Annotated in this window: 54 protein-coding genes and 3 pseudogenes (1 of these 57 only partly in view); 43 read left to right on the top strand and 14 right to left on the bottom strand. The window is 61.6% G+C overall.

Translation table 11 applies throughout. From position 1 onward, the window contains the following. Both cobN and cobO read left to right on the top strand, forming a co-directional pair. Positions 1 to 2,196, top strand: partial view of a cobaltochelatase subunit CobN gene (gene cobN, locus GGD53_RS17575; RefSeq protein ID WP_184457848.1) — the 3' portion only. The gene continues 1,749 nt to the left of window position 1, outside the view; the window shows 2,196 of its 3,945 coding nt (coding positions 1,750-3,945); the start codon falls outside the window, past its left edge; it ends in the stop codon at positions 2,194 to 2,196. Then, positions 2,196 to 2,831 carry a cob(I)yrinic acid a,c-diamide adenosyltransferase gene (cobO, locus tag GGD53_RS17580; RefSeq protein WP_184457850.1) on the top strand — a complete coding sequence of 212 codons (636 nt, stop codon included), beginning with the start codon at positions 2,196 to 2,198 and terminating at the stop codon, positions 2,829 to 2,831. The genes cobN and cobO overlap by 1 nt, the downstream gene beginning before the upstream one ends. 8 nt (positions 2,832 to 2,839) lie before the next feature. Here cobO and GGD53_RS17585 read toward each other — a convergent pair whose 3' ends face one another. After that, the gene (locus tag GGD53_RS17585) at positions 2,840 to 3,625 is read right to left on the bottom strand and encodes a TSUP family transporter (RefSeq protein WP_184457852.1); all 786 of its coding nucleotides are present in this window, start codon (positions 3,623 to 3,625) and stop codon (positions 2,840 to 2,842) included. Positions 3,626 to 3,723: 98 nt separating this feature from the next. Here GGD53_RS17585 and GGD53_RS17590 point away from each other — a divergent pair, with 98 nt between their 5' ends. From GGD53_RS17590 to GGD53_RS17660, 15 genes are all read left to right on the top strand, one after another. Further along, a complete protein-coding gene (locus GGD53_RS17590) occupies positions 3,724 to 4,143 on the top strand; it encodes a cobalamin biosynthesis protein (RefSeq protein ID WP_184457853.1) in 420 nt (139 codons plus the stop codon). 70 nt (positions 4,144 to 4,213) lie between these two features. Continuing rightward, positions 4,214 to 5,164: a nucleoside hydrolase gene (locus GGD53_RS17595; protein WP_184457855.1), complete on the top strand. Its 951-nt coding sequence runs from the start codon at positions 4,214 to 4,216 to the stop codon at positions 5,162 to 5,164. Between the two features lie 327 nt (positions 5,165 to 5,491). Next, positions 5,492 to 6,331 (top strand): uroporphyrinogen-III C-methyltransferase, encoded by an 840-nt coding sequence (gene cobA / locus GGD53_RS17600; RefSeq protein WP_184457857.1) that lies wholly within the window; start codon positions 5,492 to 5,494, stop codon positions 6,329 to 6,331. After that, positions 6,328 to 7,635, top strand: coding sequence for a cobyrinate a,c-diamide synthase (locus tag GGD53_RS17605; protein WP_184457859.1), 1,308 nt, complete (start codon positions 6,328 to 6,330; stop codon positions 7,633 to 7,635). The genes cobA and GGD53_RS17605 overlap by 4 nt, the downstream gene beginning before the upstream one ends. Continuing rightward, on the top strand, positions 7,632 to 8,639 hold the full coding sequence (gene cobD, locus GGD53_RS17610; protein ID WP_184457861.1) for a threonine-phosphate decarboxylase CobD: 1,008 nt from the start codon (positions 7,632 to 7,634) through the stop codon (positions 8,637 to 8,639). Before GGD53_RS17605 ends, cobD begins: the two co-directional genes overlap by 4 nt. Further along, on the top strand, positions 8,636 to 9,616 hold the full coding sequence (gene cbiB, locus GGD53_RS17615) for an adenosylcobinamide-phosphate synthase CbiB (RefSeq protein WP_184457863.1): 981 nt from the start codon (positions 8,636 to 8,638) through the stop codon (positions 9,614 to 9,616). Before cobD ends, cbiB begins: the two co-directional genes overlap by 4 nt. 93 nt (positions 9,617 to 9,709) lie before the next feature. After that, positions 9,710 to 9,910: an ECs_2282 family putative zinc-binding protein gene (locus tag GGD53_RS17620; protein ID WP_064803200.1), complete on the top strand. Its 201-nt coding sequence runs from the start codon at positions 9,710 to 9,712 to the stop codon at positions 9,908 to 9,910. 150 nt (positions 9,911 to 10,060) lie between these two features. After that, entirely contained in the window at positions 10,061 to 10,489 is a 429-nt protein-coding gene (locus GGD53_RS17625) for a L,D-transpeptidase (RefSeq protein WP_064803198.1), read from the top strand. 186 nt (positions 10,490 to 10,675) lie between these two features. Further along, on the top strand, positions 10,676 to 10,954 hold the full coding sequence (locus GGD53_RS17630; RefSeq protein WP_003540486.1) for an acyl carrier protein: 279 nt from the start codon (positions 10,676 to 10,678) through the stop codon (positions 10,952 to 10,954). 116 nt (positions 10,955 to 11,070) lie between these two features. Next, positions 11,071 to 11,553: a 3-hydroxyacyl-ACP dehydratase FabZ family protein gene (locus GGD53_RS17635; RefSeq protein WP_184457865.1), complete on the top strand. Its 483-nt coding sequence runs from the start codon at positions 11,071 to 11,073 to the stop codon at positions 11,551 to 11,553. After that, complete coding sequence (locus GGD53_RS17640; RefSeq protein WP_184457867.1) at positions 11,550 to 12,755, top strand: beta-ketoacyl-ACP synthase; 1,206 nt, start codon at positions 11,550 to 11,552, stop codon at positions 12,753 to 12,755. Before GGD53_RS17635 ends, GGD53_RS17640 begins: the two co-directional genes overlap by 4 nt. 10 nt (positions 12,756 to 12,765) lie before the next feature. After that, a complete protein-coding gene (locus tag GGD53_RS17645) occupies positions 12,766 to 14,052 on the top strand; it encodes a beta-ketoacyl-ACP synthase (RefSeq protein WP_184457868.1) in 1,287 nt (428 codons plus the stop codon). A 56-nt stretch (positions 14,053 to 14,108) separates the two neighbouring features. Beyond that, positions 14,109 to 15,137 carry a zinc-binding dehydrogenase gene (locus tag GGD53_RS17650; RefSeq protein WP_184457871.1) on the top strand — a complete coding sequence of 343 codons (1,029 nt, stop codon included), beginning with the start codon at positions 14,109 to 14,111 and terminating at the stop codon, positions 15,135 to 15,137. Between the two features lie 6 nt (positions 15,138 to 15,143). Beyond that, positions 15,144 to 16,079, top strand: coding sequence for a lipid A biosynthesis lauroyl acyltransferase (locus tag GGD53_RS17655; RefSeq protein WP_184457873.1), 936 nt, complete (start codon positions 15,144 to 15,146; stop codon positions 16,077 to 16,079). A gap of 180 nt (positions 16,080 to 16,259) precedes the next feature. After that, on the top strand, positions 16,260 to 16,952 hold the full coding sequence (locus GGD53_RS17660; protein ID WP_184457875.1) for a PAS domain-containing protein: 693 nt from the start codon (positions 16,260 to 16,262) through the stop codon (positions 16,950 to 16,952). A gap of 131 nt (positions 16,953 to 17,083) precedes the next feature. Here GGD53_RS17660 and GGD53_RS17665 read toward each other — a convergent pair whose 3' ends face one another. From GGD53_RS17665 to GGD53_RS17675, 3 genes are all read right to left on the bottom strand, one after another. Further along, positions 17,084 to 17,443, bottom strand: a complete 360-nt coding sequence (locus GGD53_RS17665) for a VOC family protein (RefSeq protein WP_011425727.1) — start codon at positions 17,441 to 17,443, stop codon at positions 17,084 to 17,086. Then, positions 17,444 to 17,842, bottom strand: a complete 399-nt coding sequence (locus GGD53_RS17670; RefSeq protein WP_184457877.1) for an SRPBCC family protein — start codon at positions 17,840 to 17,842, stop codon at positions 17,444 to 17,446. It abuts the gene before it with no gap. Positions 17,843 to 17,910: 68 nt separating this feature from the next. After that, on the bottom strand, positions 17,911 to 18,699 hold the full coding sequence (locus GGD53_RS17675) for a helix-turn-helix domain-containing protein (RefSeq protein WP_184457879.1): 789 nt from the start codon (positions 18,697 to 18,699) through the stop codon (positions 17,911 to 17,913). A 205-nt stretch (positions 18,700 to 18,904) separates the two neighbouring features. Between GGD53_RS17675 and gndA the strand changes: the two genes are divergently transcribed. The 4 genes from gndA to GGD53_RS17695 all read left to right on the top strand — a co-directional run bounded on the left by gndA (position 18,905) and on the right by GGD53_RS17695 (position 22,246). Next, a complete protein-coding gene (gene gndA / locus GGD53_RS17680) occupies positions 18,905 to 20,356 on the top strand; it encodes an NADP-dependent phosphogluconate dehydrogenase (RefSeq protein WP_184457882.1) in 1,452 nt (483 codons plus the stop codon). A 166-nt stretch (positions 20,357 to 20,522) separates the two neighbouring features. Continuing rightward, positions 20,523 to 21,017, top strand: coding sequence for a GNAT family N-acetyltransferase (locus GGD53_RS17685; protein ID WP_184457884.1), 495 nt, complete (start codon positions 20,523 to 20,525; stop codon positions 21,015 to 21,017). Between the two features lie 14 nt (positions 21,018 to 21,031). Further along, positions 21,032 to 21,589, top strand: a complete 558-nt coding sequence (locus GGD53_RS17690; protein ID WP_246717820.1) for a GNAT family N-acetyltransferase — start codon at positions 21,032 to 21,034, stop codon at positions 21,587 to 21,589. A gap of 39 nt (positions 21,590 to 21,628) precedes the next feature. Further along, positions 21,629 to 22,246, top strand: coding sequence for a class I SAM-dependent methyltransferase (locus tag GGD53_RS17695; RefSeq protein ID WP_184457886.1), 618 nt, complete (start codon positions 21,629 to 21,631; stop codon positions 22,244 to 22,246). 5 nt (positions 22,247 to 22,251) lie between these two features. On the opposite strand, the gene GGD53_RS17700 is transcribed toward GGD53_RS17695, so the two are convergent. From GGD53_RS17700 to GGD53_RS17710, 3 genes are read right to left on the bottom strand one after another with little or no spacing between them, the layout of a single operon-like run. Beyond that, positions 22,252 to 22,785: an AAA family ATPase gene (locus GGD53_RS17700; RefSeq protein WP_184457888.1), complete on the bottom strand. Its 534-nt coding sequence runs from the start codon at positions 22,783 to 22,785 to the stop codon at positions 22,252 to 22,254. Between the two features lie 3 nt (positions 22,786 to 22,788). Next, entirely contained in the window at positions 22,789 to 23,865 is a 1,077-nt protein-coding gene (locus tag GGD53_RS17705) for a D-alanine--D-alanine ligase family protein (RefSeq protein ID WP_184457891.1), read from the bottom strand. Positions 23,866 to 23,898: 33 nt separating this feature from the next. After that, on the bottom strand, positions 23,899 to 24,513 hold the full coding sequence (locus tag GGD53_RS17710; RefSeq protein ID WP_184457893.1) for a C39 family peptidase: 615 nt from the start codon (positions 24,511 to 24,513) through the stop codon (positions 23,899 to 23,901). A 168-nt stretch (positions 24,514 to 24,681) separates the two neighbouring features. On the opposite strand from GGD53_RS17710, the pseudogene GGD53_RS32280 reads away from it, so the two are divergent. Both GGD53_RS32280 and GGD53_RS31890 read left to right on the top strand, forming a co-directional pair. Further along, positions 24,682 to 25,572 (top strand): annotated as a pseudogene (locus GGD53_RS32280) (LysR substrate-binding domain-containing protein); the annotation flags it as partial. 22 nt (positions 25,573 to 25,594) lie between these two features. Further along, positions 25,595 to 25,800, top strand: a pseudogene (locus tag GGD53_RS31890) (tyrosine-type recombinase/integrase); the annotation flags it as partial. Positions 25,801 to 26,528: 728 nt separating this feature from the next. Here GGD53_RS31890 and GGD53_RS17720 read toward each other — a convergent pair. Then, positions 26,529 to 27,572: a LacI family transcriptional regulator gene (locus GGD53_RS17720; protein WP_184457895.1), complete on the bottom strand. Its 1,044-nt coding sequence runs from the start codon at positions 27,570 to 27,572 to the stop codon at positions 26,529 to 26,531. Positions 27,573 to 28,027: 455 nt separating this feature from the next. Between GGD53_RS17720 and GGD53_RS17725 the strand changes: the two genes are divergently transcribed. From GGD53_RS17725 to GGD53_RS17780, 12 genes are all read left to right on the top strand, one after another. Continuing rightward, positions 28,028 to 29,260: an ABC transporter substrate-binding protein gene (locus GGD53_RS17725; protein ID WP_184457897.1), complete on the top strand. Its 1,233-nt coding sequence runs from the start codon at positions 28,028 to 28,030 to the stop codon at positions 29,258 to 29,260. A 152-nt stretch (positions 29,261 to 29,412) separates the two neighbouring features. Beyond that, a complete protein-coding gene (locus GGD53_RS17730; protein WP_011425716.1) occupies positions 29,413 to 30,318 on the top strand; it encodes a carbohydrate ABC transporter permease in 906 nt (301 codons plus the stop codon). Further along, on the top strand, positions 30,311 to 31,255 hold the full coding sequence (locus GGD53_RS17735) for a carbohydrate ABC transporter permease (protein WP_184457899.1): 945 nt from the start codon (positions 30,311 to 30,313) through the stop codon (positions 31,253 to 31,255). The genes GGD53_RS17730 and GGD53_RS17735 overlap by 8 nt, the downstream gene beginning before the upstream one ends. 4 nt (positions 31,256 to 31,259) lie before the next feature. Continuing rightward, positions 31,260 to 32,366 (top strand): ABC transporter ATP-binding protein, encoded by a 1,107-nt coding sequence (locus GGD53_RS17740; RefSeq protein WP_184457901.1) that lies wholly within the window; start codon positions 31,260 to 31,262, stop codon positions 32,364 to 32,366. Between the two features lie 319 nt (positions 32,367 to 32,685). Beyond that, positions 32,686 to 35,145, top strand: coding sequence for a glycosyl hydrolase 2 galactose-binding domain-containing protein (locus GGD53_RS17745; RefSeq protein WP_184457903.1), 2,460 nt, complete (start codon positions 32,686 to 32,688; stop codon positions 35,143 to 35,145). Positions 35,146 to 35,184: 39 nt separating this feature from the next. Further along, complete coding sequence (locus GGD53_RS17750; protein ID WP_184457904.1) at positions 35,185 to 35,946, top strand: sugar phosphate isomerase/epimerase family protein; 762 nt, start codon at positions 35,185 to 35,187, stop codon at positions 35,944 to 35,946. Positions 35,947 to 35,954: 8 nt separating this feature from the next. Continuing rightward, entirely contained in the window at positions 35,955 to 37,088 is a 1,134-nt protein-coding gene (locus tag GGD53_RS17755; protein ID WP_184457906.1) for a Gfo/Idh/MocA family protein, read from the top strand. Positions 37,089 to 37,403: 315 nt separating this feature from the next. Then, positions 37,404 to 38,435 carry an L-glyceraldehyde 3-phosphate reductase gene (mgrA, locus tag GGD53_RS17760; protein WP_184457908.1) on the top strand — a complete coding sequence of 344 codons (1,032 nt, stop codon included), beginning with the start codon at positions 37,404 to 37,406 and terminating at the stop codon, positions 38,433 to 38,435. Between the two features lie 279 nt (positions 38,436 to 38,714). Beyond that, entirely contained in the window at positions 38,715 to 40,328 is a 1,614-nt protein-coding gene (locus tag GGD53_RS17765) for a glycoside hydrolase family 43 protein (RefSeq protein ID WP_184457910.1), read from the top strand. Between the two features lie 778 nt (positions 40,329 to 41,106). Then, positions 41,107 to 42,033, top strand: a complete 927-nt coding sequence (locus tag GGD53_RS17770) for an ABC transporter ATP-binding protein (RefSeq protein ID WP_184457913.1) — start codon at positions 41,107 to 41,109, stop codon at positions 42,031 to 42,033. Then, positions 42,030 to 42,791, top strand: a complete 762-nt coding sequence (locus GGD53_RS17775; RefSeq protein WP_064803152.1) for an ABC transporter permease — start codon at positions 42,030 to 42,032, stop codon at positions 42,789 to 42,791. Before GGD53_RS17770 ends, GGD53_RS17775 begins: the two co-directional genes overlap by 4 nt. 117 nt (positions 42,792 to 42,908) lie before the next feature. After that, a complete protein-coding gene (locus GGD53_RS17780) occupies positions 42,909 to 43,637 on the top strand; it encodes an SDR family oxidoreductase (protein ID WP_184457915.1) in 729 nt (242 codons plus the stop codon). Here the strand turns inward: GGD53_RS17780 and GGD53_RS17785 are convergent. Further along, entirely contained in the window at positions 43,600 to 44,523 is a 924-nt protein-coding gene (locus GGD53_RS17785; RefSeq protein WP_184457917.1) for a LysR family transcriptional regulator, read from the bottom strand. The genes GGD53_RS17780 and GGD53_RS17785 overlap by 38 nt on opposite strands. Positions 44,524 to 44,593: 70 nt before the next feature. After that, complete coding sequence (locus GGD53_RS17790) at positions 44,594 to 45,031, bottom strand: hypothetical protein (RefSeq protein WP_184457919.1); 438 nt, start codon at positions 45,029 to 45,031, stop codon at positions 44,594 to 44,596. A 431-nt stretch (positions 45,032 to 45,462) separates the two neighbouring features. On the opposite strand from GGD53_RS17790, the gene GGD53_RS17795 reads away from it, so the two are divergent. Further along, on the top strand, positions 45,463 to 46,743 hold the full coding sequence (locus GGD53_RS17795) for an MFS transporter (RefSeq protein WP_184457921.1): 1,281 nt from the start codon (positions 45,463 to 45,465) through the stop codon (positions 46,741 to 46,743). Positions 46,744 to 46,757: 14 nt separating this feature from the next. Here GGD53_RS17795 and GGD53_RS17800 read toward each other — a convergent pair whose 3' ends face one another. Genes GGD53_RS17800 through GGD53_RS17810 form a run of 3 tightly spaced genes read right to left on the bottom strand, consistent with a single transcriptional unit; the run spans position 46,758 to position 48,466 of the window. After that, on the bottom strand, positions 46,758 to 47,453 hold the full coding sequence (locus GGD53_RS17800; RefSeq protein ID WP_184457922.1) for a TIGR02281 family clan AA aspartic protease: 696 nt from the start codon (positions 47,451 to 47,453) through the stop codon (positions 46,758 to 46,760). Beyond that, positions 47,450 to 47,665, bottom strand: coding sequence for a DUF1289 domain-containing protein (locus GGD53_RS17805; protein WP_184457924.1), 216 nt, complete (start codon positions 47,663 to 47,665; stop codon positions 47,450 to 47,452). The genes GGD53_RS17800 and GGD53_RS17805 overlap by 4 nt, the downstream gene beginning before the upstream one ends. An 18-nt stretch (positions 47,666 to 47,683) precedes the next feature. Further along, the gene (locus GGD53_RS17810) at positions 47,684 to 48,466 is read right to left on the bottom strand and encodes an adenosylcobinamide-GDP ribazoletransferase (protein WP_184457926.1); all 783 of its coding nucleotides are present in this window, start codon (positions 48,464 to 48,466) and stop codon (positions 47,684 to 47,686) included. A gap of 138 nt (positions 48,467 to 48,604) precedes the next feature. Here GGD53_RS17810 and cobT point away from each other — a divergent pair, with 138 nt between their 5' ends. Beyond that, the gene (cobT, locus tag GGD53_RS17815; RefSeq protein WP_184457928.1) at positions 48,605 to 49,621 is read left to right on the top strand and encodes a nicotinate-nucleotide--dimethylbenzimidazole phosphoribosyltransferase; all 1,017 of its coding nucleotides are present in this window, start codon (positions 48,605 to 48,607) and stop codon (positions 49,619 to 49,621) included. A gap of 115 nt (positions 49,622 to 49,736) precedes the next feature. Continuing rightward, positions 49,737 to 50,120, top strand: coding sequence for a diacylglycerol kinase (locus GGD53_RS17820; protein WP_184457930.1), 384 nt, complete (start codon positions 49,737 to 49,739; stop codon positions 50,118 to 50,120). A gap of 105 nt (positions 50,121 to 50,225) precedes the next feature. Here GGD53_RS17820 and GGD53_RS17825 read toward each other — a convergent pair whose 3' ends face one another. Further along, positions 50,226 to 51,761, bottom strand: a complete 1,536-nt coding sequence (locus GGD53_RS17825; protein ID WP_064810556.1) for a sensor histidine kinase — start codon at positions 51,759 to 51,761, stop codon at positions 50,226 to 50,228. Positions 51,762 to 51,867: 106 nt separating this feature from the next. On the opposite strand from GGD53_RS17825, the gene GGD53_RS17830 reads away from it, so the two are divergent. From GGD53_RS17830 to GGD53_RS17850, 5 genes and pseudogenes are all read left to right on the top strand, one after another. Further along, positions 51,868 to 52,425, top strand: a complete 558-nt coding sequence (locus tag GGD53_RS17830; RefSeq protein WP_184457932.1) for a thermonuclease family protein — start codon at positions 51,868 to 51,870, stop codon at positions 52,423 to 52,425. Positions 52,426 to 52,427: 2 nt separating this feature from the next. Next, positions 52,428 to 53,060: a uracil-DNA glycosylase family protein gene (locus GGD53_RS17835; protein WP_184457934.1), complete on the top strand. Its 633-nt coding sequence runs from the start codon at positions 52,428 to 52,430 to the stop codon at positions 53,058 to 53,060. A gap of 69 nt (positions 53,061 to 53,129) precedes the next feature. Continuing rightward, entirely contained in the window at positions 53,130 to 53,618 is a 489-nt protein-coding gene (locus tag GGD53_RS17840; RefSeq protein ID WP_184457936.1) for an Lrp/AsnC family transcriptional regulator, read from the top strand. Positions 53,619 to 54,307: 689 nt separating this feature from the next. Next, complete coding sequence (locus tag GGD53_RS17845) at positions 54,308 to 55,330, top strand: porin (protein WP_184457938.1); 1,023 nt, start codon at positions 54,308 to 54,310, stop codon at positions 55,328 to 55,330. 382 nt (positions 55,331 to 55,712) lie between these two features. Next, positions 55,713 to 56,634, top strand: a pseudogene (locus tag GGD53_RS17850) (LysR substrate-binding domain-containing protein).

Consider the following 56,634-nt stretch of genomic DNA (forward strand, 5'->3'; position numbering starts at 1 on the left):
AAGGCGCTGGCGCTGTCGGAGACGTGTTATCCGGAAGCGATCCTCGGGCCGTTGCCGCATCTTTATCCCTTTATCGTCAATGATCCGGGCGAGGGCACGCAGGCCAAGCGCCGCACCGCCGCCGTGATCATCGATCACCTGACGCCGCCTTTGACGCGGGCCGAGAGCTACGGGCCGCTCAAGGACCTGGAGGCGCTGGTCGACGAATATTACGAGGCCGCCGGCGGCGACCCTCGCCGTATCCGGCTGCTCAGCCGCCAGATCCTCGACCTCGTCACCGATATCGGGCTGGATCGGGATGCGGGGATTGCGAAAGGCGAGAGCGAAGGTGAGGCGCTGAAGAAGCTCGACGCCTATCTCTGCGATCTGAAAGAGATGCAGATCCGTGATGGGTTGCATGTCTTCGGCGTGTCGCCGGAGGGGCGGTTGCTGACGGATTTGACCGTGGCGCTGGCGCGGGTACCGCGCGGGCTGGGAGAGGGTGGCGATGCGAGTTTGCAGCGGGCGATTGCTGGGGATGCTGTGAGAAACCCCTCCCCAACCCCTCCCCACAAGGGGGAGGGACTTACCGCTGCGCCCGCGGCAATCTCTGCGCTCAAAGATGATGTGGAGGCGGTGCGTCCAGCAAGCCCCTCCCACCTGTGGGGAGGGGTTGGGGAGGGGTCTGTCTTCGACCCACTCGACTGCGACATGGCTGCCCTTTGGGTCGGGCCACGCCCGGCAATCCTCGCCGATATCACCAAGGCTCCCTGGCGCACCAACGGCGACGCGGTCGAGCGAATCGAGCTGCTCGCTGCCAAGCTCGTTGCCGGCGAAATGGAATGCCCTGCAGACTGGACGGCAACGCGGGCTGTACTTTCGGAGATCGAGACCCGGCTCAAACCCTCCATCCTCGCCTGCGGCCGCGCCGAGATCGATGGGCTGCTCCGCGGCCTCGACGGTCGCTTCGTCGCCCCCGGCCCCTCAGGCGCGCCGACCCGCGGCCGGCCGGACGTGCTGCCGACAGGCCGTAATTTCTATTCGGTCGACAGTCGCGCCGTGCCGACGCCGGCCGCCTATGAACTCGGCAAAAAATCGGCCGAACTGCTGGTGCGCCGCTATGTTCAGGATCGTGGCGAGTGGCCGGTCTCCTTCGGGCTGACGGCCTGGGGCACGTCGAACATGCGCACGGGTGGTGACGATATCGCCCAAGCTTTGGCGCTGATCGGCGTCAAGCCGCTCTGGGACATGAGTTCGCGCCGCGTCACCGGCTATGAGATCATATCGCAAGCAGTGCTCGGGCGGCCGCGCGTCGATGTGACGCTGCGAATTTCCGGCTTCTTCCGCGACGCCTTTCCGGAGCAGATCGCCCTGTTCGACAAGGCGATCCGGGCAGTCGGCTCGCTCGAAGAGGACGAGGCCGACAATCCGATCGCCGCGCGCATGCGCGGAGAGACGGCAAGGCTTGAGGCTGCCGGTCTCGACGCAGCCTCGGCGAAGCGTCGGGCGGGCTACCGCGTCTTCGGCTCGAAACCCGGCGCCTACGGCGCGGGCCTGCAGGCACTGATCGATGAAAAGGGCTGGGAGCGGCGTGCCGATCTTGCCGAGGCCTATCTCGTGTGGGGAAGTTATGCCTACGGCGCCGGCGAGGAAGGCAGGGCCGAACGCGGCCTGTTCGAGGAGCGGCTGCGCTCGGTGCAGGCCGTCATTCAGAACCAGGACAATCGCGAGCATGACCTGCTCGACAGTGACGACTATTACCAGTTCGAGGGCGGCATGGCGGCGGCGGCCGAGCAGCTCGCCGGTACGCGTCCCGCGATCTATCATAACGATCATTCCAGGCCCGAACGACCCTTGATCCGCTCGCTCGAAGAGGAAATCGGCCGCGTCGTGCGCGGGCGCGCGGTCAATCCGAAATGGATATCGGGCGTGATGCGCCATGGCTACAAGGGAGCCGCCGAGATCGCCGCCACCGTCGATTATCTCTTCGCCTTCGCGGCGACGACGGGCGCGGTCGGCGCGCATCATTTCGAGGCGGTCTATCAGGCCTTCGTCGCCGATTCGGGCGTGCGCGGTTTCATGATCGAGAAAAACCCGGCGGCATTCGACGAGATGAGAGAGCGACTGCGCGAGGCGATCGATCGCGGGCTCTGGACGCCGCGCAGCAATTCGGCCCGGTTCGACCTGGCTGCTACGAAACTGAATGAGGTGCACTGATGAGCGACGAGATCCCAGAAAACGAATTGGCCAAGGATGATGCGCGCCACGCCGAGAAGATGGCGAAGAAGAAGGCTGCGCGCGACAAGATCATGGCGACCAAGACGGACGGCAAGGGCCTGATCATCGTCCATACCGGCAAGGGTAAGGGCAAGTCATCAGCCGCCTTCGGCATGATCTTCCGCCACATCGCCCATGGCAAGCCGTCGGCCGTCGTGCAGTTCATCAAGGGAGCAATGTGGACCGGCGAGCGCGACCTGATCGAGAAGCATTTTTCCGATCTCTGCCAGTTCCATACGATGGGCGAGGGCTTCACCTGGGAAACGCAGGACCGGGCCCGCGACATCGCCGCCGCCTCCGCGGCCTGGGAAAAGGCCAAGGAGCTGATCCGCGACGAACGCAATTCCATGGTGCTGCTCGACGAGATCAACATCGCGCTGCGCTACGATTATCTCGACATCAACGACGTCGTCGCCTTCCTGAAGAATGAGAAACCCGCCATGACGCATGTCGTGCTGACAGGGCGCAACGCCAAGGAAGAGCTCATCGAGATCGCCGATCTGGTGACGGAGATGGAACTCGTCAAACACCCCTTCCGCTCCGGCATCAAAGGCCAGGCTGGCGTGGAGTTCTGAGAGCGGCTTTAGAGGCCGAGCCAGACCCGCAGCGGATTTGCCGGATCGGCGAGCAGCTTAACCGCCAAAGCGACGCAGACGATCACGAGTAGCGGCTTGATCAGCTTTGCGCCGATGCGCATGGCAAGCCGGGAGCCCACTTGTGCGCCGAGGAATTGGCAGACGCCCATCAGCAGGCCGATTTTCCAGAGGATCGCGCCGAAGCTTGCGAAGACGATCAGCGCACCGAAATTCGAGCCGAAATTCAAAAGTTTGGTGTGGGCCGTCGCCTTCAGCACGCCGAAGCCGGCGAGGGTGACGAAGGCGAGCATGAAGAAAGAGCCGGTGCCGGGGCCGAAGACGCCGTCGTAGAAGCCGATGGCCGGAACAAGCGTCAAGCCGAAGGCGAAGGGCGTGATGAGACGGTGTTTATCGAGGTCGTTGAGATTCGGTTTGACGGCGAAGAAGATCGCGATTGCCAGCAACAGCACAGGCATGATCGCTTGAAGCACCTGTCCTGGTACGATCGTCGCAAGAGCGGCGCCGAGTGCTCCGCCCATGAGCGCCATCAGCGCCATCGGCAGCTGTTCGGAAAGCTCCACATGGCCCTTGCGGGCATAGGCGAGCGTCGCGGAAGCGGCGCCGAAGATCGATTGCACCTTGTTGGTTCCGAGCGTCTGCAGTGGCGGGATGCCGGCGATCAACATGGCGGGAACGGTGATGAGACCGCCGCCGCCGGCAATGGCATCGACGAAACCGGCAAAGAAGGCAGCCGCGCAGAGCAGCAGAAGCAGATGGAGGGCAATGTCAGGCAAGATGCTATTCCAGAGGGCTTTTAGCCGGCCTTGTTGCATTTCCCTCTCCAAGCTGCAATGGCTGCAGGGACACAGCAACAGCACATTCGGCTGCTTCCATGAGCGACATGTCTTTCACTCCGGCACGGCGCCATGTGCTCGGTCTTGGTTGCGAGCGCGGGACGCAGCCTGCGGAGGTGTTGGCTCTCGCAGTTGAGGCGCTCAAGTCCGCCGGTATCGGCGCCAATGAGCTCGCTGCCATTGCTTCCATCGACAGCCGCCGGCAGGAGGCGGCAATCCTCGCGGTTGCCAGGCATCTTGCTGTGCCGGCCCTATTCTTCGACGCTCCGCGGCTGGAGCGGGAAACGCCGCGGCTTACAAATCCCTCGGCCGTCGTCTTTGCTCGCGTCGGCTGCCATGGCGTTGCGGAATCGGCAGCGCTTGCGGCGATCGGCGACGATGCCGAACTGGTACTTGGCAAAATCAAATCGGCGCAAGCGACGGCGGCGGTCGCCCGCGGCGGGTTGCAGAAAGCCTGATGGTCGCTATGGTGGCGGCAATTCGCGGCGCCAACCGGCAGCCACGCGATTCACATCTAGAGGACATATCATGCACAAGGTCATTTACGACACTGACCCTGGCGTCGACGACGCCATGGCGCTTCTCTTCCTGCATCGCCATCCCGAAATCGATCTGATCGGCATCACCACGGTTTTCGGCAATGCATCGGTCGAGACGACGACGCGCAATGCTCTCTTCCTCAAGCGCGAATGGAATATTCCCGCGCCCGTCGCCAAGGGCGCCAGCGTCACCATCGAAGCCTCGCGCGCGGAGCGGGAATGGCCTTCCATGGTGCATGGCGACAACGGCCTCGGCGATATCGAGGTGCCCGCAGCGATCGACCTGCCGCTCGATCCGCGTCCGGCGCACCGATTCATCATCGACACCGTGCGTGCCAATCCCGGCGAGGTGCGCCTGGTCGCAGTCGGACGGATGACCAATCTGGCGATGGCGCTGAAGGAGGACCCCGAGATTGCGACCCTGGTCAAGGACGTCATCATCATGGGCGGCAATTTCTATGTGCCCGGCAATGTCTCGCCGGTCGCCGAGGCCAATATTCACGGCGATCCCGAGGCCGCCGACATCGTCATGACCGCGCCCTGGAAGGTGGCCGTCATCGGTCTCGACGTTACTTCGATCACAACGATGAGCCGCAGTTATCTCGGGCAGATGGCGGCCGAGGGCGACGGGGCGGTGAAGCTGCTCGACGCACTCTCGCAGTCCTACATCGATTTCTACAAGCATGCGGTTGAAGACGGCATGATGGTGCATGACAGCTGCGCCGCAGTCTACGTCGTGGCGCCGGAACTGTTCTCGTCGATATCGGGCGCGGTGCGCGTCGTCTGCGGCGGCATTGCCGACGGCCAGACGATCGTCAAGCCGGATGGCCGCCGCTTCCCGCCCGGCGATTGGGATGATCGGCCGAGCCAGATCGTCACCACAGGGATCGACTCGGAAAAGGTCCTGAAGCTGATCCGCGATACGCTGCTTCGCGGCTGAGTGCCTTGAAGGCCGATTGCAGCAGGCGTCAACTTCCGACGTGCCTTTTTCTCGGCGTCACCCCTCGGCCTTGTGCCGGGGGCTGCCGCGGATGCCGGCTCGGGGCAAGCCCGAGCATGACGAAAAGGAGTTGGACGACGTTATCAGTAGTCCCCGCCGCGGGCGGCCTTATTTAGATAATACTATAATATATTCATGTTGTTACGCAGCTTTCCCGAGATATCGAATCCGCTTGTTTGCAAAGTGAGTCATTGTCATCTCAGCAACTTCAAGTGAGGTGGCGCAGGCAGCGTTGACCTTGGCCCTCGCTGGGCCTAGATCAACAAAATGTCGAATAGCGCATTCTCCCATTTGCCGGCGTTGGAGCCGGGCAGCGTCTGGCTCGTCGGGGCCGGTCCGGGTGATCCGGGCCTGCTGACGCTCTTGGCCGCCAAGGGGCTCGCCGAGGCCGATGTGATCGTCCATGACGCGCTGGTGAATGAGGACTGTCTGAGGCTTGCGCACCCCGGCGCCGAATTCGAATATGCGGGAAAACGCGGCGGCAAGCCTTCGGCCAAGCAGCGGGATATTTCGCTCAGGCTGGTGGAGTTGGCGCGCGCCGGTAAGCGGGTGCTGCGGCTGAAGGGGGGCGATCCCTTCGTCTTCGGGCGCGGCGGGGAGGAGGCGCTGACGCTGGTCGAGCACAATATCCCTTTCCGCATCGTGCCGGGGATCACCGCCGGTATCGGCGGGCTTGCCTATGCCGGCATTCCGGTGACGCATCGCGAGATCAATCATGCGGTGACGTTTCTCACCGGCCATGATTCCTCCGGCATCGTGCCCGACAGAATCGACTGGGAAGCGATCGGTAAGGGTTCGCCCGTGATCGTGATGTATATGGCGATGAAGCACATCGCCCAGATCAGCGCCAACCTCATTGCGGCTGGCCGCTCGCCATCCGAGCCCGTGGCTTTCGTCTGCAATGCGGCGACCGGCGCGCAGCAGGTGCTGGAGACGACGCTCGGGCAGGCGACCGAGGCTGTTACCGCCTCCGGGCTCGAACCGCCGGCGGTGGTCGTCGTCGGGGAGGTGGTGCGGCTGCGGGCCTCGCTCGACTGGGTCGGCGCTCTCGCCGGACGACGCCTGCAGCCCGATCCGTTCCGCCAGTCCGGCCAGGTGCTGGCATGAGCGGCCTCCTGATTGCAGCTCCTTCTTCCGGTGCCGGCAAGACGACGGTGACGCTCGGGCTGCTCAGAGCCTTGCGTCGGCGCGGCATTGCGATCGCGCCCGGCAAGGCCGGCCCCGATTATATCGATCCCGCCTTCCATGCTGCCGCGAGCGGCACGCTTTGCCTGAATTTCGACCCCTGGGCGATGCGGCCGGAGCTGATCTCGGCCAATGCGACGCTGCATCGCTCCGGCGACCGTATTCTCGTCGTCGAGGCGATGATGGGACTGTTCGACGGGGCGGCCGACGGCAAAGGAACGGCAGCGGATCTGGCCGCCCAGCTCGGCCTTTCCGTGGTGCTGGTCGTCGACGCCTCACGCATGTCGCAATCGGTCGCGCCGCTGGTGGCGGGCTTTGCCGGTTTCCGCGCTGATGTCCGCGTTGCCGGCGTCATCCTCAACAAGGTCGGCAGCGAACGGCACGAGGCAATGCTGCGTCAGGCGCTTGAGGCGATCCGCATGCCTGTCATTGCCGTAATCGGCAGCGACAAGGCGCTTGCTCTGCCGGATCGCCATCTCGGCCTTGTCCAGGCCGGTGAGCATGCGAGCCTTGAAGGTTTCATCGAGCATGCGGCGGATGCCGTCTCCGAGGAATGCAATTTCGAGTTTTTGCTGCGCATCGCCAGGCAGGGCCTGAACCGGCCGTCGGCCGCCAATATCGATCGTCTGCCGCCGCTCGGCAGTCGCATTGCGGTGGCCCGCGATATCGCCTTTGCCTTTTCCTATGAGCACATGCTGCTTGGCTGGCGGCGGCGGGGGGCTGCTATTTCCTTCTTCTCGCCGCTCGCCGACGAGGCGCCCGCTGCCGATGCCGATGCGATCTATCTGCCCGGGGGTTATCCCGAGCTGCATGCCGGAAAGCTCTCCCAGGCGCCGAATTTCCGCGCCGCCCTCCTCGATGCGGCGGCGCGCGGCATCCGGATCTATGGCGAGTGCGGCGGCTACATGGTGCTCGGCGAAGGGCTGATAGACGCAGAGGGCAAGCGTCACGAGATGCTCGGCCTGCTGCCCGTCGTCACCAGCTATGCCGCGCGCAAACGCCATCTCGGTTATCGCCACGTCATGCCGCTCGATCATGCGATCTTTCAGCGGGCAATGACGGCGCATGAGTTCCACTATTCCACCCTCATTTCGGAAGGCGAGGGCGAGCGGCTGTTTCAGGTGCGGGATGCGCTCGGAACCGATCTCGGCCCGGCGGGGCTCCGGCGCGGGCAGGTGGCGGGTTCCTATATGCATCTGATCGATCTCGCCGGGATTGCCGCGTGAGCGCGCCGATCATCCATGGTGGCGGAGTTACTGGCGCTGCTGCCGCCTTTGGCGGCAGGCCGGAAGACTGGCTCGACCTTTCCACGGGGATCAATCCGTGCCCGGCTGCTCTGCCGGAGATCCCGACAAGGGCTTGGCACCGGCTGCCGGACAGCCATCTGGTCGAAGAGGCAAGGCGGGCGGCGCGCGATTACTACGGGAGCGGCGAGATCCTGCCGCTGCCGGTGCCCGGCACGCAATCGGTGATCCAGCTTCTGCCGCGATTGCTGACAAAGGGTGAGGGTGCCAGGGTCGCCATTGTGGCGCCGACCTATGGCGAGTATGCGCGCGCTTTTATTTCGGCCGGTTTTGCCGTCGATACCGTCGATCACGTCGCTGCGATCGGAACCGAGCATCGGCTTACCGTCGTCGTCAATCCGAACAATCCCGATGGGCTGACATGCCCTGTGGAAACGCTGATTGGCCTGCATGACAGGATGAAGGCGGTCAATGGACTGCTCGTTGTCGACGAAGCCTTCGGCGATGTCGATCCGGCGCTCAGTCTCGCGGGCCACGCGCAGAGGCTTTCCAACCTGGTGATCTTCCGCTCCTTCGGTAAGTTTTTCGGGCTCGCCGGCCTTCGGCTCGGCTTTGCGATTGCGCGTGACGATATTCTCAAGCGTTTCGAGGAGTGGCTCGGACCCTGGGCGGTTTCCGGACCGGCCCTTTCGATAGCCGGCTCGCTGCTGCGTTCGGACGTTTCCCCCATCCGCCGGCTCATCGATGAACGCCGCGCCGGGCTTCATGCCGTGCTGACCGGGCTCGGGCTGCAGATCACAGGGGGAACGGCGTTGTTCACCCTTGTCGACGATGCCAGGGCGAGCGACATTTACACTCATCTCTGCCGGCATCATATTCTCGTCCGCAAATTCGACTATGCGCCCGCTTGGCTGCGTTTCGGGCTGACGCCCGATCCGGCGGCGGACCGGCGGCTTGGCGAAGTCCTTCAGAGATTTGAGCGATGACGATCGATCTAAACCTTCTCGTGCTGCTTCTGGCGCTGCTGCTCGACCGGATAGTCGGCGATCCGCAATGGCTCTGGTCGCGCGTGCCGCATCCCGTCGCGATTTTCGGAGCGGTGATCTCCTATGCCGACCAGCAGCTCAATCCTTCAAGCCTCACGGGGCATCAACGGCGGATGAACGGCGTTGCCGCCATCCTGGCGCTGCTGTTGCTGGCTGTGGCGGCAGGCTTCGTGTTCAACCGGTTTTTCGCGCTGTTCGGCCTCGGCGGTATCCTGCTGGAGACCGGACTGGTGGCGATCTTTCTGGCGCAGAAGAGCCTTGCCGACCACGTCGCCGCCGTTGCCGTCGCCCTGCGTGAGGAGGGGCTTGCCGGTGGGCGGGCCGCCGTCGGCCGCATTGTCGGGCGCGATCCCGAGACGCTGGATGAGCCGGCCGTCTGCCGCGCGGCGATCGAAAGCCTTGCCGAGAACTTCTCCGATGGCGTCGTCGCGCCGGCAATTTGGTATGCTATCTTCGGTCTGCCAGGGCTTTTCGCCTACAAGATGCTGAACACGGCGGATTCGATGATCGGCCATAGATCGGAAAAATACATCGATTTCGGCTGGGCCGCCGCCCGGCTCGACGATGTCGCCAACTGGCTGGCTGCGCGCCTTTCCATCCTGCTGATTGCTGCCGGCGCCTGGATCCGGTGCGGCACCAGCGCCTGCCGCGAGGCAATTCGGGTGGCGATGCGCGACGGCGGCTTGCACCGTTCGCCGAATTCCGGCCGTCCGGAAGCGGCAATGGCGGGTGCGCTGAATGTCCAGCTTGCTGGGCCGCGCATCTATGGCGGCGTGCTCGTCACCGAACCGATGATCAACAATTCCGGACGCGATGTCGCGACCTCAGGCGACATCGAAGACGGTGTCTCCGTGTTTCAGGCGAGCTGCATGGTGCTTGCCGGCGTGACGTTCGGATTGTTTTTGTGCTTTCTGTGAGGGGCTTGCGGCAGAGCGCACGGCCCCAGTGGACAGTCCCGTCCCAAACGTTTATGCGAAACGCCTCATATCCATCAGACCGGAAGCAGAGCGATGACAGTTCAGGTTGAACTACCGTGCCCGAAGTGCAAAAGCACCAAGATGAAATTCGAGCGTCCCGAGATCCGGGAGACGGACATCATAAGCTGCGCGGCCTGCGGCCATAATCTCGGCACCATGGCCTCCATCCGCGAAAGGATGAACAAGGCCTATCAGCAGCTCAAGCAAAGGCCGGCGGCGCGCAAGCTTCAGTGAGGCGGAGCGGCCGTCCTGCGGCGCTTAAACCCGTCATTGCCCTGTTAGAATTGTGATTACCATTCGGGTTAAAGCTATATAATCAAGTATCGTCGTAGTCTCTCTGTCGTGAGGGCGCAATCAAATGCGCGGGTGCGAAGAGGGGTTATCATGAAGACGATTTTTGCCGCCGCGGCGGCAAGCTTATTGCTCCAGTTTTCTCCGGTTGCGGCTGAAGCAGCAACGCTGGTTGCCAATATCAGCATCGGCAAACAGACGATGACCGTCACCGAGGACGGCTTCGTCAAATATCGCTGGAAGGTTTCGACCGCGCGCAATGGTTATGTCACGCCGACCGGCTCGTGGAGCGCCAAATGGCTGTCGCGCGATCACCGTTCGCGCAAATACGACAATGCGCCGATGCCGTATGCTGTATTTTTCAACGGCGGTTACGCCGTTCACGCCACTTTCGATCTGAAGCGTCTCGGCACACCGGCCTCACATGGTTGTGTTCGCTTGCATCCCGACAATGCGGCCGAGTTCTTTTCACTGGCGCGGCAGGCAGGTCTTGCCAACACGCGCGTCGTCATCACGCGCTGATCCCGGATCTGCGCGTGATAGTGGACAGCCGCATCCTGTTTTCGGCGCCTGCACTCGCCGGCGTTCCATTGCTGTTTAGGCAACACCTTATTGTCAATTTGCCGTAACGCCCGGACGAAAGCATTGGCTTTTGAAAAGGATTTGCCTATGAGGGGGTTTAAATCGTCATTTCATGAGGTACAGCGCGTGACCGCTACATTCGATAAAGTTGCCGACATTATTGCAGAAACCAGCGAGATCGATCGCGCCACGATCACGCCGGAGAGCCATACGATCGACGACCTCGGTATCGATAGCCTTGATTTCCTCGATATCGTCTTTGCGATCGACAAGGAATTCGGCATCAAGATTCCGCTCGAAAAGTGGACGCAGGAAGTCAACGAAGGCAAGGTTTCCACTGAAGAATATTTTGTGCTGAAGAACCTCTGCGCCAAGATCGACGAACTCAAAGCCGCCAAGGCCTGAGCGACACACCAGTCTTTTTTGAACGCCCTGCCGCCCTGACTATGGCGGCCGGGCGGTTTCGTTCCTAATTAGGCGTCACTGGCGGTGGCTTTGGCCAGCCGGGCCGGAGGATCCGAATGCTGCTGGAATATTTCCAGATGATTGACCGCGTCGAAGCGGTGGACCTGAAGAAGGGGACGCTTGTCGCGCGTTCCGTCGTGCCGGCCAAGAGCCCTGTCTTCGAGGGCCATTTTCCCGGCATGCCGCTCGTTCCCGGCGTGCTCCTGATCGAAACCATGGCGCAGGCCTCCGGCATGCTGGTGCTTGCCGTGACCGACTTTGCCGCCATGCCTTTCCTGATGTCGGTCGACGGCGCCAAGATGCGCACCTTCGTCGAGCCGGAAGCCGTGCTCGATATCGAGGCGGTGCTGGAGCATGACGGGTCGGGTTTTGCGGTCACCAAGGCCAAGATCACCAGCGGCGGCAAGAAGGTCTGCGATGCGCAGCTGAAACTGCGCACCATGCCCTTCAGCGAAGTTCCGCTCGGCGATATCGTGAAAAAACGCGCCGGCGAGGTCGGGCTTCTCAAAGCGATCGCAGCGCAGGGAGTGGTTGGATGAGCAAGGCTGCAAACGACGTCGTCATTTCAGGCGTCGGTATCGTTACCTGTCAGGGCGTCGGCAAGGAGGCGCATGTCGCGCTGCTTTCGGCCGAGAGCACGCCGAAGGCGATCGTCGAGACAGAGAAATTCAAACCCTATCCGGTGCATCCGCTGCCTGAGATCGACTGGTCGCAGCAGATCGCCAAGCGGGGCGACCAGCGCCAGATGGAGAACTGGCAGCGCATCGGCGTCTTCGCCGCGGGTCTTGCGCTCGACGATGCCGGCTTCAAGGACAATCTGGAAGCCTGCGGCACAATGGACATGATCGTGGCGGCCGGCGGCGGCGAGCGCGACATCAACGTCGACACGCTGATCGTCGACGAGGGCCTGAAGCGCAACGACCGCGAGCTGCTGCTCAACGAGAAGCTGACGACGGAACTCAGGCCGACGCTGTTCCTGGCGCAGCTTTCCAATCTGCTTGCCGGCAATATCTCCATCGTTCACAAGGTCACCGGCTCCTCGCGGACCTTCATGGGCGAAGAAGCATCGGGCGTTTCCGCCGTCGAGACGGCCTTCTGGCGCATTCGCTCCGGCGAATCCACCCATGCGCTCGTCGGTGGCGCCTTTGCTGCCGAACGCCCCGATATGATCCTGCTTACCGAAGCGATCGGCGCACACACGCGCGGCGAATGGGCGCCGCTCTGGTCGCGCTCCGGCCTCGATGGCGGCGGCATGATCACCGGTTCCGCCGGCGCCTTCCTGGTGCTGGAATCGCGCAAGCATGCGCAAGAGCGCGGCGCGCATATCTATGCGACGATCAGCGCCGTCGAAGGCGATCGCGGCAATCGCGCTGCCGGCAATTTCGAAGTGCGAATGGAACGGCTGCTGAAGCCTGCCGCCGACCTGCCGCCAGAGAGCATGACGATCTTCTCCGGTTCGACCGGCATGCACGAGATCGCCGCCCGCGAAAAGGCGGTGCTGGAACATCAGCTTCCGGGTGCGGCGATCCGCGGCTTCGGCGGCGTTTCCGGTCACACGCTCGAGGCGCAATTCCCGCTGGGGCTGGCGCTCGCAGCCCTTGCGATCGATGCCAAAGCCAAGGTTCCGCCCTTCGACGCCGACCATGAAGCGCCGATGAAGGCGGGCACGAAGACGGCCGTCGTAACGACGGTCGGACACCAACGCGGCGAGGGCGTCGCCGTTCTTTCCGCAGAGGCGTGAGGAGAGAGATATGACAGCTTCCGCTTACAGGGATCACCTCGGCCGGCCGATCGTCGCAGTGACCGGCATGGGCATCATCACCTCGCTCGGCCAGGGCCTGAAGGACAATTGGGCAGCCCTTTCCTCCGGCACCTCGGGCATCCACGTAATCAACCGCTTTCCCACAGAAGGCCTATCCACACGGATCGCCGGCACCGTCGATTTTATCGACATTCCGGTGCCGAACGCCGTCGAGCGCTCCTATGCCTTCGCGCGCGAAACGACCATCGAGGCACTCGCCGATGCCGGTCTGTCGGGCGATTTCAATGGTCCGCTGTTCCTTGCCGCGCCACCGATCGAACCCGAATGGAGCGCCCGTTTCGAGCTTGCCGACCGCTCGCCGGCTGCCGACCATCCGGGCGACGCCTATGAACGCTTCCTGACGGCGCTGCGCCAGCGGCCCGACCCGGCCTTCCACGAGGCGGCGCTGTTCGGTGCGATTTCCGAACGCCTTGCCGACCGGTTCGGCACGCGCGGCCTTCCCGTGACACTGTCGACCGCCTGCGCATCGGGCGTCACCGCGATCCAGCTCGGCATCGAGGCGATCCGCCAGGGCCGCACCGACCGCGCGTTGACGGTTGCCACCGACGGGTCGCTCAGCGCCGAGGCGCTGATCCGCTTCTCGCTGCTTTCGGCTCTTTCGACGCAGAACGATCCGCCGACCAAGGCCTCCAAGCCGTTCAGCAAGGATCGCGACGGCTTCGTCATCGCGGAGGGTGCGGCGACGCTGGTGCTGGAATCGCTGGAAGCGGCCGTCGCCCGCGGCGCCAAGGTGCTCGGCATCATGAAGGGCGCCGGCGACAAGGCCGACAGCTTCCACCGCACCCGGTCCTCGCCCGACGGCGGTCCAGCGATCGCGACGATCCGCGCGGCCCTTGCCGACGCAGGCATCGACGAGAGCGGCATCGGCTACATCAACGCGCACGGCACATCGACGCCCGAGAACGACAAGATGGAATATGGCGCCATGTCGGCCGTCTTCGGCGAGCGGCTCGTCAGCATTCCGGTGTCGTCGAACAAGTCGATGATCGGCCATACGCTGACGGCGGCCGGCGCGGTCGAGGCGGTGTTCTCGCTGCAGACGATGCTGACGGGCACGCTGCCGCCAACGATCAACTACGCCAATCCCGATCCGTCGATCGTGCTCGATGTCGTGCCGAACAAGAAGCGGGAGGCCCAGGTTTCGGCCGTGCTTTCCAACTCCTTCGGATTCGGCGGGCAGAATGCCAGCCTTGTCATGGCGCTCGAACCGGCTTAAGCGGTTCCCGACAATTTCAAGACGAGACGAACGCCTCCGAGGCGAGGGATTTTGCCATGCGCGCTTTGCAACTGATCGACGACCGCAAGCTTGAGATCACCGACCTGCCGGAACCGGAGGCACCTGCCGCCGGCGAGGTGACGCTGCGCGTCAAGGCGGTGGCGCTCAACCATATCGACGTCTGGGGCTGGCGCGGCATGGCTTTTGCCAAGCGCAAGATGCCGCTTGTCATTGGCGCCGAAGCCTCCGGGGTCGTGGAAGCGATCGGGCCGGGTGTCGCCAATGTTCTACCGGGCCAGTTGGTTTCGATCTATGGCGCGCGTACCTGCGGCCTCTGCCGACCCTGCCGCGAAGGCCGAGACAATCTCTGCGAACACGTCTCCGGCGTGCATGGTTTCCATCTCGATGGTTTCGCGCAGGAGAAGGTGAACCTGCCGGCGCGTCTGCTCGTTCCCGCACCTCCCGGTGTCGATGCGATCGGCGCGGCATTGGCACCCGTCACCTTCGGCACGGTCGAGCATATGCTGTTCGACAATGCCAAGCTCGAGCCCGGCGAAACGATCCTCGTTCATGCCGGCGGCTCCGGCATCGGCACGGCGGCGATCCAGCTTGCCAAGAAAATCGGCTGCACCGTCATCACCACGGTCGGTTCCGACGACAAGATCGAGAAGGCCAAGGCGCTCGGCGCCGATCACGTCATCAACTACCGCACCGACCGCTTCGAGGGCGTGGTGCGCAAGCTCACCAAGAAGAAGGGCGTCGACGTCGTCTTCGAACATGTCGGCAAGGACACCTGGGCGGGCTCGATGCTCTGCATGAAGCGTGGCGGGCGTCTCGTCACCTGCGGCTCGACCTCGGGCGTTTCCACAGAGATGAACCTGATGATGCTGTTCCAGCAGCAGCTGAAGCTCTTCGGCTCGTTCGGCTGCCGCATGGAGAATATGGCTGATGCGATGCAGAAGATGGGCCGTGGGCTCGTCCATCCCGTCATCGACACGGAAGTCGGCTTCGACGATATCGACCGGGCGCTGGAGCGGATGGAAAGCCGCCAGATCTTCGGCAAGATCATTCTGAAGATGGACTGACCTCACGTGAAGCTGTTCATTACCCGGGTCGTTCTGGCGCTCAGAAATTTCCAGCAATGGCTGGTGGCGCAGGCGATGTTCGGCTTCCTAAACGTGCTGAAGCTGTTTCCGGCCGATGGCGCGATTCGCTTCGCCGACCGCATGATGCGCCGCCTCGGCCGGCGGACGCGCCGCCATAGACTGATGCTCGTCAATCTGCGCAACGCTTTCCCTGAGAAGAGCGAGGCCGAAATCGAGGAGATCGCGCTCGCCAGCTGGGGAAATATGGGACGGCTCGCGGCCGAATACGTTTTCCTCGACGAATTGTTCGACTACGACCCCGAACGGCCGGAGCCGGGCAGGGTGGAGGTGTCGGGCATCCCCATCTTCCTCGACCTGCGCGACAATCCGCGCCCCTTCATCGTCTTTACCGGCCATACCGCCAATTTCGAGCTGCTGCCGGTGGCGGGCGCGGCCTTCGGGCTCACAGTCACCGTGCTTTTCCGGCCGCCGAACAATCCCTATGTCGCCAAGAAGGTGTTCGACTTCCGCAGCGCGCGCATGGGCAAGCTGGTGCCCTCGCATGCCGGCTCCTCCTTCGCGCTCGCACGCCAGTTGGAGGCGGGCCAGGGGGTGGGCGTGCTCGTCGACCAGAAATTCGGCAAGGGGCTGAAAGGCACCTTCTTCGGGCGAGAGGTGAAGACCAATCCGCTGCTGCCGAAGCTGGTGCGCCAGTTCGATTGCGAGGTCTATCCGGCGCGCTGCATCCGCCTGCCAGGGAATCGCTACCGGCTCGAAATCGAGCCGCGGCTGGAGATGCCGCGCGACGCCAAAGGCAATCTCGACCTGCCGGCGGCCGCCCAGCTGCTCAACGACAAGGTGGAAGGTTGGGTGCGGGAATATCCGGAACAATGGCTCTGGTATCACGACCGCTGGCAAATCAAGAAGACGCTCGCGCCTTGAAAATCAAACCCTGATTTATCAGCGGTGAAAAGCGGCAGGTGCTCTCGGATTGAAACCGAGTAAACTTCATGTTAGCCGTCACAACCAAGGCGCGAATAATTTCCACCTTAGGGCGCATTTGGGAAAGTGCTGCCACACAATTTGGACACGCCACTTGGGACAATGGGAGTGGGAGGCGTCTTGCTGGAGCTTTTTCGAGCCTTTTCCTTGCGCTGCGCGCAAATAGAGGAGGCCATACGCCAAGGCGACGATCAGCGCGTCATGTTGCTCGACCGTCACGTCGAGCCGCTGGTCGAGGCTATCCTGGCCTGCCGAGCGGCCAATCTGCTCGAAGTCTATATGCAGCTGCAGTTCGTCAGCCATCTTGTCGCTCGGGACGCGGACGACAGCGCCAGCGTCAGAGAACATACGGCGGTGCTTTCTTATCTGCTCGACTGCTATTTCGGCACGCATGCGCCAGACTGGCGGGCGCCTTCGCCGCAGGATGTGCGCATCGAGCCGCCGGCAGCCTATGTGCCCGACACCGACAACGGCCAATTCCTCAACGCGGCGATCCTCGAAAGCCTGCCGGACCGTGTCGCGGTGCTGACCAGGGACTACCGCTACCTCTATTCCAATGCGGCCAACAGCGCCCATCTCGACAGCAAGCCGATGGAACTGATTGGGCGTCACCTTTCCGAATTCATCGGCGAGGAGCGCTTCGCCGAATGCGCGAAGCATAAGCTGGACGTCTGTTTTGCCGGCGCGGAGGTCGACTACACTTATGAGCGTCGGACCGGCGGCGGCGCATCCCGGCAGGTGCGCTGTCGCATGTCGCCGCTGCGTGATGCGGGCGGCATTGTGATCGGCGCTCTGATCGTGATGGATCGGTAGTCTAGAGCAATTCCGTTTTTCCTCGAATCACGGAATTGTTCTATCTCTTTGTTTTCATGCAATTCCCGGCAAAAGCGCTTCGCGCTTTGCCTGAGAAAACCGCTGCACACTTTTGCTGGAATTGCTCTAACTTATGCCGTCGCCCAGACGGCGAGTTCGTAACCGTCGCGGTCGAGGAAATGGAAGCGGCGGCCGCCGGGAAAATCGGTGATCGGCCGGCAGATCGTGCCGCCGGCCCTTTCGACCGAAGTCAGCACTTCTTCCAGATCCCTGGCGTAGACGACGACGAGCGGGCCGCCCGGACGGACGGGGCCGAAATCGGTGAAGCCGCCTTTCAGCCGGCCATCGTCAAATTCGCAGTAATTCGGGCCGTAATCGGTGAAGCGCCAGCCGAAGGCGGAACCGTAAAAGGCTTTGGCGGCGGCGATGTCGGATACGTTGAATTCGACATAGTCGATGCGGCGGTCGTTGTGTTCGGAATTTTCAGCCATCTATCTCTCCATCAGGGCTTTCAGCATGACGAGATCCTTCTCGATATGCGCGGCATCGGCGGCAAACTGCGCATCTGTCATGCCGGGCAGGCGCAGCAGCGTGAACATGACCTCGCAGCCATCGCCATTCGGGACGATGCGCAGGGCATTATAGACCCGGAGCCCGGATTCGATCGTCACCGTATGGTCGATCACGCCGAATTCATTGGCGGGAACGAAGCTCACCTTGATGGTGCCGAGGGGACCGTGGGCGATCCAGTCGGCGCCGTCGGGCTCGAAGCCGGTGGCAAGGCCGGAGGCCCAGAGCGGCATGTTCTCCGGCTTGCCGGCGAAGTCGTAGACATCCCGCCAGTCGCGCTCGATCGACTGGTGGATGATTTTTGCAGGCATTGTCGCCATGGTGCAGGTCCTTGTATTTTGGTTCCCTGACATAATAAGGCCGACCGGCGGTGTCTTGAACAAAACGGTCAGCCGGATCCTTCCCGCATGCCGAGTTGGTCGAGAATGATCGCAGGGGTGAGCGTCGAGAGTTCTGCGACATCGCGTGTCATGTGGGCCTGGTCGGCAAAGCCTGCTTCGAGCGCGATGCGGGCGAGCGGCATCGCGTCCATCCTGCGGCAGAGGTCGAGGAAACGCTGGAACCGGCGGATGCGTTCCAGCGTCTTTGCGCCATAGCCGAAATGATGGTGGCAGCGGCGGCGCAGCTGCCTTTCGCTCATGCCGAGCTTGCCGGACAGGCCGGAGGTTGGGCGGCCGCTGTCGGCGGCGGCGAAGATCATGGCGGCGTCGCGGGCAGGCTCCTCCTCGTTGCGCGCGGCCTCTTCAAGCAGACGGCCGAACAGCATCACGGCGGCGGGTTCCGGGCAATCCCGCAGCCGCGCCTCGAATTCGCTCGTGTCCGTCCGCCCGATGTCGGCAAGCGGCACCGAGAGGCCGACCAGCGCCGAGAGCGGCGTCTTCAGCCAGGATGCTGCGGCGCCCGGCGCAAAGCGCGCGCCAATGACGGTCGCGCCTGGCCTTATAACGGGGAAGGCCGCGATCCGGTCGGGGCCGGCGACTTCAAGCCGTCCGTCGATCCAGAGGAGATCACAATAACCATCCGGCACGATCGCCACCGTCCCCGCCGGTCCGTCGTTCAGCGTATGCGACCAGAGGCGGCTGAAATGGCGCCACAAGGCGGGCGGTGGCGCATATTCGCGGTAGCGGCCGGCGCGGGCCGCAAGCAGCGCCATGTCTTTTCGTCTTTTCGAAACCAAACGACATCTCCCGAGGTCCGCATGATAACATGAGATAGGACGGTACGGGCGATCGTGAAAATTCGCGGCTTCCGGATCGGCCTGCAGATGAGAGGTTGTCGGACAAGTCAGACGATCAAAGCTGCATTTCATTGGCTTTTGCGAACCGATTAGACCCTCGCGAGACTTGCCGTTTGATCGAGACAGTGCCACAACACCGGTCCAAATGACACATCGGAGGTTTGTCGTGGAAAAGGCAGAAATCGGACTGATCGGCCTTGCGGTCATGGGCTCCAACCTGGCGCTCAACATCGCGGAGAAAGGCAATAAAATCGCGGTCTTCAACCGCACGCCTGAGAAAACCGATGAATTCTATGAAAGCGCCGGCGATCTGAAGAAGCAGATCATTCCTTGCAAGACCATCGAAGAGTTCGTCGATGCGATCCGGCCGCCGCGTCCGATCATCATCATGATCAAGGCGGGTGAGGCCGTCGACCAGCAGATGGAAGCGCTGCGCCCGCATCTTGCCAAGGGCGACATCATGATCGATGCCGGCAACGCCAATTTCCGCGACACCGTCGCCCGCTTCGACCGCCTCAAGGATACGGAGCTGACCTTCATCGGCATGGGTGTTTCCGGCGGCGAAGAGGGTGCGCGCCACGGACCGTCGATCATGGTCGGCGGCACCGAGGAATCCTGGAAGCGCGTCGAGAAGGTGCTGACCTCGATTGCCGCCCGCTACAATGACGAGCCCTGCGTCGCCTGGCTCGGCAATGACGGCGCCGGCCATTTCGTCAAGACTATCCATAACGGCATCGAATATGCCGACATGCAGATGATCGGCGAAATCTACGGCATCCTGCGCGACGGTCTCGGCAAGAGCGCCTCCGAAATCTCCGGCATCTTCGGCGAATGGAACAAGGGTCGGCTGAACTCCTACCTGATCGAGATCTCCGAAAAGGTGCTTGCGGCGACCGATCCGGTTTCCGGCGGGCCGATGGTCGACATGATTCTCGACAAGGCAGGCCAGAAGGGCACCGGCAAGTGGTCGGCGATCGAGGCGCAGAACATGGGCATTCCGGCAACGGCGATCGAAGCCGCGGTCGCCGCCCGCAGCCTCTCCTCGATGAAGTCGCAGCGCGAAGCCGCCGAAAAGATCTTCGGCACGCAGGCCGTCTCTTTTCCGATCGCCTACGGCCCCGAGCTCAACAAGGATCTGGAACTGGCGCTGTTTGCCGCCAAGATCGGCGCCTATGCGCAGGGATTCGCCGTGATGGCGGAAGCTTCCAAGGAGTTCAACTGGTCGCTGCCGATGCCTGTTATCGCGAAGATCTGGCGCGCCGGCTGCATCATCCGCTCGCAGTTTCTCGACGAGATCACCAAGGCTTTCACCGATGCGCCCGATGCGACGAACCTCATCGTCACGCCGGCCTTCTCGTCCATGGTCAAGGAATCGATCCCGGCACTTCGCCGCGTCGTGACCGCCGCTCTCGCCGCCGGCCTGCCGGTGCCGGCGCTGACCTCGGCGCTCACCTATTTCGACGCCTACCGCCAAGGCAGGGGAACGGCCAACCTCATCCAGGCCCAGCGCGACTTCTTCGGCGCTCACGGCTTCGACCGCCTCGATGGCAAGGATTTCCATCACGGCCCCTGGGGCAGCGGTGCGGCGACCTTCTGAGGTTTGCGGAGAAGACATCGAGGAAGCCCGGCCGTTCTGCCGGGCTTTTTGTGAGATCGCTGCCTAGCCCGACACCTGTGTTGTTTCTGCCTGAGCAAACTGGCTTGTTGATTTCCGACTTTCCCTTCATAGCATTTGCGGAAGACCGTTCCGGAGAACTAAAGGAATGCTCATCCGATACGAGACGCCGGCAGATATCGAAGCTATTCAGAATTTGACCTCGATTGCCTTTGCGCCGATGCCCTATAGCGAGGGTACGGAAGCGGAGATCATCCGCAGGCTTCGCTTGAGCGGCGATCTGGCGATATCGCTGATTGCCGAGGAGGATGGCGAGATCTTGGGGCATGTCGCGTTCTCGCCGGTGACGGTCAACGGAGTACATGACGGCTGGTTCGGGCTGGGGCCGATATCGGTCACACCGGAGAGACAGCGGCAGGGTATCGGGAGGGCGCTTATGGCAAAAGGGCTCGAATTGCTGAAGGAGATGGGCGCGAGCGGGTGCACGCTGGTCGGCAATCCCGACGTCTACAGCGGTGCGGGCTTCAGCAGCGACGGCCAATTGACATATCATGATCTCGATACGCGGCTCGTGCAGCGGATTGTTTTTCGCGAGCCGGCGCCGAGCGGGGTGCTTCGGTTCGCTCCGGCGTTCGAAAACTAGCGGAAGGGCGAGACATGTCAGAGGCGGGCGCTATCACCATCCGAACCGAGCGTCTGAAGCTTCGTATGCCTGACATCGACGATTTCGATGCCTATGCCCGGATAATGGCCTCGCCACGGTCCGCGGGGATGGGCGGCCCCTTTGATCTGCGCGCAGCATGGGGGATGTTCTGCCACGACGTCGCTCTCTGGCAGCTTTTCGGGCACGGAGCTCTGATGATCGATTTCGACGAAACCGGCGAATGTGTCGGCCAGGTGGGGATCAACCATGGGCCGCTCTTTCCGGAAAAGGAGTTGGGCTGGTTCGTTTATGACGGGTTCGAGGGCCGCGGCTATGCGACCGAGGCGGCCTCGGCGCTGCGGGACTGGGCCTTCAAGACGCTCAAGCTGTCCTCGCTCGTCAGTTATATCGCGCCTGGCAATTCTGCATCCGTTGCCGTTGCCGAACGGCTGGGGGCGCGTCTTGATCCGGAAGCGCCTAGAGCTGATCCTGCCGATCTCGTCTATTCGTCACCTAGCTTCCTACGACCGGGACATAAGCGATCGAGGCATGTCTCAATCCTTACATCTTGATAGGTCAGGATCGGACGCTGCAAGAAATGGGAATAGCGGATGACGGCCGCAAAACAGGAACATTGGGACGAGGTGTACCGCACGAAAGCGGCTGACAGCGTCAGCTGGTACCAGCCGACGCCCGCGCCTTCGCTCAGGGCTCTTGACGAGCTGCATCTGCCGGTTACGGCAGCGCTGATCGATGTCGGCGGCGGCGCGTCGAGCCTTGTCGACCGTCTCCTCGAGCGCGGCTGGTCCGACCTCACCGTTCTCGATATCGCTGCGCCGGCGTTGGATGTCGCCAAGGCACGGCTGCATGGTGACGCCGCCCGGGTCGCCTGGCTCGTGGCCGATGTCACTGAATGGCGACCAGGGCGGTGGTACGACATATGGCACGACCGCGCTGTCTTTCATTTCCTCACCGAGCCGGAGCAGCGGATCGCCTATCGCCGCGCCCTGGAAACCGGCACGGCGCCGGGCAGCGTCCTGATCATCGCCACCTTCGCACCTGACGGGCCGGAGCGGTGCAGCGGTCTGGCGGTTCAGCGTTACGATGCGGCGGCGCTCGCGTCGGAATTCTCCTCCGCATTCGCCCTGGAAAGCGAGTGGCGTGAGGAGCATAGGACGCCTGCCGGGGGGCGGCAGTCGTTCCAGTGGTGCGTCTTTCGTCGGCGTTAAGGCGACTAATTCGCCCCAAGGCGGTCGAGGATGAAATCGGCCCGTTCGGCAACCCCGATTTTTGGCAGTATGACGACGTCGTAACCGAGTGTCGGATAGGTCGCGGCGAGCCGGTCATATTCTGCGACGGCCTCTTCGAAGCCATGGCGGCGCTCGGGGTCGGTCGTGTAAATCTTGGGCCATGGCGGCGTCAGAAAAACGCTTCCGTTGTATCGATGGGCGGCGCTCATTCCTTCCAGGACCGGTTCACCGGTCATGTGCTGCAGCGCCGAGGCGGCATCGATCAGCCCGCGGTCGAAAAACGTCCAGCCCGTCCATTCGCGCGCCGCCGTGTAGTCGGCCATCGCCATCTCGATCGCGCGACGGGCAAAGGCAATCGCGTCGATCCAGGGCAGGGCGGTTCCACCACTCTCGAGCTCCTGCTTGACGATCCGCCGGCCAGGCTCTTCGACGATCCTGTGACCGCGACGGCCAAGCTCAGCAAGCAGCGTCGATTTTCCGCCGCCGGAACATCCGGAAATCAGAACCGACCTGTTCATGAACTAGCCTGCCCTGCGGGCGCGCGCCATTCCGTGGTCCACCAGCCGGTCGATGACTTCGGCATAGCTGACGCCGCTTGCCGCCATTGCCTTGGAATACATGCTGATATCGGTGAAGCCGGGAATGGTGTTGAGCTCGTTGATGACGAAGCGCATGTCCGATGTCAGGAAAAAATCGACGCGCGCCATGCCGTCGCAGCCAACGGCCCGGAAAGCCCTTGCGGCCATGTCGCGCATGGCGGCCTCGACCTCCGCCGGCAGGTCGGCCGGCACCTTCAAGGCGGCCCCGTTCTCATCGACATATTTAGCGTTGTAATTGTAGAAGCCGTGACTTTCCGCCGGCACGATTTCGCCGGGCCGGGAGACGAAGAGATTGCCGTCGGTATCCTCCAGCACGCTGAATTCGATCTCGCGGCCGGCGACGAATTCCTCGGCAAGCAGGATCCTGTCATGGCGGAAGGCCTGCTCGAGCGCTGCGGCGAATTCCTGGCTGGCATGGACCTTGGCGACGCCGACCGACGATCCCTGTCGTGCCGGCTTGATGAAGAGCGGCAGGCCGAGTTCGGCTTCGAGCGCGGAGAGTGAAGGGGCGGCGCCCTCGTGGATCGTCACGGCGCGCGCCACCGGCAGGCCCGACGCCCGCAGCAGACGCTTGGCGATATCCTTGTCCAGCGCGGCGGCTGAGCCGAGGATGCGGCAGCCGGCGAGCGGCACGCGCGCCACTTCAGCTGCGCCCTGCACCGATCCGTCCTCACCATACGGGCCGTGCAGCACAGGAAACAGGATGTCGATCCTTGGCAATTCATGCGGCGCGCCATGGGCTGACATCGCCAGCATGCGCCCGCGGCCGCCCGGCACGAGGCAGATTTCCGTGCCTGACGAAGGTGTCGCCAGCCGGCCGTCCTCGAAGCTGCTCAGCAGCCATTGTCCCTCGCGGGTGACGAAGACGGGAAGGGCATCGTATTTGTCGGGCTCCAGGGCAGCCATCACGTTGGTCGCCGAGAGGATGGAAACTTCGTGCTCGGCCGAACGGCCGCCGAAGAGCACGGCAATGCGCAGCCTGTTGGGGGAAGGGGTCATGAAAGCCTCCGAAGCGATGGGATGTCGGAAAGATCAGGCCTCGACCGATATACCGCGATTGGCAAAAAAACGATCGAAGACGGCAAGCGGTAGCGTGACATCGGCCTGGCTTGCCGCGTCATGGCCGGACGGATTGTGGAAGCGGATCGTCTCCTGCGAGGCCGCCGTCACCAACACGAGATGCCCGCCCTTTGCCGGCGGCTCGTGCTCCGGCCAGCGGATGCCCGAATGCACCGAGGCGATGAAGAACCGGCGTTTCGACAGAAGTTCTGATATGGCTGACGTCTCGACGTTGGTCATCGTCTCGGCGCCGAGCCCGAAACGTTCGCTCACGAAGCGGACGAAGGGAGCGTAGATTAGCCCCTTGATCGAAGCGTCGATCTCGTTGACGACATAGCCGCCGTAAACCGTGCAGGCGCGGGCAAGCTCGAGAGTAGGATGGATCTCGCCGCGCGCGGCTAGGATCATCTTCAGGCAGGCCATGCCGCAGACATTCATCGCCCAGCGCGCATATTCTTCGATGGTCGCGGCTCCCGAATGGCGCCAGAGCGGATCGCTGAGCAGCGCTTGCGATCCCTCGGCAAGCACCGGCAGCGTCATGCCGGGCGTTTCCCATTGGCTGAAATAAGGCACGCTGCTTTCATGCATTCTGTCGATTTCCCCGTGGCTCATGTGCGGGATGGCTGGCAATCAAGGCTTTTTTCGAGCCATTGCGCCACCGAGCGAATCCAACGGTAGGGCGGTTTTCATTCAGGTCCACTTAATTAAAATAAGGAGATAAGTTAGAAATTATGGATGATTGCCGAGGAGCCGGATTTGGATTTCTTCCGATTGCGCACGCTGCGCGAGCTCTCGCGCAGGGAGACGATGGCTGCCGTTGCCGATGCGCTCGGCATTCGTCCTCGGCGGTTTCCCAGCAGGTCGCTCAGCTGGAGGACGAGACGGGGATTGCGCTGGTCGAGCGGCGCGGGCGAGGGGTGGCGCTGACGGGTGCCGGCCGGCTACTGGTCGAACATGCCTACCGCCTCTTCGCCATCGTCGAGGAAGCCAGAACCAATATTGCCGCGCTGAAGAATACCGTCGCGGGCGACCTGCGGATCGCCGCGCAGCCTTCGTCCGCATAGTCCTTCATTCCCACCGCCCTGCGGCAGCTGGCGATCGATCATCCCCAACTCGATATCATCATGACGACGATGGGGCCGTCAGAAGGGCTGGCGGAACTCAGGGTCTGGCAGGCCGATATCGTCGTTGCCGACGATATATCCCTCGATCCGCATGCGCTTAGCGACGCGGTCGACAGGCTGTTCCTGTGCCGGGACCAGCTCTTCGTGCTGCTGCCCGTCGGTCACAGGCTGAAAAACGAGCCGGCCATCGAACTTACTCAGCTACGGGATGAACGCTGGACGCTCCGACGTCGCCTCCAGCGCCTATTGCAAGGCGATCCGCCAAGCCTGCCGCGATACCGGTTTCGAACCCGTCATCAATGGTTTCAGCGATAGTTTCGAGGTGATTTTCGCGCTTGTCGAAGCCGGCTGCGCGATTTCGGGGATGCCCGGCCTGGCGCTTCGCGATTTCCGCGGCAGGCTGATCGTCAAACCGCTTGCCCCACCTGCCTATCGCGGCATCCACGCGATCACGCGGCGCGGCGAGGGGCGCAACCCAAAGATTGCGGCAGTGCTGGAGCAACTGGCGAGGAGCGTGCCGAGGGCTGATTGCAGTATGCGAGCATCGTTCAGTCCGGAGCATTGGACTCGAAACGAGCGCCTATGGAACTCATTCGATGCGCCGAACGAACGCCGCCTTGATCTACAAGAAGACGGGAAACCTCCGCGCGGTCCAAATCCTACTTGGCCACACCAGACTAGAGAGCACCGTCCAGTATCTCGGGATCGAGATCGATGACGACTACGGATCGCGGAGCAGATCGAGCTCTGAACTAGGCGACCGTCGGCGGAAGCCGGTGGTCGCCAACGCGCCAGAAGCGGTCATCTTTCTAAGTATACACGAAAGTCAGCTCTTGACCTCATTCCGGAAGTTTGAGCGTGAATACAAACCTGCAACGCTGCCGTCAGGCGTGCTACGAGTTGGCCATCGCCAACTGGTCTCGGGGTCTAGCGTTGAGAACCTTATTTCGAGGACTGTCATTTGTCGGATACGCCATTGGTGGCGTTTTCGCAATTTGGACGTTGGTGTGGATAGTTCTAGGCATCAGCTTCAAACCGAGCATTCCGTATTTCGAAGGATTCCTTAATCAGAAGTATAAAGGCTATAAAAGCACCGAGGGCCGAGTGATCCGGTGTGAATCCTGGACAGAGGATTATTCTGAGTACGTGATTAGCTGTAGGTATTTTCGCCAAGCAAAAGCCGAGGAACCAACTTACCACGCATTTGACAAATGGGGCGGTTACATCGGAAGTCGCGATGGCGGTTGATTGCAGTTTTTAGGACAGAGGGCACATTCCATCCAGTGTCTGCCATTGGCAGTCTTGATCTTCAAAAGCTGCTAGTCTTCTCTTCACCCATCTCAGCTAATCCGCAGTTTAATTCTGACGCAATGGGCCGAAAGCAGCCACCGGCGGCTTTTACCGGCTGACGGCAGGGTAAGATACGCCGCAGCCGCCAGTCACGCTGCGGCTCCTTATTCGCTCACTTGCGCCACCACCCTATCTGTCACCCTCCGGCCAGATCGGCTGGCTGATGCTCTGGAGCAGTTCGGGTTCGACGCCGTCGATGCGAGCGATGACGGCCTTGGCCATTTCGCGGCCGGCCTGGCGCACGTCTTCCTGGGCGGTGATGATTTCGGGGCGGATCCAGTTGAGGATCGGCACCGACTGCTTGGAGACCATGTCGAGATCGCGGCCGAGGGCCTTGCCGGCGGCCTCGATGCCGGCATTGACGGCGATCGCAGCGCTGCCGGCCGAGCAGACGATGCCGTCAGGCGCGTTGCCCGAGCGCATCATCACTTCGATGGCGTCACGGATATCGGCGAGCGGCGCGTCGGTGTTGACGCGCAGCGGCACTTCTTCGGCACCGTAATCGTGTAGGCCAGTCTGGAAGCCGATGCGGATATGGGCGTAATAGGTGAGCTTGCTCGGCGGCTGCAGCAAGGCGATGCGCCGCCGGCCCCGTTTGACGAGGCGTTCCACCGCCTGATGGGCGAAGGCCTCGTTGTCGAAATCGTGGAAGGGGTGGATGAGGCCTGCATCGGTGCGTCCGTGCGTGGCAAAGGGCATGCCGCGCTCGGACAAGAGCCGCACGCGCGGGTCGTCCGGTTCGATGCGCGAGATGATGACGCCGTCGGCCGAGCCGGTTTCAAGAATATAGCGCACCGGCAGCATTGGGTCCTTGCTGTGGGAATGCGGGGTCACGACAATATGATAGGGGGTGCCGGACAGCACTTCCGATATGCCGAAGACCATCTGGCTCGAGAAGCCCATGATCTCCTCGTCGATGCTGAGGACGAGGGCGATGACGTTGGTCTTGCCGGTGCGCAGGCGCACCCCCGCCCGGTTCGGTTGGTAGCCGAGCTGACGGGCGACCATGCGCACCCGCTCCTTGGTCTCAGCCCCGATATCGGGTGCATCTTTCAAGGCGCGCGATACTGTGGTCACCCCGAGGCCGGTCATGAAGGCGATCGTCTTCAATGTCGGGCGCTCGCGCGTCACCGCCGTCGATGCAGCCTGTCCGAAATTTCCCTTGTTTTCCATCCCTGTAGGCCTGCCTCACGCGAATTGGTCTCGCTTATAGAGGCTTTTTCAGACGCCGTAAGCCCGTCGCCTGCCAAAAATCGCGCCTCCCTGAGGAATTCAATCTGTAACGATACAGTAGAAATGTCGAGTGGTTTTTCTTGTGTGCGTCGCAGCATCATTCGTATAAGTTGAATCGGTGATTCCTACAGGATTTTTCTGCAGCTGCGAAAAAGGCAGTGCGGCGCTCGAAACTGTAGTTTGAAAATTATTATTAAATTTCAGTATAATAATCGGGCGCGGCATGTGCGGAAAAGTCTGGCTGGCTGCCGATTTAGCGGGTGTAGCGCCTCCTTCCGAAACAGTCAGAAGTGGCAATCCGGATCTTTAAAGAAAAATTTGCGGGCGGGCAGTTGCGTGGAGAAATCGATTGATCTAAGTTTTTCCGGTAACGTTTCAGTGAGGGAGGAGAACTCATGAAAATTCGTATGATGGCGGCCATGCTTGCCGCTTCCGCCGCGCTTCCGATCAGCGCCAGCGCCACCGATCTCGAAGTCACCCATTGGTGGACGTCTGGCGGCGAGTCCGCTGCTGTCGCCGAGCTGGCAAAGGCATTTGACGCCACCGGCAACCACTGGGTCGACGGTGCTATCGCCGGTTCCGGCGGTACTGCTCGCCCGATCATGATCAGCCGCATCACCGGGGGCGACCCGATGGGCGCCACCCAGTTCAACCATGGCCGCCAGGCCGAGGAACTGGTTCAGGCCGGCCTGATGCGCGACCTGACCGATGTCGCGACCGCGGAGCACTGGAAGGACATTATTCGTCCGTCGAGCCTGCTCGATTCCTGCACGATCGACGGCAAGATCTACTGCGCTCCGGTGAACATCCACTCCTGGCAGTGGCTGTGGCTTTCGAACGCGGCCTTCAAGAAGGCCGGCATCGAAGTTCCGAAGAACTGGGACGAATTCGTCGCTGCCGCTCCGGCTCTCGAAAAGGCCGGTATCATTCCGCTTGCTGTCGGCGGTCAGCCATGGCAGGCGACAGGCGCCTTCGACGTGCTGATGGTCGCGGTCGCCGGCAAGGACGTCTTCAACAAGGTGTTCAAGGACAAGGATGCAGAGGTTGCCGCCGGACCTGAGATCGCCAAGGTCTTCAAGGCTGCCGACGATGCCCGCCGCATGTCCAAGGGCAGCAACGTCCAGGATTGGAACCAGGCGACCAACCTCGTCATAACAGGCAAGGCCGGTGGCCAGATCATGGGTGACTGGGCGCAGGGCGAATTCGCACTCGCCGGTCAGAAGGCCGGCACCGACTATACCTGCCTCCCGGGCCTTGGTGTCAACGAGATCATCTCGACCGGCGGCGACGCCTTCTACTTCCCGCTGCTGAAGGATGAGGAAAAGTCCAAGGCGCAGGCCGTGCTCGCCAAAACCCTGCTCGATCCCAAGACCCAGGTTGCCTTCAATCTGAAGAAGGGCTCGCTGCCGGTTCGCGGCGACGTCGATCTCGCCGCCGCAAACGACTGCATGAAGAAGGGTCTCGACATCCTGGCCAAGGGCAATGTGATCGAAGGCACTGACCAGCTGCTTTCGGCCGACAGTCAGAAGCAGAAGGAAGATCTCTTCTCCGAATTCTTCGCCAACCCGTCGATGACGCCGGAAGACGCTCAGAAACGTTTCGCCGCCATCATCGCTTCGGCTGACTGATCGGCAGGTTCGCTGCCCTTGCGATCCGGCTCCCCCGGAGCCGGATCCTCCCGCAAGTTTCGACGATCTTGCCGGCCCTTCCGGCGGACCGTGCGGGCATGGGTGAGAGACGGCCGTCACCGGCCGCAGCTGCGATTTGAGGAGAAGTGTTCATGACGGGTCAAGCGCAAGCAGGCCGGCCAATCAAGCTACTGCGCAATCTGAATGCCAAGATTGCGTCCATCCCGATGATCCTGACAGCGCTGGTGATCTTTGTCGGCGGCACGTTCTGGACGGTCTTTTATTCCTTCACCAATTCCAAGCTCCTCCCGCGGTTGAGCTTCGTCGGCTTCGACCAGTATCACCGTCTCTGGGCGGCACCCCGCTGGGTTACTGCGATCGAAAATCTGGCCCTCTACGGCGTCCTCTCGCTGATCTTCAGCCTGGTCATCGGATTTGTGCTCGCCGCGCTCATGGATCAGAAGATCCGTTTCGAAAACACTTTTCGCACCATCTTTCTCTACCCCTTCGCGCTGTCCTTCATCGTGACCGGTCTCGTCTGGCAGTGGGTTCTGAACCCGGATTTCGGCGTCCAGTCGGTGGTGCGTTCGCTCGGCTGGACAAGCTTCACCTTCAATCCGCTCTATACGCCCGAAATCGTCATCTACGGGATTCTGATCGCGGCGCTCTGGCAGGGAACGGGCCTCGTCATGTGCCTGATGCTTGCGGGTCTGCGCGGCATCGACGAGGATATCTGGAAAGCGGCCCGCGTCGACGGCATCCCGATGTGGAAGACCTACCTGCTCGTCGTCATTCCGATGATGCGGCCCGTGTTCATCACGACGATCGTCATCATCGCCTCGGGCATCGTCAAGGTCTACGACCTCGTGGTGGCGCAGACTTCGGGCGGTCCCGGCATCTCATCCGAAGTGCCGGCCAAATATGTCTACGATTACATGTTCCAGGCGCAGAATCTGGGTCAGGGCTTCGCTGCATCGACGATGATGCTTGTCACGGTCGCGATCATCATCGTTCCGTGGGCCTATCTGGAGTTCGGAGGAGGGCGCAAGCGTGGCTGATATCGAAACTCTCAACACCACGGCTGCCGGCCTCGACGCCGTCTCAAAGAGGCTTGGCGACGGTCCGAGCGGTCCGAGGCCGCGCCCGACGCTGTCAGCGCGCAACATCATGCTCTACGGAACGCTGACGGTTGCAGCGCTCTATTATCTGCTGCCGCTCTATGTGATGGTCGTGACTTCACTGAAGGGCATGCCGGAAATCCGTCTCGGCAACATCTTCTCGCCGCCGATGGAGATCACCTTCGAACCCTGGGTCAAGGCCTGGGCGGAGGCCTGCACGGGCTTGAACTGCGATGGCCTGTCGCGCGGTTTCTGGAATTCGGTGCGCATCACGGTGCCGTCGGTCGTCATCTCGATCGCGATCGCCTCGGTGAATGGCTATGCGCTGGCAAACTGGCGGTTCAAAGGTTCCGAGCTGTTTTTCTCGATCCTCATCATCGGGGCCTTCATTCCCTATCAGGTGATGATCTATCCGATCGTCATCATCCTGCGCGAAATCGGCATCTACGGCACGCTGACCGGCCTTGTCATCGTGCACTCGATCTTCGGCATGCCGATCCTGACACTGCTCTTCCGCAACTATTTCGTGTCGCTGCCGGAAGAACTGTTCAAGGCGGCGCGCGTCGACGGGGCGGGCTTCTGGCAGATCTTCCTGAAGATCATGATGCCGATGTCGCTGCCGATCTTTGTCGTCGCCATGATCCTGCAGGTCACTGGCATCTGGAACGACTTCCTGTTCGGTGTCGTCTTCACCCGGCCGGATACCTATCCGATGACGGTGCAGCTCAACAACATCGTCAATTCCGTCCAGGGCGTGAAGGAATACAACGTCAACATGGCAGCGACGATCCTCACCGGCCTGGTGCCGCTGATCGTCTATTTCGTCTCCGGGCGGCTTTTCGTTCGCGGCATCGCCGCTGGCGCAGTGAAGGGGTGATCACATGAACATGAATTCAACTGTCTCCAATTCCAGCGTCTCGATCAAAGATCTGTCGCTGAACTTCGGATCGGTCAGCGTGCTGAAGGATCTCAACCTCGACATCAACGACGGCGAATTCCTGGTACTGCTCGGATCGTCCGGCTGCGGCAAGTCGACCTTGCTCAATTGCATCGCCGGCCTGCTCGACGCTTCGGAAGGGCAGATTTTCATCAAGGGCAAGAACGTCACCTGGGAAGAGCCGAAGGACCGCGGCATCGGCATGGTCTTCCAGTCCTATGCGCTCTATCCCCAGATGACCGTCGAGAAGAACCTCTCCTTCGGCCTCCGCGTCGCCAAGGTGCCGCAGGCCGAGATCGACAAACGCGTGGCGCGTGCGGCCGAGATCCTGCAGATCCAGCCGCTCTTGAAGCGCAAGCCGGCGGAGCTTTCCGGCGGCCAGCGCCAGCGCGTGGCGATCGGCCGGGCGCTGGTGCGCGATGTCGACGTCTTCCTGTTCGACGAACCGCTTTCCAACCTTGACGCCAAACTGCGTTCAGAACTGCGTGTGGAGATCAAGCGCCTGCACCAGTCGCTGCAGAATACGATGATCTACGTGACGCACGACCAGATCGAGGCGCTGACGCTGGCTGATCGCATCGCCATCATGAAGAGCGGCATCATCCAGCAGCTCGACGATCCGACGACGATTTACAATAGGCCGCGCAACCTTTTCGTCGCGGGCTTCATCGGTTCGCCGTCGATGAATTTTCTGCGCGGCGAACTGGTCAAAACAGGTGACGGCATCGCTTTTACCGCAAACGGCGTCAATTTCTCGCTCGCCGCCTATGATGCCAACGAGACGCTGCAGCCCGGCCGCAAGGTGGTGCTCGGCGTTCGCCCCGAGCACATCAAGGTCAACGAGAATACCGGCGGCGAAGAACATGACGCTACCGTCGATATCGAGGAACCGATGGGGGCGGACAATCTTCTGTGGCTGAAACATGCCGGTCACACGATGTCGGTCCGCGTCAACGGCGCACGCCGCTTTGATGTCGGGGTCAAGGTGAAGCTCAGCTTCGACATGGCGCTGGCTTCGGTGTTCGATGCGGAGAGTGAGCTGCGTCTCTAGGGGAATTTTGCGGGCGGGTCAGCGATGGCGCCGGACTTGCCCCTCACCCGAACCCTCTCCCCGTTCTGACGGGGAGAGAGGACGTGCCTTGCGAGGTATCGGTGGGGACGGAGAGGTTGCTGCTTGTCCCTTCGCCCGCGGGCGGGGAGAAGGTGGCGGTAGCCGGATGAGGGGCTGACGACATCAGCGCATGCGCGGGGGCAAGCGACGGGGACAATGGGGAAGGAACCGTCACTAACGAACGACAAGGTGAGGGTGGAGACTGATCAGTCGCCCTTGCTTCCAAGATCCTAATGCTTTCAAATTCGGAAATGAAATCGTGACGCAACAACAGCCCCCCTCCAGCATCGACCTTTCCGGGTCGTGGCAGCTCACTTCCGTCGACGGCGAGATCCGCACTACCATAGCATTGCCCGGCGACGTGCATACCGCACTCCACCGCGCGGGGCTGATCCCCGATCCCTATTTCGGCCGCAATGAGGAGAAAGTGCAGTGGGTCGCCCAGCGTGAGTGGGCGGTCGAGCGCAGCTTTACGCTGCAGGAGGTCGAGGGCGATTGGTATCTCGATGTCGATTATCTCGACACTGTCGCCAGCGTCTACGTCAACGGTTTCCTGGCGCTTGAAGCCGATAATAGCTTCCGCCGTTACCGGCCTGACGTTTCGAGTATGCTGAAATCTGGTGACAACTCGATCCGCATCCTCTTTGCCTCCAACCCCGCCATTGGCGCCGAGCGGCAGAAAAAGCAGCCTTTCTACGTTCCCTACAGCACCGGCAATTCGCCGATCCCCGACGGCAACATGCTGCGCAAGCCGCAATGCCATTTCGGCTGGGACTGGAACATCGCCATTGCGCCGCTCGGCCTCTACGGCATGGTCGCGCTGAAGAAGCTCGAAACGGCGCGCATCGAACATGTCGTCACCCGCCAGGTCCACAATAATGACGGCTCGGTCGACCTGACGGTCACCGCGAGCCTCTATTCCAAGCATGCCGGCGTCGCCCAGATCTATTTCGAGTTCGACGGCGAGCGTGTGCGCCTCGACGTCGGCGTCAAGGGCGAGACCGAGGTCAACTATCTCTTCCATATCGACGAGCCGCGGCTCTGGTGGCCTTCCGGCAGCGGCGAGCAGGCGCTGTACACGCTGTCGGTGGAAGTGTCCGACGAGGTGGTGACCAGGCAAATCGGCCTTCGCACCATCGAACTGATCACCACGCCGGATGCATCCGGCGCCCGCTTTGCTTTCAAGGTCAACGGCCGGGAGATCTTCTGCCGCGGCGCCAACTGGATTCCGGCCGATGCGCTCTATTCGCTGTCTTCGCCTGAGAAGACGGAAGATCTGCTGCAATCGGCGAAAGCCGCCAATATGAACATGATCCGCGTCTGGGGCGGCGGCTTCTACGAGCAGGATCATTTCTACGATCTCTGCGACCGGCTCGGCCTCCTCGTCTGGCAGGACTTCATGTTCGCCTGCAACCTCTATCCCTCGACCGAGGACTTCCTCGACAATGTCGCGATCGAGGTGGATTACCAGGTGCGCCGGCTCTCCTCGCATCCTTCGATCGCGCTCTGGTGCGGCGATAACGAGCTGGTAGGAGCGCTGACCTGGTTCGAGGAATCGCGGAAGGACCGCGACCGCTATCTCGTTTCCTATGACCGCCTCAACCGCACGATCGAGCAGGCGGTGAAGAGGGCGCTGCCCGGTGCGCTGTGGTGGCCGTCGAGCCCGGCCTCGGGCTACCTCGATTTCGGCGATGCGTGGCATGCCGACGGCTCCGGCGACATGCATTACTGGTCGGTCTGGCACGAGAACAAGTCGTTCGACAATTATCGTACGGTGCGCCCGCGATTCTGCTCGGAATTCGGCTTCCAGTCCTATACCTCGCTGCCCGTCATCAGGACCTATGCCGAGGAGAAGGATATGAATATTGCTTCTCCCGTTATGGAGCTGCACCAGAAGAATGCCGGCGGCAACGAGCGCATCGCCGGCACGATGTTCCGCTATTTCCGCTTCCCCAAGGATTTCCCCAACTTCGTCTATCTCTCACAGATCCAGCAGGGGCTGGCGATCAAGACGGCGGTGGAATATTGGCGGTCGCTGAAGCCCCATTGCATGGGCACTATTTACTGGCAGCTCAACGACACCTGGCCGGTCGCCTCCTGGTCTAGCCTCGATTATGGCGGCCGCTGGAAGGCGATGCATTATCTGGTGAAACGGTTCTTCCAGCCGGTGGCGGTTGCCGTCATTCCCTCGGAAGACGGCAAGACGATCCGCTTCTCGCTCGTTAACGACACGCTTTCAGATGTCAACGTCGATCTGTCGATCTCGCTCCTGACGATGAAGGGCGAGCGGAAACATCTGAAAGACGTGCAGGCCATGTGTTCCCCGGATGCGGCGGTGACAGCCGCGACGATCGATGTGTCCGAGATTACTGAGGGAACGTTGCTTGCCTGGCATTTCACCGCGTCGAACGGCATGGGCGGCGAGGGGCACCATGTCAACGGCACCTATAAGGCGCTGGAGCTGGAACCCTCGGGCCTGACCGTTACCCATGAATATGTCGAGAAGAGCGGCGCGATCGACATCAACTTCACCGCCAGGGGACTTGCACTCTTCGTGATGATCGAGAGCGAGACGGACGGCAAATATTCCGACAACGCCTTCGACCTTGCAGCAGGCGAGAGCCGCCGCATTACCTTCACCCCGGCACATCCGCTCGAACGCGGCAAGCTGCCGGAATTCCGCTTCTACGACCTGCATTCCTGCCAATCGGCGGATTGATCCTTCCAAGAAATGGGCACGAGGCCCAAGGAGAATAAGATGACGAAACTCAGCTACCAGCTCTACAGTGCGCGCAACTTCCAGCCCTATTCTGTGATTTTCGAAAAGCTCGGCAAATCAGGCTACGCGGAGGTCGAAGGTTTCGGCGGCATCTATGCCGATCTCGACGATGCGGGACTGAAGAGCCTTCGCGCCGATCTCGACAGGAACGGCTTGACGATGGCGAGCGGCCACTTCAGCCCCGATTTCCTCGACGGCGAAGTCCAGAAGTCGCTGAACATTGCCAAAACTCTCGGCATGGACTCGATCTATGCGCCGCATTTGGCAGCCGATCAGCGCCCGACCGACGGTGCCGGCTGGCTGGCATTCGGCAAGCGCTTGCAGGAAATGAGCAAGCCCTATAAGGATGCCGGCTACGAGTTCGGCTGGCACAATCACGATTTCGAATTCGTCAAGCTGGCTGACGGTTCGCTGCCGATCGAGCGCATCTTCGAAGGCGCGCCCGACATTTCCTGGGAAGCGGATATCGCCTGGGTCATCCGCGGCGGTGCCGATCCGTTCGCATGGATCGAAAAGCTCGGCTCGCGCATTACCGCAGTCCACGTCAAGGACATTGCGCCGGCAGGCGAGAATAAGGACGAGGACGGTTGGGCCGATGTCGGCCACGGCAAGGTCGAATGGGCCAAACTGATGACCGCACTGCGCGCCACCAGGGCGAAGCACTTCGTCGTCGAACATGACAATCCTAAAGATATCGACCGCAACATCAGCCGCTCGATCGCATCCTTCAAGACTTATTGAGGCACATCATGACCAGGGAACTTGGCGTCGGCATCATCGGATGCGGCAACATCTCCACTACCTATTTCTCGCTCGCACCGCTCTTCAGGGGGCTGAAGGTGCTGGCCTGCGCCGATATCAACGTGCAGGCCGCCGAGGCCCGCGCCAAGGAATATGGCGTGAAGGCACAGACGATCGACGCGCTTCTCGCCAATGACGAGATCGACGTCGTCGTCAACCTGACGATCCCGGATGCGCATTTTCCGGTGTCGAAGGCGATCCTCGAAGCCGGCAAACACGTCTATTCGGAAAAGCCGCTGGTGCTTTCACTGGAGCAGGGCGAAGAGCTTCGCCGCATCGCCAAGGCCAAGAAGCTTGCCGTCGGTTGCGCGCCCGACACCTTCCTCGGTGGCGCGCATCAACTCGCCCGCAAGTTCATCGACGATGGCGGCATCGGCCGGGTCACTTCGGGCGCCTGCTACGTCATGAGCCCTGGCATGGAGATGTGGCATCCGAACCCGGATTTCTTCTTCCTGCCAGGCGGCGGTCCGATCCTCGATCTCGGCCCTTATTACATCGCCAATCTGATCAACCTGATCGGCCCTGTGAAGCGCGTCGGCGCCATGACCTCGATGGCATCGGCGACCCGGACGATCACCAGCCAGCCGCGCCATGGCGAGATCATCCCGGTCAAGACGCCGACGACGATCCAAGCGCTGCTCGAATTCGTCAGCGGCGCCACCGTGACGCTGTCGGCGAGTTGGGATGTGTGGTCGCACCGCCATGCCAATATGGAGCTCTACGGCACCGACGGCTCGCTTTACGTGCCGGACCCGAACTTCTTCGGCGGCACCGTCGAAGCTAGCGGCCGCGACAAGGACATCAAGCCGCTGGAAGACTGGGATCACCCCTTCGGCAAGATCAACCAGGAAAACCCGAACGGGGCGCGCGCCAACTACCGGACGGCCGGCCTTGCCGATATGGCGATGGCGCTGATCGAGGGACGCGACGCGCGCTGCTCGCTCGACCGCACGCTGCACGGCGTCGACGTCATGACCTCGATCCTGAAGTCGGGCGAGGAAGGCCGCTTCATCGACCTGACGACGACCTGCACGCAGCCGGCCGCGCTTGGCATCGAAGAGGCGCTGGCGCTGTTGAAGTAGTAGAAACTCGCGCCGTGCGCTTGCCGTAGCGGCACGGTTGTCTCAATAATTCCGTCATCCTTGGGGCTGTCCCACGGCTGTTCGGTTCGTGCCGACGGCTGCCCCTCACCCTAACCCTCTCCCCGTAAAAACGGGGAGAGGGGACGTGCCAGATGCAGTGCCGAGTTTGAGATTGAGGAAGCGGTGCGGCATGTCCCTTCGCGCCGTTTACGCGGAGAAGGTGGCGGCAGCCGGATGAGGGGCAGGTGTCGGCAATCTCTTGGGCCGAGGATGTCGCATGACGATCACAAGATATTTTATCAAGGAGACATTCAGATGAGCTGGCAACCGGCCGCAGACCGTTATTCGAAGATGAAGTATAACCGCACGGGCCGTTCCGGCCTGAAGCTGCCGGCCGTTTCCCTCGGTCTCTGGCACAATTTCGGCGGCGACACGCCGCATGACCGCAAGATCGACATGTGCCGCACGGCCTTCGATCTCGGCATCACCCATTTCGATCTCGCCAACAATTACGGGCCGCCTCCCGGCAGCGCCGAGACCGCTTTCGGCGAAATCCTGCGCACCGAATTTGCCGGGCTTCGCGACGAACTGATCATTTCCTCGAAGGCCGGCTACGATATGTGGCCGGGTCCCTATGGCGAATGGGGAAGCCGCAAATACCTGATCGCTTCTTGCGACCAGAGCCTGAAGCGCATGGGTCTCGATTATGTCGATATCTTCTATTCGCATCGCTTCGATCCGGAGACGCCGCTCGAGGAAACCTGCGGCGCGCTCGACCAAATCGTCCGCTCCGGCCGGGCGCTCTATGTCGGCGTCTCTTCCTATAATTCGCAGCGCACGCGCGAAGCCGCGGCGATCCTCAAGGATCTCGGCACGCCGTGCCTGATCCATCAGCCGAGCTATTCCATGCTCAACCGCTGGGTCGAGGACGACAGGCTGCTCGATACGCTCGACGACGTCGGCATGGGTTCGATTGTGTTCTCGCCGCTCGCCCAGGGCATGCTGACAACGAAGTATCTCGGCGGTATTCCGGCCGACAGCCGGGCGGCGCAGAATCATTTCCTGAAGCGCGACTTCATCCGTCCTTCGATCATCGACAATATCAGGAAGCTCAACGAGATCGCCGAACGGCGTGGCCAGACGCTGGCGCAGATGGCGATTGCCTGGGTGCTGCGCGGTGGGCGTGTGACCTCGGCGCTGATCGGCGCCAGCCGTTCCTCGCAGATCGTCGATTGCGTCAAGGCGCTGGATAATATCGAGTTTTCGGCTGAGGAGCTGAAGGAGATCGATGTCTATGCCAAGGAGGCGGATATCAATCTCTGGGCGAGGTCGGCCGAGCGGGATTAAGAGAGAGGTGGGAGTGCTGCTTGCTCCCTCTTTTCCCCAACGGGGAGAAGGTGGCCGAAGGGTCGGATGAGGGGGCCACACGGCACGCCTTTGCTTGCCTTCGCTTGCGCTCAGTGCACTCGCGGCTTTGCCGCTCGCCCCCTCATCTGCCCTGTCGGGCATCACCCGGGCGAGCCACAGGTCTCGCCCGTCCTTCGGACCCCCGCTGGGGAAAAGGGGAAGGCGAGGTAGCCACGCCAATCTGACGTACGTACCACATTTTGTTTCGGAGGAGCCGCTATGATCCGCAATCCCATCCTGCCCGGGTTCAATCCCGATCCGTCGATCTGCCGCGTCGACGACGATTATTACATCGCCACCTCGACTTTCGAATGGTATCCGGGTGTGCAGATTCATCATTCGCGAGACCTGGTGAACTGGACGCTGGTGCGCCGGCCACTGGAGCGTGCCTCGCAACTCGATATGCGCGGCAATCCCGACAGCTGCGGCATCTGGGCGCCATGCCTTTCCTATGCCGACGGCCAGTTCTGGCTTGTTTATACCGACGTCAAGCGCTTCGACGGCAATTTCAAGGATGCGCATAATTACATCGTGACTTCGCCTTCCATCGAGGGCGAATGGTCCGAGCCGGTCTATGTGAATTCCTCCGGCTTCGATCCCTCGCTCTTCCATGACGATGACGGCCGCAAATGGTTCGTCAACATGCAGTGGAACCATCGCACCGAAAGCTTCGGCGGTTCGCCGAAATCGCCCGCCTTCGACGGCATCCTGCTGCAGGAATGGGACCCGGCGACCAAGGCGCTGAAAGGCCCGATCCGCAACATCTTCGCCGGCAGCCCGCTCGGCCTCGTCGAAGGCCCGCATCTCTTCAAGAGGAACGGCTGGTATTATCTCACGACCGCCGAGGGCGGCACCGGCTATGACCATGCCGTCACCATGGCGCGTTCGCGCCGCATCGAAGGGCCCTATAAGATGCATCCGAACATGCATCTGATCACCTCTAAGGATCATCCGGGCGCAGTGCTGCAGCGGGCAGGGCACGGCCAATATGTCGAGACACCGGATGGGCAGGCCTATCACACTCATCTCTGCGGCCGGCCGCTGCCGCCGAAACGGCGATGCACGCTGGGGCGCGAAACGTCCCTGCAGAAATGCGTCTGGCGCGACGATGATTGGCTCTATCTGGAAAACGGCACCTCCGTACCCGATGTCGATGTGCCGGGTCCCTTCGGCGCTGCGCCGGTGGAGAAGCCGATGCGCAGCGAGTACAGTTTCGATGGGCGCGCGCTGCCGGCCGATTTCCAGTGGCTGCGCACGCCCGAGCCCCAGCGCATCTTCAATCTGACGGACCGTCCCGGCCATCTCAGGCTGATCGGGCGCGAAAGCATCGGCTCCTGGTTCGAGCAGTCGCTGGTCGCGCGCCGGCAGGAGCATCATAGTTTCCGCGCCGAGACCGTGATCGAATTTTCGCCCGACACCTATCAGCAGGTCGCGGGGCTGACGCATTATTACAACCGCCACAAGTTCCACGCGATTGCCGTGACGCTGCACGAAACGCTCGGCCGCTGCGTGACCATCCTCTCCTGCAACGGCGACTACCCGAACGGCCGCCTCAGCTTTCCCGCTGAAAGCGGTGTCGCGATCCCGGCCGACGGCCGTGTCCAGCTTGCGATGGAAATCCGCGAAAATGACCTGCAATTCTTCTGGCAGACGGAAGGCAAGGGCGCCTGGCAACGGATCGGCCCTGTCCTCGACGCCGGCGTGATTTCCGACGAGGGCGGGCGCGGCGAACACGGCTCTTTCACCGGTGCCTTTGCCGGCTTGTTCGCCTTCGATACCTCCGGGCGAGGGAAGACGGCGGATTTCGATTGGTTCAATTATGATGAATTGTGAGGGGTGGCCTTTATCCTTGCGCTTCGCTTTCGCTCAGTGCATTCGCTCCTGAAGTCGCTCACCCCCTCATCTGCCTGCCGGCATCTTCTCCCCGCTGGGGAGAAGGGACTCGTGGCAGCGCCTCGCTCCCATTGAGACCTTTACGGTAGGAAACGTAGTCGGGGGCTCACTCCCCTTCTCCCCAGCGGGGAGAAGATGCCCTTAGGGCAGATGAGGGGGGTGAGGAGCGTTAGCGACGAACGCCTTGAGCGGCAAGCGAAAGGCATTAATGGCTACATGTATCCGCCTCGAAGGACGAGGTCGGCCACCCGCTGCAACGACGCACGCACAAAAGAAAAGCCGGCGCAGAGGCCGGCTGAGACGAACGCGGCTGCACAGGGATACTGGCCGGTTCCAAACGCTTGGTGACTGAACAATTACTTTCATTACATGCCGAGGCAGCGGAAAAGTGCGCAACGAGAACGCGGGTAAGACGGCTCCGCAAAGGAATGGGCGGCGGGGCGGATGCCGGTGCTTGCCTCGGCACTCTTATCGAGCATGAATATCACCGGATGATGACATCCGGAGCCGACCGCCGCCTTTCTTTCAGGGGAGCGTCGGCGCCGTGCGACGACAATCGGAAGCCGGCTATCGCAGGCTTGTCACCGATGGGTGATCGACTTGACCGACGGTGTTGGCGAGGCGTGAATGCAGTGTTCATGTTCCCGAAGGATGTCAAAGCGTCACAGAGCGACTATATAGCGGGCCGAAATACTTCGAGCATCCGCAAGAGTCCTGCATGGCCCCCATTATTTCCGTTCAGAACCTGACCAAGACTTATGCCAACGGGTTCGAGGCCCTGAAGGGCATCAACCTCGATGTCGAGAAGGGCGAGATCCTGGCTCTGCTCGGGCCGAACGGCGCCGGCAAGACGACCCTGATCTCGATCATCTGTGGCATCGCCAATCCGAGCGGCGGCCGCGTGCTGGTGGACGGCCAGGATGTCGTAAAGGATTTCCGCGCGACCCGCTCGATGATCGGACTGGTGCCGCAGGAGCTGACGACCGATCAGTTCGAGACGGTGTTCAACACAGTCAGCTTTTCGCGCGGGCTGCATGGCAAGAAGGCTAATCCCGCGCATATCGAGAAGGTGCTGCGGGCGCTCTCGCTTTGGGACAAGAAGGACAATATGCTGCGTCAGCTCTCCGGCGGCATGAAACGACGGGTGCTGATCGCCAAGGCGCTTTCCCATGAGCCGGATATTCTTTTCCTCGACGAGCCGACTGCTGGCGTCGACGTGACGCTGCGCAAGGACATGTGGCACGTTGTCGAAGAACTCCGGGCTTCGGGCGTCACCATCATCCTGACGACCCATTATATCGAAGAGGCCGAGGAAATCGCCGACCGCGTCGGCGTCATCAATGGCGGCGAGTTGCTGCTCGTCGAGGAAAAGGCGGCGTTGATGGCCAAGCTCGGCCGCAAGCAGCTCATCCTCGATTTGGCTGAACCGCTGAGCCGGCTGCCAGACTGTTTTGCCGGCAATGGCCTCACTCTCGAAGCGGACGGAAGCCGCCTGACTTATGATTTCGACGCCGATAACGAGCAGGAAAGCATCGCGACGCTGCTGACCCGGCTCGGCGAGAACAATATCCATTTCAAGGATCTCTCGACGCGGCAGAGTTCGCTCGAAGATATCTTCGTGGCGCTGGTGGGAGCGAGCAAATGAACTTCGAAGCGGTCAAATCGATCTATTTCTTCGAAATGGCGCGTACGCGCCGCACGCTGCTGCAGAGCGTCATCTCACCTGTCATCTCGACCTCGCTTTATTTCATCGTCTTCGGGGCGGCGGTCGGCTCGCGCATCCAGGAAGTGGAGGGCGTATCCTACGGTGCTTTCATCACGCCGGGTCTCATCATGCTGACGCTGCTCGGCCAGTGCATCAGCAACGGCTCCTTCGGGATCTATTTCCCGAAATTCACCGGCACGATCTATGAGGTGCTGTCGGCGCCCGTGGCGATGACGGAGATACTGCTCGGTTATGTCGGGGCGGCGGCCACCAAGGGCCTGATCATCGGCGTCATCATTCTCTTGACCGCCAATCTCTTCGTCGACGTCAGGATCGAACATCCTTTCATGATGATCCTGTTTTTCCTGCTGACCGCGATCACTTTCAGCCTGTTCGGCTTCATGATCGGCATCTGGGCCGGCAATTTCGAGCAGCTGAACCTCATTCCCATGCTTGTGGTGCCGCCGCTGACCTTCCTCGGCGGCAGTTTCTATTCCGTCAGCATGCTGCCGCCCTTCTGGCAGGCGGTCAGCCACTTCAACCCGGTGCTCTATCTCGTCAGCGGCTTCCGCTGGAGTTTTTACGGGATTGCCGATGTCAACCCGGCGATCAGCCTGGCGATGATCACCGTGTTCCTGGCAATCTGCCTGGGAACGCTCGGCTGGATCTTCAAGACCGGATACCGGCTGCGCAACTGACCGCTTGAACGTCGATGATCGGAGAAGCCGATAGTGCTATCGGCTTCTTCCGTTTTTCTTTCGCGTCCGGCGGAGGCATCTGCTGTCTCATTCCAATGGAGAGGCGAGACAGCTGTTATGAGCGTCGAAGGTCAGAACGTGATAATTGCCGGCGGCAGTTCCGGTATGGGGCTGGCGCTTGCCGGGCATCTGCTCGACGAGGGGGCGTCGGTGACGATTGCCGGGCGCGGTCAGGAGAAGCTTGCGGCAGCTTGCCTTCATCTCGGCGACCACCCGAAACTCCGAACCCATGTCGTCGATATAGGCCGGGAGGAGGAGGTCGCGGCGCTGTTTCGGGAGTGCGGACCGGTCGATCATATCGTCAGCACGGCGGCGGAAATCGAAGGAGCCTATCAGCTGCTGTCGTCGCTCGAACTGGCGGCGGCAGAAAAGGTGGTCCAGAGCAAGTTCTACGGGCCGCTGCTGCTGGCGAAATATGGCGCCTCTCGGCTGCCGCCGTCTGGTTCGATCACCTACACCTCAGGTATTGCGGCCTATCGGCCGCTCGCGCGCGGATCGGTGGTCGCGGCCGTCAACGCGGCACTCGAGGGCCTGGTCAGGGCGCTTGCGGTCGAACTGGCGCCGATCCGCGTCAACGCGATCTCGCCGGGCTGGGTGGACACGCCGATCTGGAGCTTCGTTGCCGGTGACGCCAAGCAAACGAGGCTGGATGCGATGGCGCAGCGCCTGCCGGTTGGGCGGGTTGGGCAGCCCGAGGATATCGCCGATGCAATCCGTTTCCTGATCGGCAACGGCTTCACCACGGGCACTACCCTGCATGTCGAAGGCGGGCATCGGCTGGTCTGATCGGCGAAAGATTTTCGCTGGCCGATTGCAGAAGAAAAGCGATGTGCGGCGGCTGGACGCGCCGGCGTCGCCACATCATCACCAGCGAAGCCGCCAGCGCTCGGCCGGGCCAGGGCAGTTCGACGACATCGCCGCGCGCAATGGACGGCCCCAGCGCAAGACTCGGGACCAGGCCGTAGCCGGCGCCTGATGCCACGAGCCGGATGATCGTTGCGATGCTGTCGGCTTCCGCAGCAACGGCCGGCGCAGCTAAATCCGCTTCGGCAAAGGCGGTATCGAGCAGGTGGCGATAGATGCAGCCGGCCGCGGTGGCGATGAACGGGGCTGTGCGCAGGGCTGCGAGGCTTTCCGGCGGCGGGATTTGCGAACTGCCGGCGGCAATCAGCACCAGCGGCTCGCTGGCGATGCGGCGTGTCACGAAGCGCTCGTCCTGCTGGCCGCGATCGAAGGTGAAGACGATATCAACCGAGCCATGCTGTAATTTCGCATGCAACTCGCCACTGCCGCCGACCTTGAGTTTGAGACCAAGATCGGGATTTTGCCTGCGGAGGCGGGAGAGCCAGGGCGCCAGCCTTTCAGCGGCAATGGTTTCGAGCGTGCCCAGGGTGATAGAGGCTTCGGAAATGCCGGCGGCAACGCGGGCGGCGGTCTGCGCCTCATCATTCAGTGCCAATATCTCTTCCGCATAGGCCTTCAGTGCCATGCCTGCCGGTGTGGGAGCGACGCCCTGCCGGGAGCGGAGGAAGAGTTCAACCCCCATCTCCTCTTCGAGTGCCTGGATGTGATCACTGAGGCTCGACTGAGCGAGATTGACCTCGACGGCGGCGCGTGTGAGGTTTCCGTGCCGGATGACGGCCAGGAAGGTTTTCAGTTGTCGTGGGGTCATGTCGGGCTCCGGCATTTGCGCCAATGCAGGATATCAACAAAGGCAATCCAGCCGCAATGCGGAGGCGCTGTCAGGCACTGCTGACGAGCAGGGCGCCCAAGAGGATGAAAAGGGTGCCGGCTGCGAGCCGCGCCATGTTGAGCTCGGAGGCTTCGCCGAGAAAGACTGCGCCTATCGCCAGCGTCACCAGCACGTTGCAGCTCCAGATCGGGGCGAGTTTCGAGACCGGCATGCCATAAGCGATGAGTGCGAGGCTGATGAGCCCAGTGCCGAGGGCGAAGCAGGCGCCGGCGGTTGCGGCAAAACCAAGTCCTTGTGTGGTCCAGGCGGCAGGGCGCCAGATCAGCGCGGCGATCAGACCGGCGAGGGCGCAAGCGGCGCCGAAGGCGATGAGATAGACGGCGGAGCCGGTGGCGGCCGCAGCACTCTGCTTCTGGAAGATGGCGGTGACGCCCCAGAAAACGGCGGGCAGAATGCCGCCGATGACGATCGGCCAGAGTGAATTCATGGCGAAACTCCTGTCGCACTCATGAGCAAGGCCTTCGCCTGAAGCGAGGGCCGGTCGGACATGCGGGGTGCCGCCAGACTAGGAGTTTCTTTTTGCTCTTTGTGGTCTTGTTGTTTTGCGCTTGAAGGTGCCAGATCTAGGTATCGCCGTAAAGCCGCATCGCGCCGCGCACGCGCGTCGGCTTGCATTTTCTGCGAGCATTGAAACCGCACGTTGACGAGATGGAAATTTCTGTCTAGCTGTACGGTCATGAAGATCGCAATGGTTCTTGTCGTGGTGATAGGGCGCATGGGCAGGATGGTGTAACCATCCGGCGATCAGCCCCATGCGCGGTAAAACAAGCTCCTGACGGGGCTTTTTTTGTGCCCTGAATTTGCGCTGCGCCTCGTCAGATTCCCTTACAAAATCTCGCTGACAAGACTGGCAAGACCATGACACGCGACGATTCCATTCAGACTGCCGGCCGTACGGCCGGGGAAACGGCCACGGCCTCAACCGCTGCGCCACAGCGTACAGTCCTTCTCCTACTGACGGCGCTCTCCGTGCTGCCGGTCAATATTTATCTGCCGGCGCTGCCGAAGATCGCGGCCACCTTCCAGGCCGATTTCGCGCTCGTCAATCTTTCGATCGCGGGCTATGCGGTTATCAATGCGCTGACCGAAATCATCGCAGGCGCGATGTCGGATCGTTATGGGCGCCGACCGGTCGCGCTGATCGCCGTTTCCATTTTCATCGTCGCGTCGATCGGCTGCGCGCTGGCGCCCAATATCGGCATCTTCCTGTTGTTTCGCGTGATGCAGGCGTCGATCGCCGCCTGCTTCTGCGTCGCGCTCGTCGCCATCAAGGAGACGGCGGGCGAGCGCGGGGCCGCCAACAGGATCGGCTACGCCGCCATGGGATGGGCTATCGCGCCGATGCTGGGCCCAAGCGTCGGCGGCATTCTCGACGAAACGTTCGGATGGCGGGCGATCTTCGTCGCTCTTGCGCTGATAGGCGCAGCCATCCTCGCCATTTCCATGCGCGAGCTGACGGAAACAGCCGGACCCGCGTCGAGATCAAAAGGCAATTACCTTGCTTCCTACCGGCAGATTCTCGGTTCGGCGCGGTTCTGGGCCTATACGCTGTGCATGGCCTGCTCGACCGGCACTCTCTATATCTTCCTCGGAGGCGCATCCTTGGCAGCCAGTTCCTCGCTCGGCGGATCGAGCGCGAAACTGGGCTTTTTCATGGGAATGGTTCCCGCGGGGTTCATTCTGGGCAGTTATCTCGCTGCCCGATTGACGAGGCAATCGCACAGCACCACGCTCGTCATTGCGCGATTATCGACGTGCATGGGTCTGCTCTTGGGGCTGATCTTGTCGATCTCGGGCGTCACGCATGTCCTGGCATTTTTCGGACCCTGTATATTCATCGGCATCGGCAATGGCTTGACCTTTCCGGCCGCCAATCTGGGCGTGATGTCCGTTCGCGGCCATCTCTCCGGCACCGCTGCAGGCCTTGCCGCAGCCATGTCGATCGCCGGCGCCGCCCTGATCGCTTCGATCGCCGGGCTGTTTCTCCGGGAGGCAGGCGCAGTGTTGACACTGTTCGCGATGTTGCTGACATCGGCGTCACTTGCCTTGTCGGCAGCATTTTTTGCAGCTTTTGTCGACCGGCGACTTGCGGTCCGTATTCCCAATGGAGAGCCGGCCGAGAGCGGATCGGGGGCATGACTTGTTCTGCCGGATCAATCCCGCATGCGCAATTCGTCCGTCTGCATCTGCAAGGAGCCCAGCGTTTCCAGGAAGCTCATGCCGAGCAAGCTCTGGTCAAGCCGGCCGTCCTCGGCGACGCTGGCTGCGACATTGTTGCGGACGATCGGACCGATCGCCACCTGGTCGAGCGTAATGGGGGCCGCGCGGCTGCGGCCGTTGGCGGTCATGACCGTCATCGAGTAGGTGAGGCCGGTGAGATCGATGCCGATGCGTTCAGCATCCTCGTGTGAGAGCGCGACCATGCTGGAGCCGGTGTCGACGAGCATCTCGACGGTCCGGCCATTCACATCGACGTCCGCTTCGAAATGGCCGTTCAACAGTTTGTGCAGGATGATTTCCGCGCCACCTTCGCTCGTCGTGACGACGACGGCGCGGCCAGGAATGAGACCGGCCAGCACCCGATTGCCGACGCTGATCGCTTCCTGACGATAGAGGTAGACGGTCACGAGCGCCAGGATGATGACCAGCCAGATCATCATCTGGCGCATGGTTTCACCGACGCTGCGCGCCCAGATCCCGGCCGACAACATCAGTGCGATCGGCAGCAGGTAAACGAAGCGGCCGAACTCGTCACTTTGCAAGCCGAGAATGCGGCCGCTGTCGCCGTTGAGGATCAGCACGATAAGACCGATGCCGATCACGACGAGAATGACGGTGAAACGGATCATGAAGACTGCCCCGGCCGCTCGGCGAGGCTTGTTTTCATCCGGCTCGTCATCGCGGCGGTTGCGAGCCTCGCCGGCAGCTGCGCCATGATCCCGCGCCGTTCGGCATCGGTATAGTTCATCCAGCCACCGATTTCCTGAAGAGTGCGGCCGCAACCGGCGCAAAATCCGGTGGCTGGAACCATGGAGCAGACGTGAATGCAGGGTGTTTGCATGGCTGATATATCGGAGTTTCAAAGAGTGGTGGCAAGGGCGCAAAGGGTGGCGATTTCGCAAATCTGCTGCGTTGCGCCCAGCGTGTCGCCGGTGTGGCCGGCAAGCTTGCGGCGGATGACGGCGGTGAAAGCGAATCCTGCGACACCGGTGGCGAGCAGGCTAGCGACGAGCGGCCGCAGGCCGAATGCCGGCCAGATCAGAAGTGCTGCGAGCAGACCGGCCGAGACGAGCGCAAAATGCATCGCCGCCTCATTCGGCTGGCCTGTCGAGGCGGCCACGCCATCGGCCTTTGCGGCCGGCAGCCGTTGCCAATGCCAGGCGATAGCGCCACGGCTGAGTGCTGCGACGGCGGCAACGGCAAGCGCTGCGGCGAGCGGTGAGGAATGGCGGACGATGGCGGCGAGTGCGGCCGCACGGATCGCGAAGGAGAGGATCAGCGCCATCGCGCCATAGGTGCCGATCCGGCTGTCCTTCATGATGATAAGGCTCTGTTCGCGGTTCTTGCCGCCGCCGATGCCGTCCGCCGTGTCGGCCAAGCCGTCTTCGTGCAGTGCGCCAGTGGCAAGAGCCTGGACAGAAAGGGCGATCAGCGCCGCCAATAGCGGGTCGGCGCGCAGGCCCGAAAGGAGGAAGAGGGCGAGCGCCGGGACGAAGCCGATGACAAGACCGGCGAGGGGAAAGGCGCGCACCAGGCGGCCGAGCCTGCCGTCATAGCCTTCGAACAGCGCTGGCGGCATCGGAAGACGGCTCAGAAAGGCGACGGCGCGGGCGGTATCGACCGCATAGTCCTTGATCTTCATTCTGTTTCGTTCTGCCGGAGGGGCTGCGGCGCTTTTGATGTTGTTCGCTTCGTCCGCCGGCTTTAAGAGAGAGCCACCGCAAAGAAGCTGATTTGCGTCAAAAAAACAAGAATAGCCGATTCATAGGAATACGCACCGATGAGCGTTTCAGGCCTGCCTTTCGACGATTTCCGTACCCTGCTCCGGGACCTGCCCGGGCCGGATGCCCGCGCACTGGTGGCCGCACGCGAACGCGACGCGCAGCTGACCAAGCCGCCGGGCGCGCTCGGACGGCTCGAGGAGATTGCCTTCTGGCTTGCCGCCTGGACGGGCCGCCAACCGGCCGTCAACCGCCCGCTGGTGGCGATCTTCGCCGGCAATCACGGCGTCACCAGACAGGGCATCACACCCTTTCCGCCCGCGGTGACGCAGCAGATGGTCGAGAATTTTGCAGCCGGTGGAGCTGCGATCAACCAGATCTGTGTCGCTTATGATCTCGGGCTGAAAGTCTTCGATCTGGCGCTCGATTACCCCACCGGCGATATCACCGAGGAAGCGGCACTTTCCGAGCGCGACTGCGCCGCGACGATGGCCTTCGGCATGGAGGCGATCGCCGGCGGCACCGACCTGCTCTGCATCGGCGAGATGGGCATCGGCAACACGACGATTGCGGCGGCGATCAACTATGCGCTCTACGGCGGTTCGGCGCGCGACTGGGTCGGACCCGGCACCGGTTCGGAAGGCGAGATGCTCGAGCGCAAAATCGCGGCGGTGGAAAAGGCGGTGGAGCTGCATAGCGACCATCTCAATGATCCCCTGGAGATCATGCGCCGGCTTGGCGGTCGCGAGATCGCGGCGATGGCCGGCGCCATCCTTGCCGCCCGGATGGAGCGCATACCGGTGCTGATCGACGGCTATGTCGCGACTGCCGCGGCGGCGATCCTGAAAGCCGCCAATCCCTCCGCGCTCGATCATTGCCTGATCGGCCATGTCTCCAGCGAACCCGGCCATCTGCGCGCAATCGAGATGCTCGGCAAGACGCCGCTTCTGGCGCTCGGCATGCGGCTTGGCGAAGGCACCGGTGCGGCACTTGCCGCCGGCATCGTCAAGGCCGCCGCTGCCTGCCATTCCGGCATGGCGACGTTTGCCCAGGCAGGTGTGAGCAACAAGCATTAAAGCGCGTCGCGATCTTTCAGATTCGCTTGGCCCGCGCTTTAATTCCTTGTTTTACGCATGTCGTTATCGCAAAACCGCTGCACACTTTTGCGCGATATGTTCTGGGGGATCGATCTTGACAAAGCCCGCGGTGATGAAGCAGACCGGATTTCGACATTTCATCGCCGCAGCCAGCTATTCCTGGGCAGGTTTCCTGCGCGTGCTGAAAGAGGCGGCCTTCCGCCAGGAGCTCGGTTTTTCCCTCGTTTCGCTGGCGGCGCTGGCGCTGGTGGGGGCCACTTTCGGTGAGATCGTCGTGGCGGTGCTGCTGTTCCTCGGGCTGTTTTCGATGGAGGCGATGAATACTGCCGTCGAAGAGGTGATCGACCGGATTTCACCGGAGATTTCGATCGTCGGCAAACATGCCAAGGATCTCGGTTCCTTCGCGGTGACCTGCATGATCGCCGCCTGCTGCCTCTATCTCGGCTTCGTGCTCGGCAAGCACCTGCTTTTCAGTTGAACTAAAGCGCGTTGTATGAAACCTGATTCATGCGACGCGCTTTAGCTCCTTGTTTCTATGAATGTCGTTATCCTGGAACCGCCGCACACTTCCGGGCGACACGCATTAGGCAAAACTCTTGCGCTTGCGCGCGACAGCCTGAGCCTCTTCGACGGCCGGCAGGCTCTGGAGCACGCGCTTGGCAGGCAGGATGGCGATAACCTCGGTGCCTTCGCGCAGCTTCGATTTCAGCAGGAACTGTCCGTCATGCTTGGCAAGGATCGCCTGAACGATCGGCAGGCCGAGGCCGGTGCCTTGTTCGGCGCTCTTGATGGCGATCGAGCCCTGGCCGAAGGCCGAGAGGACGACGGGAATCTCTTCTTCCGGAATGCCGGGACCGTTGTCCTTGATCGAGATGTACTGTCCGCCGCCGGCCGTCCAACCAACCTTGACGTGGATTTCGCCGCCCTGCGGCGTGAATTTGACGGCATTGGAGAGGAGATTGAGCACCACCTGGCGCATCGACTTCTCGTCTGCCCAGATAGCCGGCAACTGCCGTTCGAACTGATCCGAAATGGCAATGTTCTTGGCGCGGGCGCGCAGCTGCACCATGCCGATGCAATCCTCGGTGATATCGAGCAGCGAGATCGCTTCCTCGCTCAGTTCGTATTTGCCGGCCTCGATACGCGACAGGTCGAGGATTTCGTTGATGAGATCGAGCAGATGCTGGCCGGAGCGATGGATATCGCCGGCATATTCTTTATAGGTCGGATTGGCGAGCGGTCCCATGACTTCGGCCGACATCACCTCGGAGAAGCCAAGGATGGCGTTGAGCGGCGTCCTGAGTTCGTGCGACATGGAGGCAAGGAAACGGGACTTGGCGAGGTTTGCCTCTTCGGCGCGGCGGCGCGCCTCGTCCGACATCGATTTCGCCACTTCAAGCTCGGCGATCAGGTCGTCCTTCTCCGACTGGTAGGAGAGTATCCTGAGGTTGGATTTGAAGAGCCGGTCGCTGATATAGTTGAAGAAGACGAGAGTGGTGGTGAAGAGCCCGGTCAAGCTGATTTCGAGGAGGTCGCGCGACAGGCCGCTCTTGGCGCCAAGCGCCAGGACCGCCGGTGCGAAGGCAACCAGCACGGCAGGCGTCAGCATGAAGTTCGACATCGCCGTGACGGAAAGCGCAATCAGCAATGTTGCGCCCTTATAGAGAATGAAGCTCGACGGCTCGCAGGTGTCGCACCCCTGCAACGCGAAGACGGCCCAGCAGCAGCCGACCAGGAATTGGCCGGCGAGCAGCAGGCGGCGCCATTTGCGGGCGCTTTCGGAGGTGATCTCCTGTCGGCGCGCGCGCCGGGCGAGCAGGATGTTGCCGGTGTGACAGGTAAGCGTCAGCAGCGCCCAGAAGAGCAATTGGGTATCTTGAGTGAAATAGACGCCGAGGGCGGTGATGATGACGACGAAGAGCGGCATGATCGTCGCGCCCTGCATCATCGATGCTATATACATCTTGAGTACGTCACGGTCGAAGGCGGAATTGGACGCATGGCCGGACTGCAGGCGTTCGCGTGTTTGCCGCACGGCCTTGGAAACGGCCTTGTTGCGGTGGCTGCGCGACCTGTCGACGATAATCTTGTCGGTCGATGTGCTTACGCCGGTACTCATGTGCACGTTGAAACTTCACCCCTGGGTGGATAAGAGCTTAACCGGCAATTCTTAAGAAGATGTTTGCCATCTTTGCCAAGGATTTGTTTTTTAAGGAGGCGAAAGCGTGACACGGGGCCTGCGCCTGATTCGCGACGGCGTGACCGCTTTTGCCCTGCTGGTGCTGCTGGCGCTGATTGCCGCCAAGATCAACGATCGAGCAACAATCCAGCGTGTCGGCGCTTTTCATGCTGCCGATGGCGACAGTCTGACATTGGGCGGGGAGCGCTTCCGCCTCGAAGGCATTGACGCGCCCGAGATCAATCAGAGCTGTGAACGGGCGGGAAAGGCCTGGGCTTGCGGGCGCGTGGCGCGGGAGGCGCTGCAGGAGATGGTGCTGGCATCGGGAACGCTTTGCCAGGGCGACCGGCGCGACCGCTACGACAGGCTGCTTGTCGTCTGCCGAAGCGGGACGGGCGGTGACATCAATGCCGGCATGGTGCGCCGAGGCTTGGCTGTCTCCTATGGTGGCTACGGCAAGGAAGAGATCGAGGCGAGAGCGGCGAAGGCGGGGCTGTGGGCCGGGACTTTCGAGCGGCCGCGCGATGTGCGCGATCATGCCCGCCAGGAATCCAGTTACGGCGAGGCGTTGCGCTTCCTCGGGCGGATCGTCGGATGGGAGTAGCGATGACCGACGAAGCCAAGCTGGAAACTCTGCGGCGGGAAATAGCCGCCTGTCGCATCTGTCGCGACGCCCCGGCAAAAGGGTCTGAGCACCGGCTGCCGCACGAGCCGCGGCCGGTGGCCGTGATCTCTTCGCGTGCACGCATCCTGATCGCGGGGCAGGCGCCTGGCCTTCGGGTGCATGAGAGCGGCCTGCCGTTCGACGATGCATCGGGGGACCGGCTGCGGTCATGGCTCGGCGTTGACAGAGCAAGCTTTTACGACCGAAACCGATTCGCCATCGTGCCGATGGGCTTCTGCTTTCCTGGCTACGACGACCAGGGCGCGGACCTGCCGCCGCGCCGTGAATGCGCTCCGCTCTGGCAGCAAAGGGTGATCGCGGCGATGCCGCAGATCGAGCTGCTGCTGGTCATCGGCCAATATGCGCAGGCCTGGCATATGACTGACGAGAGACGAGGCAATATGACCGAGACGGTGCGGGCGTGGCGCGACAGCCTTATGTCGGGCCGGTCGCCGGCGGTGCTGCCGCTGCCGCATCCGAGCTGGCGCAACAGCGGCTGGCTGAAACGCAATACCTGGTTCGAGCAAGAATTGCTTCCTGTGTTGCAAGGGCGGGTGAAAACGCTGCTTTCCTGAAACAAAATTCTTTTCCTCGCGCGGAATCGGGTTATACAAAGAAAATAATTCGAAAGGACTGACGTGCGCATGGACCGCCTCGACCGAAAAATACTGCGTCTGCTGCAAGAAGATTCGACCCTTGCCGTTGCCGACCTCGCCAAGAAGGTGGGGCTTTCGACGACGCCATGCTGGCGGCGCATTCAGAAAATGGAGGAAGATGGCGTCATCAAGCGTCGGGTCGCCATCCTCGATCCGGAGAAGGTTAACACCAAGGTCACGGTTTTCGTATCGATTCGCACCGCCACCCATTCGATCGAGTGGTTACGCCGCTTTTCCGAGGTGGTTGCCGAATTCCCCGAAGTGGTCGAATTCTACAGAATGAGCGGTGACGTCGACTATCTCCTGCGAGTCGTCGTGCCCGATATCGCCGCCTATGACGCCTTCTATAAGCGGATGATCGCCAAGATCGAGATTCGCGACGTCTCCTCCGCCTTTGCGATGGAGCAGATCAAGTATTCGACGCAGCTGCCGCTCGACTACATGATTCTTGAGAACGCCAGATCCAACGAGGATTGAAGTCGCCGATAGGTTGCGACGAGCCGCTGGCCGGCAGTCGCATATGCCGCGTGGTACTCGCCCCCGCATCCGGGTCTCTGACGCGATTCGCTGGCATGCGGAAATGCGGCGCTCGGAAGCGGCTCTCGGAAGAATGTGGCCCAGACTGCAAGAAAAGCCGGAAAAATCGCAAAAAAACGCTTCAGTTTCACCAAAATTCTTGAAAAATATATAGCCTGATAACGATTGCACGGCTATGATGTGTGGCATCAATGAGCATCCTGTCATCATTTTGACTCATTGGTATCGAAATCAGAACACCATGTTCTACACCGCTACCTTGTATAGGTTCATCAGTCGGCGGTAGAGTTTATGTGCTTCACCATTGTGTTCGGCGGGTCGAACGGTGGAGAATTTGAGAATGCGGCATAGCGTTTGCGGCTTGCGATGGAGGTTTCCATTGCGAGGCCGTTTTGTGCGTTTTTCACCTAATTATTTGAAATGTTGTATAAAAATCACGTTGCTGGCGAAAGTTGCTCCGGCGAACCCCTCTCAGATATATCGAGAATTGCTTGAATGCGCCTTCTGTGTGATGACGGTTTGGCGGTTCGATCGATCCGCACGCCGAGATGGCTGTTCAAACTGGGCCGGCTTCAAATTGACTACCCGACGAGACGTCAGCCCCGATCGACAAAGGAATGGATTGGTAAATGAACATCAGAATGGTTTTGCTTGCATCAGCAGCAGCATTTGCTGCATCGACGCCGGTTCTTGCAGCTGACGCTATTGTTGCTGCTGAGCCGGAACCGGTTGAATATGTTCGCGTCTGCGACGCTTACGGCACCGGCTACTTCTACATCCCCGGCACCGAAACCTGCCTCAAGATCGAAGGCTACATCCGTTTCCAGGTCGACGTTGGTGATCAGCCGCTCAACGGCTCGGCCAGCAACGATTCGGATTGGGATGCCCGTACTCGCGGTCAGGTTCAGTTCACGGCCAAGAGCGACACCGAGTATGGTCCGCTGACCGGCGTCATCGTCATGCAGTTCAATGCTGACAATGCCTCCGACCAGGACGCCATTCTCGACTCCGCTTACCTCGACATCGCGGGCTTCCGCGCTGGTCTGTTCTACAGCTGGTGGGACGACGGTCTCTCGGGTGAAACCGACGACATCGGCTCGATCGTAACGCTGCACAACTCCATCCGCTATCAGTATGAAAGCGGCGACTTCTACGCTGGTCTCAGCGTCGACGAACTGGAAGACGGCTTCTACAAAACCGGCGAAGGCCCGAACAACGTAGGCGTTGCCTTCGGCGTTGGCGGCAAGGCTGGTGCCTTCAGCTACCAGGTCACCGGCGGCTGGGACTTCGACAACGAAGACGGCGCTGTCCGTGCAATGGGTACGGTTGACATCGGTCCCGGCACGCTCGGCCTCGCAGCCGTATATTCTTCCGGCCCGAACTCCTACTACTCCGCAGCCGAATGGGCTGTCGCTGCCGAATACGCAATCAAGGCAACCGACAAGCTCAAGATCACTCCCGGCGTCCAGTACTACGGCGACATCTACGAGGCTGGCGACGACTTCAGCGACAACGACGCTTGGAAGGTTGGTCTGACGGTCGATTACCAGATCGTCGACAACTTCTACGCCAAGGCTTCGGTTCAGTACTTCGATCCGGACAATGGCGACGACTCCACCTCGGGCTACTTCCGCCTGCAGCGTTCGTTCTAATCCACTTGGTGAGTGTCCCCGGTCTTCGGACCGGGGACGCTTCAAATCAGTTTCTGATCCGAGTGACCTCCGATCAGCTACGGGGACGGGTCCGGTCTTCCCTGCCGGACCGTCCTTGCAGTGTTTTTGACACGCGCTCTTGTGGTTGTATTTTCGGAGCGCCATCCAGGTAAGCCGTATCGCACGTCGGCATCCTGCGGGCGTTGGTCGAGGCCTTCTTTTCTCAAGAGAGTTTTGGATTGACCGTTGGGCATTGGTTGGCTTTGCCGCGGCGGGTCGTGAAAAGAAGATCCAATGTCGACAATGTGATTACAGCTTTGCTGGAGAGGGGATACAACCCTTTCGGGCGGCATTTATTCCTACTCTCGGATAGATTGTTCGCATGGACGATCTCAACGACTATTATTATTTTGCAGCCGTCGTCTCCAGCGGTGGTTTTGCTTCTGCCAGTCGCAATCTGAAAATACCGCGCTCAAAATTGAGCAGCGGGTCAGCCGGCTTGAGGACGGGCTTGGCGCACGGCTGATAGAGCGTTCGACCCGTCACTTCCGGGTGACCGAGATCGGTCAAGCTTTTTACGAAAGATGCCAGCCATTCTGCAGGAGGCCGATCGCGCCAAATCGATCGTCACCGAGGCCCAAGCAGACCCGCAGGGTGTGGTGCGGATGGGCTGTCCGCTTGGTCTGGTCGACATTCCCGTCGGAGGCATACTGCCTGAATTCCTCGAATGCTATCCGAAGAAAAAGCTGCAGATTATCGGCTCCGAACGCCGCGCCGGCCTCATTAATGAATGGATCGATCTTGAGGTGAGGGCGACCAACGAGCCGGAGACACAAACGAGCCTGACGATGCGCAAGCTCGACCGGGCGCGGCGAATCCTGGTCGCAAGTCCATCGCTCATCGAACGTAGCGGCGGTTTAAATTGCGTCGACGAGCTCGCCGATCTTCCGACGCTGGCGATGACCCCGTGGGTGTCGTTCCATAGCTGGGAACTCATCGATCCGAATGACAACAAACGGGTAATCCGGCATCAGCCGAGGCTGACCTGCCGCAGCATGACCGCCATTCTCGATGCAGCCCGCGCCGGCCTCGGCTTCGGGCTTCTGCTCGAAAGCGCCTGCGAGGCGGATCTGCAGGCCGGCAGGCTGGTGCGGGTGCTGCCGGAATGGCAGTCGGAAGAGAGCCAGTTTTATATCGTCTTCACGACGGCTAGAGCGTGCTGCAATTTTCCGGAATCGGGATTCGCAAATCAGCGGAAATGTGATTCCCTATGCATGCCGGGAAAGGATGGCCGGCATGGATGA

The sequence above is a fragment of the Rhizobium aethiopicum genome, assembly GCF_014197535.1.
In the GTDB taxonomy this organism is placed as follows: Bacteria; Pseudomonadota; Alphaproteobacteria; order Rhizobiales; family Rhizobiaceae; genus Rhizobium; species Rhizobium aethiopicum_A.

Bases quoted from the DNA above. Each gene is read 5' to 3' on its own strand.
- GGD53_RS17725 (WP_184457897.1), top strand. From the start codon at position 28,028: ATGAAAATTCGTATGATGGCGGCCATGCTTGCCGCTTCCGCCGCGCTT.
- GGD53_RS17825 (WP_064810556.1), bottom strand. From the start codon at position 51,761: ATGAGTACCGGCGTAAGCACATCGACCGACAAGATTATCGTCGACAGG.
- GGD53_RS17775 (WP_064803152.1), top strand. From the start codon at position 42,030: ATGAACTTCGAAGCGGTCAAATCGATCTATTTCTTCGAAATGGCGCGT.
- GGD53_RS17670 (WP_184457877.1), bottom strand. From the start codon at position 17,842: ATGGCGACAATGCCTGCAAAAATCATCCACCAGTCGATCGAGCGCGAC.
- GGD53_RS17730 (WP_011425716.1), top strand. From the start codon at position 29,413: ATGACGGGTCAAGCGCAAGCAGGCCGGCCAATCAAGCTACTGCGCAAT.
- GGD53_RS17685 (WP_184457884.1), top strand. From the start codon at position 20,523: ATGCTCATCCGATACGAGACGCCGGCAGATATCGAAGCTATTCAGAAT.
- GGD53_RS17740 (WP_184457901.1), top strand. From the start codon at position 31,260: ATGAACATGAATTCAACTGTCTCCAATTCCAGCGTCTCGATCAAAGAT.
- GGD53_RS17645 (WP_184457868.1), top strand. From the start codon at position 12,766: ATGACAGCTTCCGCTTACAGGGATCACCTCGGCCGGCCGATCGTCGCA.
- GGD53_RS17770 (WP_184457913.1), top strand. From the start codon at position 41,107: ATGGCCCCCATTATTTCCGTTCAGAACCTGACCAAGACTTATGCCAAC.
- GGD53_RS17650 (WP_184457871.1), top strand. From the start codon at position 14,109: ATGCGCGCTTTGCAACTGATCGACGACCGCAAGCTTGAGATCACCGAC.
- GGD53_RS17780 (WP_184457915.1), top strand. From the start codon at position 42,909: ATGAGCGTCGAAGGTCAGAACGTGATAATTGCCGGCGGCAGTTCCGGT.
- GGD53_RS17705 (WP_184457891.1), bottom strand. From the start codon at position 23,865: ATGACCCCTTCCCCCAACAGGCTGCGCATTGCCGTGCTCTTCGGCGGC.
- GGD53_RS17845 (WP_184457938.1), top strand. From the start codon at position 54,308: ATGAACATCAGAATGGTTTTGCTTGCATCAGCAGCAGCATTTGCTGCA.
- GGD53_RS17755 (WP_184457906.1), top strand. From the start codon at position 35,955: ATGACCAGGGAACTTGGCGTCGGCATCATCGGATGCGGCAACATCTCC.
- GGD53_RS17635 (WP_184457865.1), top strand. From the start codon at position 11,071: ATGCTGCTGGAATATTTCCAGATGATTGACCGCGTCGAAGCGGTGGAC.
- GGD53_RS17640 (WP_184457867.1), top strand. From the start codon at position 11,550: ATGAGCAAGGCTGCAAACGACGTCGTCATTTCAGGCGTCGGTATCGTT.
- gndA (WP_184457882.1), top strand. From the start codon at position 18,905: ATGACACATCGGAGGTTTGTCGTGGAAAAGGCAGAAATCGGACTGATC.
- GGD53_RS17620 (WP_064803200.1), top strand. From the start codon at position 9,710: ATGACAGTTCAGGTTGAACTACCGTGCCCGAAGTGCAAAAGCACCAAG.
- GGD53_RS17625 (WP_064803198.1), top strand. From the start codon at position 10,061: ATGAAGACGATTTTTGCCGCCGCGGCGGCAAGCTTATTGCTCCAGTTT.
- GGD53_RS17595 (WP_184457855.1), top strand. From the start codon at position 4,214: ATGCACAAGGTCATTTACGACACTGACCCTGGCGTCGACGACGCCATG.
- GGD53_RS17785 (WP_184457917.1), bottom strand. From the start codon at position 44,523: ATGACCCCACGACAACTGAAAACCTTCCTGGCCGTCATCCGGCACGGA.
- GGD53_RS17605 (WP_184457859.1), top strand. From the start codon at position 6,328: ATGAGCGGCCTCCTGATTGCAGCTCCTTCTTCCGGTGCCGGCAAGACG.
- GGD53_RS17700 (WP_184457888.1), bottom strand. From the start codon at position 22,785: ATGAACAGGTCGGTTCTGATTTCCGGATGTTCCGGCGGCGGAAAATCG.
- GGD53_RS17695 (WP_184457886.1), top strand. From the start codon at position 21,629: ATGACGGCCGCAAAACAGGAACATTGGGACGAGGTGTACCGCACGAAA.
- cobO (WP_184457850.1), top strand. From the start codon at position 2,196: ATGAGCGACGAGATCCCAGAAAACGAATTGGCCAAGGATGATGCGCGC.
- GGD53_RS17720 (WP_184457895.1), bottom strand. From the start codon at position 27,572: ATGGAAAACAAGGGAAATTTCGGACAGGCTGCATCGACGGCGGTGACG.
- GGD53_RS17750 (WP_184457904.1), top strand. From the start codon at position 35,185: ATGACGAAACTCAGCTACCAGCTCTACAGTGCGCGCAACTTCCAGCCC.
- GGD53_RS17840 (WP_184457936.1), top strand. From the start codon at position 53,130: ATGGACCGCCTCGACCGAAAAATACTGCGTCTGCTGCAAGAAGATTCG.
- GGD53_RS17765 (WP_184457910.1), top strand. From the start codon at position 38,715: ATGATCCGCAATCCCATCCTGCCCGGGTTCAATCCCGATCCGTCGATC.
- GGD53_RS17665 (WP_011425727.1), bottom strand. From the start codon at position 17,443: ATGGCTGAAAATTCCGAACACAACGACCGCCGCATCGACTATGTCGAA.
- GGD53_RS17590 (WP_184457853.1), top strand. From the start codon at position 3,724: ATGAGCGACATGTCTTTCACTCCGGCACGGCGCCATGTGCTCGGTCTT.
- GGD53_RS17805 (WP_184457924.1), bottom strand. From the start codon at position 47,665: ATGCAAACACCCTGCATTCACGTCTGCTCCATGGTTCCAGCCACCGGA.
- GGD53_RS17790 (WP_184457919.1), bottom strand. From the start codon at position 45,031: ATGAATTCACTCTGGCCGATCGTCATCGGCGGCATTCTGCCCGCCGTT.
- GGD53_RS17690 (WP_246717820.1), top strand. From the start codon at position 21,032: ATGTCAGAGGCGGGCGCTATCACCATCCGAACCGAGCGTCTGAAGCTT.
- GGD53_RS17710 (WP_184457893.1), bottom strand. From the start codon at position 24,513: ATGCATGAAAGCAGCGTGCCTTATTTCAGCCAATGGGAAACGCCCGGC.
- GGD53_RS17795 (WP_184457921.1), top strand. From the start codon at position 45,463: ATGACACGCGACGATTCCATTCAGACTGCCGGCCGTACGGCCGGGGAA.
- cbiB (WP_184457863.1), top strand. From the start codon at position 8,636: ATGACGATCGATCTAAACCTTCTCGTGCTGCTTCTGGCGCTGCTGCTC.
- mgrA (WP_184457908.1), top strand. From the start codon at position 37,404: ATGAGCTGGCAACCGGCCGCAGACCGTTATTCGAAGATGAAGTATAAC.
- cobT (WP_184457928.1), top strand. From the start codon at position 48,605: ATGAGCGTTTCAGGCCTGCCTTTCGACGATTTCCGTACCCTGCTCCGG.
- GGD53_RS17800 (WP_184457922.1), bottom strand. From the start codon at position 47,453: ATGATCCGTTTCACCGTCATTCTCGTCGTGATCGGCATCGGTCTTATC.
- cobA (WP_184457857.1), top strand. From the start codon at position 5,492: ATGTCGAATAGCGCATTCTCCCATTTGCCGGCGTTGGAGCCGGGCAGC.
- GGD53_RS17835 (WP_184457934.1), top strand. From the start codon at position 52,428: ATGACCGACGAAGCCAAGCTGGAAACTCTGCGGCGGGAAATAGCCGCC.
- GGD53_RS17810 (WP_184457926.1), bottom strand. From the start codon at position 48,466: ATGAAGATCAAGGACTATGCGGTCGATACCGCCCGCGCCGTCGCCTTT.